The organism is Lolliginicoccus suaedae (assembly GCF_008312885.1).
GTDB lineage: Bacteria > Actinomycetota > Actinomycetes > Mycobacteriales > Mycobacteriaceae > Lolliginicoccus > Lolliginicoccus suaedae.
Genome location: NZ_VSSO01000004.1, coordinates 171,414 through 227,638 on the forward strand (window position 1 = coordinate 171,414; position 56,225 = coordinate 227,638).

The 56,225-nt window shown below is 68.1% G+C and carries 50 protein-coding genes, 3 tRNA genes and 1 pseudogene (1 of these 54 only partly in view); 31 read left to right on the forward strand and 23 right to left on the reverse strand.

Annotated elements, in window-relative coordinates:
• Positions 1 to 70 precede the first annotated feature (70 nt).
• The 3 genes from FXO18_RS12575 to FXO18_RS12585 all read left to right on the forward strand — a co-directional run bounded on the left by FXO18_RS12575 (position 71) and on the right by FXO18_RS12585 (position 3,100).
• On the forward strand, positions 71 to 958 hold the full coding sequence (locus FXO18_RS12575) for a mechanosensitive ion channel family protein (RefSeq protein WP_149361474.1): 888 nt from the start codon (positions 71 to 73) through the stop codon (positions 956 to 958).
• 38 nt (positions 959 to 996) lie between these two features.
• On the forward strand, positions 997 to 1,401 hold the full coding sequence (locus FXO18_RS12580; RefSeq protein ID WP_149361475.1) for a globin: 405 nt from the start codon (positions 997 to 999) through the stop codon (positions 1,399 to 1,401).
• Between the two features lie 121 nt (positions 1,402 to 1,522).
• A complete protein-coding gene (locus FXO18_RS12585; RefSeq protein ID WP_149361476.1) occupies positions 1,523 to 3,100 on the forward strand; it encodes a glycoside hydrolase family 13 protein in 1,578 nt (525 codons plus the stop codon).
• 165 nt (positions 3,101 to 3,265) lie between these two features.
• Here the strand turns inward: FXO18_RS12585 and FXO18_RS12590 are convergent, their stop codons facing one another.
• The 7 genes from FXO18_RS12590 to FXO18_RS12620 form a co-directional block, all read right to left on the reverse strand.
• The gene (locus tag FXO18_RS12590) at positions 3,266 to 3,913 is read right to left on the reverse strand and encodes a hypothetical protein (RefSeq protein WP_149361477.1); all 648 of its coding nucleotides are present in this window, start codon (positions 3,911 to 3,913) and stop codon (positions 3,266 to 3,268) included.
• Between the two features lie 8 nt (positions 3,914 to 3,921).
• Positions 3,922 to 4,317, reverse strand: coding sequence for an acyl-CoA thioesterase (locus FXO18_RS12595; RefSeq protein ID WP_268884982.1), 396 nt, complete (start codon positions 4,315 to 4,317; stop codon positions 3,922 to 3,924).
• Positions 4,318 to 4,397: 80 nt separating this feature from the next.
• The gene (locus FXO18_RS12600; protein ID WP_149361478.1) at positions 4,398 to 9,419 is read right to left on the reverse strand and encodes an NAD-glutamate dehydrogenase; all 5,022 of its coding nucleotides are present in this window, start codon (positions 9,417 to 9,419) and stop codon (positions 4,398 to 4,400) included.
• A 104-nt stretch (positions 9,420 to 9,523) separates the two neighbouring features.
• On the reverse strand, positions 9,524 to 9,940 hold the full coding sequence (locus FXO18_RS12605) for an acyl-CoA thioesterase (protein WP_149361479.1): 417 nt from the start codon (positions 9,938 to 9,940) through the stop codon (positions 9,524 to 9,526).
• A 4-nt stretch (positions 9,941 to 9,944) separates the two neighbouring features.
• Positions 9,945 to 11,621, reverse strand: a complete 1,677-nt coding sequence (gene ettA / locus FXO18_RS12610; protein ID WP_149361480.1) for an energy-dependent translational throttle protein EttA — start codon at positions 11,619 to 11,621, stop codon at positions 9,945 to 9,947.
• A 194-nt stretch (positions 11,622 to 11,815) separates the two neighbouring features.
• On the reverse strand, positions 11,816 to 12,325 hold the full coding sequence (locus tag FXO18_RS12615; RefSeq protein WP_149361481.1) for a single-stranded DNA-binding protein: 510 nt from the start codon (positions 12,323 to 12,325) through the stop codon (positions 11,816 to 11,818).
• Positions 12,326 to 12,467: 142 nt separating this feature from the next.
• A complete protein-coding gene (locus FXO18_RS12620) occupies positions 12,468 to 14,510 on the reverse strand; it encodes a cytochrome c oxidase assembly protein (protein WP_149361482.1) in 2,043 nt (680 codons plus the stop codon).
• A 183-nt stretch (positions 14,511 to 14,693) separates the two neighbouring features.
• Between FXO18_RS12620 and FXO18_RS12625 the strand changes: the two genes are divergently transcribed.
• The 5 genes from FXO18_RS12625 (at position 14,694) to FXO18_RS12645 (ending at position 18,037) form a co-directional block, all read left to right on the forward strand.
• Positions 14,694 to 15,353 carry a SipW-dependent-type signal peptide-containing protein gene (locus FXO18_RS12625; RefSeq protein WP_149361483.1) on the forward strand — a complete coding sequence of 220 codons (660 nt, stop codon included), beginning with the start codon at positions 14,694 to 14,696 and terminating at the stop codon, positions 15,351 to 15,353.
• Positions 15,354 to 15,356: 3 nt separating this feature from the next.
• Positions 15,357 to 15,977 carry a hypothetical protein gene (locus tag FXO18_RS12630; protein WP_149361484.1) on the forward strand — a complete coding sequence of 207 codons (621 nt, stop codon included), beginning with the start codon at positions 15,357 to 15,359 and terminating at the stop codon, positions 15,975 to 15,977.
• A gap of 29 nt (positions 15,978 to 16,006) precedes the next feature.
• Positions 16,007 to 16,600 carry a signal peptidase I gene (locus FXO18_RS12635; protein WP_149361485.1) on the forward strand — a complete coding sequence of 198 codons (594 nt, stop codon included), beginning with the start codon at positions 16,007 to 16,009 and terminating at the stop codon, positions 16,598 to 16,600.
• Complete coding sequence (locus FXO18_RS12640) at positions 16,597 to 17,874, forward strand: hypothetical protein (RefSeq protein ID WP_149361486.1); 1,278 nt, start codon at positions 16,597 to 16,599, stop codon at positions 17,872 to 17,874. The genes FXO18_RS12635 and FXO18_RS12640 overlap by 4 nt, the downstream gene beginning before the upstream one ends.
• A gap of 89 nt (positions 17,875 to 17,963) precedes the next feature.
• A tRNA-Arg gene (locus FXO18_RS12645) sits at positions 17,964 to 18,037 on the forward strand.
• Between the two features lie 143 nt (positions 18,038 to 18,180).
• Here the strand turns inward: FXO18_RS12645 and FXO18_RS12650 are convergent.
• From FXO18_RS12650 to FXO18_RS12675, 6 genes are all read right to left on the reverse strand, one after another.
• Complete coding sequence (locus tag FXO18_RS12650) at positions 18,181 to 19,224, reverse strand: ArsO family NAD(P)H-dependent flavin-containing monooxygenase (RefSeq protein WP_149361487.1); 1,044 nt, start codon at positions 19,222 to 19,224, stop codon at positions 18,181 to 18,183.
• 48 nt (positions 19,225 to 19,272) lie between these two features.
• Positions 19,273 to 20,433 carry an MFS transporter gene (locus tag FXO18_RS12655; protein ID WP_223114743.1) on the reverse strand — a complete coding sequence of 387 codons (1,161 nt, stop codon included), beginning with the start codon at positions 20,431 to 20,433 and terminating at the stop codon, positions 19,273 to 19,275.
• 9 nt (positions 20,434 to 20,442) lie between these two features.
• On the reverse strand, positions 20,443 to 20,886 hold the full coding sequence (locus tag FXO18_RS12660) for a TM2 domain-containing protein (protein WP_149361488.1): 444 nt from the start codon (positions 20,884 to 20,886) through the stop codon (positions 20,443 to 20,445).
• A 161-nt stretch (positions 20,887 to 21,047) separates the two neighbouring features.
• Positions 21,048 to 22,046 carry an Rv1681 family radical SAM protein gene (locus tag FXO18_RS12665; RefSeq protein WP_235900649.1) on the reverse strand — a complete coding sequence of 333 codons (999 nt, stop codon included), beginning with the start codon at positions 22,044 to 22,046 and terminating at the stop codon, positions 21,048 to 21,050.
• A complete protein-coding gene (locus FXO18_RS12670) occupies positions 22,040 to 22,861 on the reverse strand; it encodes an Rv1680 family SBP-like protein (protein ID WP_149361489.1) in 822 nt (273 codons plus the stop codon). The genes FXO18_RS12665 and FXO18_RS12670 overlap by 7 nt, the downstream gene beginning before the upstream one ends.
• Positions 22,858 to 23,802, reverse strand: a complete 945-nt coding sequence (locus FXO18_RS12675) for an Rv1678 family membrane protein (protein WP_187774350.1) — start codon at positions 23,800 to 23,802, stop codon at positions 22,858 to 22,860. Before FXO18_RS12675 ends, FXO18_RS12670 begins: the two co-directional genes overlap by 4 nt.
• A gap of 145 nt (positions 23,803 to 23,947) precedes the next feature.
• Here FXO18_RS12675 and FXO18_RS12680 point away from each other — a divergent pair, with 145 nt between their 5' ends.
• Positions 23,948 to 25,321 carry an MFS transporter gene (locus FXO18_RS12680; protein WP_149361490.1) on the forward strand — a complete coding sequence of 458 codons (1,374 nt, stop codon included), beginning with the start codon at positions 23,948 to 23,950 and terminating at the stop codon, positions 25,319 to 25,321.
• Positions 25,322 to 25,392: 71 nt separating this feature from the next.
• Positions 25,393 to 26,772 (forward strand): APC family permease, encoded by a 1,380-nt coding sequence (locus FXO18_RS12685; protein WP_149361491.1) that lies wholly within the window; start codon positions 25,393 to 25,395, stop codon positions 26,770 to 26,772.
• A 4-nt stretch (positions 26,773 to 26,776) separates the two neighbouring features.
• Here the strand turns inward: FXO18_RS12685 and FXO18_RS12690 are convergent, their stop codons facing one another.
• Positions 26,777 to 27,319 carry a carboxymuconolactone decarboxylase family protein gene (locus FXO18_RS12690; protein WP_149361492.1) on the reverse strand — a complete coding sequence of 181 codons (543 nt, stop codon included), beginning with the start codon at positions 27,317 to 27,319 and terminating at the stop codon, positions 26,777 to 26,779.
• Between the two features lie 118 nt (positions 27,320 to 27,437).
• Positions 27,438 to 28,568, reverse strand: a complete 1,131-nt coding sequence (locus FXO18_RS12695; RefSeq protein ID WP_407936473.1) for a class I SAM-dependent methyltransferase — start codon at positions 28,566 to 28,568, stop codon at positions 27,438 to 27,440.
• Positions 28,569 to 28,770: 202 nt separating this feature from the next.
• Between FXO18_RS12695 and FXO18_RS12700 the strand changes: the two genes are divergently transcribed.
• The 7 genes and pseudogenes from FXO18_RS12700 to FXO18_RS16230 form a co-directional block, all read left to right on the forward strand.
• Positions 28,771 to 29,214, forward strand: coding sequence for a DUF4383 domain-containing protein (locus FXO18_RS12700; protein ID WP_149361494.1), 444 nt, complete (start codon positions 28,771 to 28,773; stop codon positions 29,212 to 29,214).
• Between the two features lie 72 nt (positions 29,215 to 29,286).
• Complete coding sequence (sigK, locus tag FXO18_RS12705; RefSeq protein WP_149361495.1) at positions 29,287 to 29,883, forward strand: ECF RNA polymerase sigma factor SigK; 597 nt, start codon at positions 29,287 to 29,289, stop codon at positions 29,881 to 29,883.
• Entirely contained in the window at positions 29,880 to 30,620 is a 741-nt protein-coding gene (locus tag FXO18_RS12710) for an anti-sigma factor (protein ID WP_149361496.1), read from the forward strand. The genes sigK and FXO18_RS12710 overlap by 4 nt, the downstream gene beginning before the upstream one ends.
• Positions 30,621 to 30,643: 23 nt before the next feature.
• Positions 30,644 to 32,278, forward strand: a complete 1,635-nt coding sequence (locus tag FXO18_RS12715) for a molybdopterin-dependent oxidoreductase (RefSeq protein ID WP_149361497.1) — start codon at positions 30,644 to 30,646, stop codon at positions 32,276 to 32,278.
• 114 nt (positions 32,279 to 32,392) lie between these two features.
• Complete coding sequence (locus FXO18_RS12720; RefSeq protein WP_149361498.1) at positions 32,393 to 33,061, forward strand: fasciclin domain-containing protein; 669 nt, start codon at positions 32,393 to 32,395, stop codon at positions 33,059 to 33,061.
• A 168-nt stretch (positions 33,062 to 33,229) separates the two neighbouring features.
• Positions 33,230 to 33,748: an O-acetyl-ADP-ribose deacetylase gene (locus FXO18_RS12725; protein WP_149361499.1), complete on the forward strand. Its 519-nt coding sequence runs from the start codon at positions 33,230 to 33,232 to the stop codon at positions 33,746 to 33,748.
• Positions 33,749 to 34,175: 427 nt separating this feature from the next.
• A pseudogene (locus FXO18_RS16230) lies at positions 34,176 to 36,332 on the forward strand (AMP-binding protein); the annotation flags it as partial.
• A gap of 33 nt (positions 36,333 to 36,365) precedes the next feature.
• On the opposite strand, the gene FXO18_RS12735 reads toward FXO18_RS16230, so the two are convergent.
• Positions 36,366 to 37,718, reverse strand: coding sequence for an MFS transporter (locus FXO18_RS12735; protein WP_149361500.1), 1,353 nt, complete (start codon positions 37,716 to 37,718; stop codon positions 36,366 to 36,368).
• Between the two features lie 109 nt (positions 37,719 to 37,827).
• On the opposite strand from FXO18_RS12735, the gene FXO18_RS12740 reads away from it, so the two are divergent.
• The 3 genes from FXO18_RS12740 (at position 37,828) to FXO18_RS12750 (ending at position 41,425) form a co-directional block, all read left to right on the forward strand.
• Positions 37,828 to 38,412 carry a PadR family transcriptional regulator gene (locus FXO18_RS12740; RefSeq protein ID WP_149361501.1) on the forward strand — a complete coding sequence of 195 codons (585 nt, stop codon included), beginning with the start codon at positions 37,828 to 37,830 and terminating at the stop codon, positions 38,410 to 38,412.
• Positions 38,413 to 38,480: 68 nt separating this feature from the next.
• Positions 38,481 to 40,538, forward strand: coding sequence for an NADPH-dependent 2,4-dienoyl-CoA reductase (locus FXO18_RS12745; protein ID WP_149361502.1), 2,058 nt, complete (start codon positions 38,481 to 38,483; stop codon positions 40,536 to 40,538).
• 287 nt (positions 40,539 to 40,825) lie between these two features.
• Positions 40,826 to 41,425, forward strand: a complete 600-nt coding sequence (locus FXO18_RS12750) for a hypothetical protein (protein ID WP_149361503.1) — start codon at positions 40,826 to 40,828, stop codon at positions 41,423 to 41,425.
• A 237-nt stretch (positions 41,426 to 41,662) separates the two neighbouring features.
• Here FXO18_RS12750 and FXO18_RS12755 read toward each other — a convergent pair whose 3' ends face one another.
• A complete protein-coding gene (locus FXO18_RS12755; protein WP_187774352.1) occupies positions 41,663 to 42,070 on the reverse strand; it encodes a rhodanese-like domain-containing protein in 408 nt (135 codons plus the stop codon).
• 119 nt (positions 42,071 to 42,189) lie between these two features.
• On the opposite strand from FXO18_RS12755, the gene FXO18_RS12760 reads away from it, so the two are divergent.
• A complete protein-coding gene (locus FXO18_RS12760) occupies positions 42,190 to 42,639 on the forward strand; it encodes an Lrp/AsnC family transcriptional regulator (protein WP_149361505.1) in 450 nt (149 codons plus the stop codon).
• A gap of 132 nt (positions 42,640 to 42,771) precedes the next feature.
• On the opposite strand, the gene FXO18_RS12765 is transcribed toward FXO18_RS12760, so the two are convergent.
• The gene (locus FXO18_RS12765) at positions 42,772 to 43,395 is read right to left on the reverse strand and encodes an MSMEG_1061 family FMN-dependent PPOX-type flavoprotein (RefSeq protein WP_149361506.1); all 624 of its coding nucleotides are present in this window, start codon (positions 43,393 to 43,395) and stop codon (positions 42,772 to 42,774) included.
• 101 nt (positions 43,396 to 43,496) lie between these two features.
• Here FXO18_RS12765 and FXO18_RS12770 point away from each other — a divergent pair, with 101 nt between their 5' ends.
• The 7 genes from FXO18_RS12770 (at position 43,497) to FXO18_RS12800 (ending at position 50,211) form a co-directional block, all read left to right on the forward strand.
• Positions 43,497 to 44,543 carry a zinc-dependent alcohol dehydrogenase family protein gene (locus FXO18_RS12770; RefSeq protein WP_149361507.1) on the forward strand — a complete coding sequence of 349 codons (1,047 nt, stop codon included), beginning with the start codon at positions 43,497 to 43,499 and terminating at the stop codon, positions 44,541 to 44,543.
• Entirely contained in the window at positions 44,543 to 45,718 is a 1,176-nt protein-coding gene (locus tag FXO18_RS12775; RefSeq protein ID WP_149361740.1) for a PQQ-dependent sugar dehydrogenase, read from the forward strand. The genes FXO18_RS12770 and FXO18_RS12775 overlap by 1 nt, the downstream gene beginning before the upstream one ends.
• Before the next feature lie 65 nt (positions 45,719 to 45,783).
• A complete protein-coding gene (cmrA, locus tag FXO18_RS12780; protein ID WP_149361508.1) occupies positions 45,784 to 46,590 on the forward strand; it encodes a mycolate reductase in 807 nt (268 codons plus the stop codon).
• An 11-nt stretch (positions 46,591 to 46,601) separates the two neighbouring features.
• Entirely contained in the window at positions 46,602 to 48,266 is a 1,665-nt protein-coding gene (locus tag FXO18_RS12785) for an AMP-binding protein (protein WP_149361509.1), read from the forward strand.
• A 149-nt stretch (positions 48,267 to 48,415) separates the two neighbouring features.
• Positions 48,416 to 49,063, forward strand: coding sequence for an oligoribonuclease (gene orn / locus FXO18_RS12790; RefSeq protein ID WP_149361741.1), 648 nt, complete (start codon positions 48,416 to 48,418; stop codon positions 49,061 to 49,063).
• Between the two features lie 46 nt (positions 49,064 to 49,109).
• Positions 49,110 to 49,184 (forward strand) — tRNA-His (locus FXO18_RS12795).
• 127 nt (positions 49,185 to 49,311) lie between these two features.
• Positions 49,312 to 50,211 (forward strand): hypothetical protein, encoded by a 900-nt coding sequence (locus FXO18_RS12800; RefSeq protein ID WP_149361510.1) that lies wholly within the window; start codon positions 49,312 to 49,314, stop codon positions 50,209 to 50,211.
• Positions 50,212 to 50,226: 15 nt separating this feature from the next.
• On the opposite strand, the gene FXO18_RS12805 is transcribed toward FXO18_RS12800, so the two are convergent.
• The gene (locus tag FXO18_RS12805; RefSeq protein WP_149361511.1) at positions 50,227 to 51,411 is read right to left on the reverse strand and encodes a L,D-transpeptidase; all 1,185 of its coding nucleotides are present in this window, start codon (positions 51,409 to 51,411) and stop codon (positions 50,227 to 50,229) included.
• A gap of 291 nt (positions 51,412 to 51,702) precedes the next feature.
• Between FXO18_RS12805 and FXO18_RS12810 the strand changes: the two genes are divergently transcribed.
• The 3 genes from FXO18_RS12810 to FXO18_RS12820 all read left to right on the forward strand — a co-directional run bounded on the left by FXO18_RS12810 (position 51,703) and on the right by FXO18_RS12820 (position 52,890).
• Positions 51,703 to 51,775, forward strand: a tRNA-Lys gene (locus FXO18_RS12810).
• A gap of 305 nt (positions 51,776 to 52,080) precedes the next feature.
• On the forward strand, positions 52,081 to 52,326 hold the full coding sequence (locus FXO18_RS12815; RefSeq protein WP_149361512.1) for a hypothetical protein: 246 nt from the start codon (positions 52,081 to 52,083) through the stop codon (positions 52,324 to 52,326).
• A 141-nt stretch (positions 52,327 to 52,467) separates the two neighbouring features.
• Positions 52,468 to 52,890, forward strand: coding sequence for a YciI family protein (locus FXO18_RS12820; protein WP_149361513.1), 423 nt, complete (start codon positions 52,468 to 52,470; stop codon positions 52,888 to 52,890).
• Between the two features lie 12 nt (positions 52,891 to 52,902).
• Here FXO18_RS12820 and FXO18_RS12825 read toward each other — a convergent pair whose 3' ends face one another.
• The 4 genes from FXO18_RS12825 to FXO18_RS12840 form a co-directional block, all read right to left on the reverse strand.
• Entirely contained in the window at positions 52,903 to 53,343 is a 441-nt protein-coding gene (locus FXO18_RS12825) for a CoA-binding protein (protein WP_149361514.1), read from the reverse strand.
• A gap of 51 nt (positions 53,344 to 53,394) precedes the next feature.
• Complete coding sequence (locus tag FXO18_RS12830; protein ID WP_149361515.1) at positions 53,395 to 54,492, reverse strand: ABC transporter ATP-binding protein; 1,098 nt, start codon at positions 54,490 to 54,492, stop codon at positions 53,395 to 53,397.
• A 74-nt stretch (positions 54,493 to 54,566) separates the two neighbouring features.
• On the reverse strand, positions 54,567 to 55,880 hold the full coding sequence (locus FXO18_RS12835) for an ABC transporter substrate-binding protein (RefSeq protein WP_149361516.1): 1,314 nt from the start codon (positions 55,878 to 55,880) through the stop codon (positions 54,567 to 54,569).
• Positions 55,881 to 55,905: 25 nt separating this feature from the next.
• A protein-coding gene (locus tag FXO18_RS12840) for a carbohydrate ABC transporter permease (protein WP_149361517.1) crosses the window boundary here: on the reverse strand, positions 55,906 to 56,225 show its 3' end. The gene runs 550 nt beyond the window's last position; 320 of the gene's 870 nt are visible here — the last part of the coding sequence; the start codon falls outside the window, past its right edge; its stop codon occupies positions 55,906 to 55,908.

Sequence of the window (56,225 nt, forward strand, 5' to 3'; positions counted from 1 at the left end):
CCCGGTGAACTTCGCCCCGCGCGCTCCCCCGCGGCATCGCAGGTGGGATGCGGGCCGCCTGATCCGTACGATGGGCGCCGTGCTCGCGAACGTCACGGAAGCTTTCGAATGGACCGATACGAACCGCGAATGGCTGATCCACAAGCCACTCGAGGTCCTCGTCTACATCGTGGTGGCCCTGCTGCTGCGGTGGGCGGCGCACCGCTTCATCGACCGCGCCGCGAACCGCAAGCGGAAGGCCCCTCCTGGCAATGGTCGGCGCAATACCGACGCCTCGCGGCGCGAGGAGCGGCGCGACCAGCGACGCAAGACCCTGGCCTCGGTTTTCAAGTCGACGGTGTCGCTGATCCTGCTCACCTGGGTCGTGCTGACGGTGCTCAGCATCATCGGTCTCAACGTCGCCCCGTTCATCGCCTCCGCCGGCATCGTCGGCATCGCCATCGGCTGGGGCGCCCAGAGCCTCGTCCGCGATTTCCTGTCCGGCATCTTCATGCTGCTCGAGGACCAGTACGGGGTAGGTGATGTCGTGGATCTCGGCGATGCCATCGGCACCGTCGAGACCGTCGGGCTGCGCGTGACCACCGTCCGCGGCATCGACGGCACCCTGTGGTACGTGCGCAACGGCGAGGTGCTGCGAGTCGGCAACTTCAGCCAGGGCTACGCCGTGGCAGTCATCGACATCGCGCTCGCCCGACCGGTCAACGTCACCGAAGCAGCCCGCATCATCGAGGAGACCGCGGCCGCCGCGGTCCTCGACGACGCCATCCGCGAACACCTGCTCGAGGCGCCCACCATGCTGGGCGTGGACCAGACCACCGCCTACACCGTGACGCTGCGCCTGACCGCGCGCGTGCGGGCCGGCAGCCAATGGGCGGTGCAGCGCTACATCAACAGCAAGGTACTGACCGCGCTCGAGGCAGCCGACATCACCATCCATGCGGAGAACGCGCGGCAGTGATCGCGCGAGCACGCCCCGGCAAGGCATGATGGAGGGCAATGGCCACGAACGAGACCCCTTTCCGGACCTTCTACGACGAAGTCGGCGGCGCGGAGACATTCCGCAAGCTCGTCGGGCGCTTCTACGAGGAGGTCGCCCGCGACGAGATCCTGCGCCCCATGTACCCCGAGGAGGATCTCGGCCCCGCCGAGCGCAGGTTCCGGATGTTCCTGGAGCAATACTGGGGCGGGCCGCGCGACTACTCCGATGAGCGCGGGCATCCCCGGCTGCGCATGCGGCACATGCCCTTCGTGATCGGCCCCGTGCAGCGCGACGCCTGGCTGCGCTGCATGCACATCGCGATCGCCTCCATCGACTCCGGCACCCTCGATGAGGAGCACAGGCGCGAGCTCACCCAGTACATGGAGATGGCCGCCCACTCGATGGTCAACAGCGCCTTCTAGCAGCCACCCGCGCTGATCCGGGCTGCCTCCCTGTCGCGGGAGGGCTCGGCGCTGGTGCCCGGCATCCGGCGGCCTCGGCCGAATCACTACCCCCGCGCGGCAGGGCTGGCACCATGGAATCATGACGGCCAACGCGCGCTCGTGGTGGCAGGACGCGGTGATCTACCAGATCTATCCGCGATCATTCGCCGACAGCGATGACGACGGCATCGGCGACCTCGGCGGCGTGCGATCCAGGCTCGGCTACCTCAAGGCCCTGGGAATCGACGCGGTGTGGCTATGCCCCGTCATGCGCTCCCCCATGATCGACCACGGCTACGACGTCTCCGACCCCCGCGACATCGACCCGCTTTTCGGCGACCTCGCGGGCATGGACGCCGTGCTCGAGGAAGCCCACGACCACGGCCTGCGAGTATTGATGGATCTCGTGCCGAACCACACGAGCAACCAGCATCCCTGGTTCGAGGAAGCACTGCGATCAGGCCCGGGCAGCCCGGCACGCGCGCGCTACCTCTTCCGGCCCGGCAAGGGCGAGGGCGGCGCCGAACCACCGAACAACTGGGCCAGCATCTTCGGCGGACCAGCATGGACACGGATCACCGAGCCCGACGGCAGCCTCGGCGAGTGGTACCTGCACCTGTTCGCGCCGGAGCAGCCCGACCTCGACTGGACCAACCCCGAAGTCTTCACCGACCTCGCCGAGACCATGCGGTTCTGGCTCGATCGTGGTGTCGACGGCTTCCGCATCGATGTGGCCCACGGCATGGCCAAGCCCGAGGGGCTGCCCGACGGCGATCCGACGACCATGACACCGCTCTACAACGGCGATGGTGATGCGCGCTTCGACCACGACGACGTGCACGACCTCCACCGCCGGCTGCGCGACGTGATCGACGAGTACGAGGACCGGGTACTGATCGGCGAGATCTGGGTACGCGATCCACGCCGGTTCGCGCGCTACGTTTCCGAAGGGGAACTGCACCTCGGGTTCAACTTCTTGCTGCTCGAGACCAACTACCGGCCCACCGAGTTCCGCACAGCGATCGACAAGTCCCTCACCGCCGTGCAGGGAACCCCGGCCCCGCCGACCTGGACGCTCTCCAACCACGATGTGGCGCGCGAGGTCACCCGCTACAGCCCCGGCGACCCCGAGCGCGGCACCCTGCGCGCGGCCGCCGCCCTGCTGCTGGAGCTTGCCCTGCCTGGCGTGGTGTTCCTGTACAACGGCGCCGAGCTCGGTCTGCCCAACGTCGACGACCTCCCCGACGACGTCCTGCAGGATCCCGTGTGGGAACGATCCGGCCACACCGACCGGGGACGCGACGGCGCCCGCATACCCCTGCCCTGGTGGGGCACCGAGCCACCCTACGGATTCAGCGGCTCCCCCGACACTTGGTTGCCGATGCCCGCGGACTGGACCGGGCTATCGGTCCAGGCGCAGAGCGCGGACCCCGGCTCGTTCCTCACCCGATGCCGGCACGCGATCCGGATGCGCCACGAACTGCTGCGCGATGCGGGCACCGACGTCGAATGGCTGGATGGCTCTGGACCTGTGCTGCGATTCCAGCGCGGCAAAGTGCAGTGCGTGATGAACATGGGCACGGAGCCGGTCGCTGTGCCGGAAGGCCGGATCATGGCAGCGAGCGGCCCTCTCGAGGACGGATCCCTGCCACCGGACACGACGGTGTGGGTGGTCTAGCGGGCGGGGTCCTTCCGCCGCGAGTGTGCTGACTCCGCCGCGAGTGTGCGGGCTCCGCCGCGCCGCGAGTGTGCGAAAAACGACAGCATTCTTCACCGGAGCTGTCGTTTTTCGCACAGTCTCGGGGGTGGGCCGTCCAGCCGCCCGCTCTCTAGCGGCCCCGCCCTACCGCGTGAAGAGCGGCATCGTGGCGCGGCGGGCGTAGATGCTGCCGTACCGGGCGTCGATGCGGGTCCAGGCAGGATGATGGCGCACCCGGACGCGCTCGTCCTCGCCTGGCTCGCGGGGCATGAAGCCCATTCCAGCGAGCGCGAAGACGCTGCGCATGGTGATTGCCGCGGAGTTGTCGGCGCCGTCGGTGACGGTGATGACTTCCTGGTCGAGCAGGGACACGGGCGGGCCTTGGTTGCTGCCCTGCTCGCGAGCCACTGCTTGGCCTTGCTCGGCGAGGGCGATGATGCGGCTGGCGGGGATGTCGTCGATGTGCGCGAATCCCTGGTGGGGCGGGACGGCTCCCTGCCATGCGGAGTCGAGGCTGTAGCCGGGGTCGACGGTGAGGCCGTGCGCGCCGCGGAGGTTGTGCAGCAGGTGCTCGGCGGCGGCCACGAGGTCCGCGGGGGTGGCGCGGCCGGGAATAGTGCGGGCGGCTAGCACATCGAACCCGGTGCGGGACCAGATGGTGAAGTACTTGGCCCCCCGATTGGTGATGCGCACCACGGCCGCGTCATCGAGGCGCAGGGCGCGGGTGAGGAAGGTGCCGAGGTCCGCGGTCGCGGCGGGGCTGCCGATAAGGATCTGTCGCTCGTTGGTCATGGTGTGTCTCAGCTCCGCACGTAGCGCTGCAGGTAGTCGCGCTCGCTCGCGGTGAGGCGCCGCAGCCGCTGGGTGTCGATGTCGAAGGCGGCGAGCTGGATCTCAGCGGTGACGGCCGGTGGTGCGTCCGTGCTGGCGTCGCGGGCGCGCACGGCGTAGCCGATGGTCCAGTCAGCGCTGCGCAGCCTCTCGACCCACATGTCGACGGCGAGGGGGCCGTCGCTGTGCCGGAGCTGCCCGCGATAGCGGACGTGCATGTCGACGACGACAGCTCCTGCCCCGAGCGCGGCGGTGGGCCGGTCCGGGGTGAGCAGCCACGGTATGCGGGCTTCCTCGAGGAGGGTGACCATGCGGGCATGGTTGATGTGCTGGAAGACGTCCATGTCGGACCAGCGGACCGGCACGGTTGCCCGGAAAGTGCTGCCCGTCGCGGGGGTGCCTGCTTCACGTGTTGCTGGTGTGGCGTGGGGCTCCCCCGCGGATGTCACCTTCCGGCCTCCGATCTCAAGCTGCGTGAATAGACCATGCTGCGAATCTGCCGCGCCGCGACGGAGAGGGTAGCGAGGTCGAGTGCGCCGGAGTTCGCGATCTGGGTGAGCGCTGACCGTGCCCGCTCGAGCCGCGACGCGTTGGACAGCTCCCATTCGTCGATCTTTTCCTCGGCACTCTCGTCCGGCTCCCCGTAGTCGAGGACGTCGAGGCAGAGCGCTCGGGTAGAACCATACAGGTCGTCGCGGAGGGCGAGGCGGGCGAGCGCGTGCCAGCGGTCGCCGCGAGCAAGCCGCGAGACGGCCCCGTGGAGGGTGTCGATGCCCAGGTGCGCGGTGAGGGTGAAGTACAGCTCGGCGACCTCGCCGAGCTCGCGCTCCGCGACGTCGGCGACCTCCACGATGTCGAGCAGGCAGAACTCGTGGAGCAGGGCATAGACGCGGGTGGCAAGGTCGCGCGGGGCACCGATGCCAACGGCCTCGTCGACGCGGACCTTGAGGAACTTGGCGTCGTTGCCGTGCAGCCATTCGGGCACCTTGGGCCCGAGCTCACGGACGCTGATGGCGAACCGATTGATCTCGGCTCCCACGGCGATGGGCTGGGGACGGTTGGCGAGCAGCCAGCGCGAAGCACGGTCGAGCAGCCGCCGGGTACCGAGCATGAGCTGATCGGACGCCTGGGTGGGCATGTCCGACTGGCGGATATCCTCCCAGAGCTCGCGGAGGCCGAAGATCTCGGTGACCGCGGCGAAGGCGCGGATCGAGTCGGTGGTGGTGGCTCCGGCGTCCTCCGCGAGGCGGAAGGTGAAGGTGATGCCTCCATTGTCGATCGCCTGGTTGGAGAGCATGGTGGTGACGATCTGCCGGCTCAGCGGATGCTTGCGGATGGCCTGGTAGTAGTTGTCGCTCAGCGGTGTCGGGAAGTACTCGGGCAGCCGTGTGGCGAACACTTCGTTGTCGGGGAGGTCGCTCTCCATCAGGTCGTCCTTGATGGCTAGCTTGACGTGGGCGAGGAGCGTGGAGAGCTCGGGCGAGGTGAGGCCCTCGTTGTTCTTCATCCGCTCGCTGATGGCTTCGTCGCTGGGCAGCGCCTCGATCTCGCGGTCGAGCCCTCGGTTGGCGGCGAGGTCGGCGATCTGCCGGGAATGCACGCTGAGCAACTGCGGAGCGTTGGCGCGGCTGGTGCCCATGAGCTCGTTCTGCATGCGGTTGTCGTGCAGCACGAGCTCGGCGACCTCCTCGGTCATCGAGGCGAGCAGCTCGTTGCGGTCCTCGGGCCTGAGCGCCCCCGTGCTGATGAGCGATTCGAGGAGGATCTTGATGTTGACCTCGTGGTCGGAGCAATCGACTCCGGCGGAGTTGTCGAGGGCATCGGAGTTGACCATGCCGCCGTGGCGGGCGAACTCGATGCGCCCCTTCTGGGTGAGGCCCAGGTTGCCGCCCTCGCCGACAGCCTTGACGCGCAGGTCGGCACCGTTGACGCGGATGTTGTCATTGGCCTTGTCGCCGACGTCGCCATGTGTCTCGGCGGAGGACTTGATGTAGGTGCCGATGCCGCCGTTCCAGAGCAGGTCGGCGGGCGCGAGGAGGATCGCCTTCATCAGTTCGGGAGGCGACATGGTCGCTTGGTGCGCGGGAAGGCCGAGGGCGGCACGCATCTGCTCGCTGATGGGGATGGACTTGACGCTGCGTGGCCAGACCCCGCCGCCTTCGCTGATGAGGTCCTTGTCATAGTCCTCCCAGGATGAGCGCGGGAGGTCGAACATGCGGCGCCGCTCCAGGTAGGAGGCGGCGGCGTCAGGGGTGGGGTCGATGAAGATGTGCCGGTGGTCGAACGCGGCGATGAGGCGGATGTGCTCGCTCAGCAGCATGCCGTTGCCGAACACGTCGCCGCTCATGTCGCCGATGCCGACGACGGTGAAGTCCTGCGCCTGCGTGTCGACGCCGATCTCACGGAAATGCCGCTTGACGGATTCCCACGCGCCGCGGGCAGTAATGCCCATGACCTTGTGGTCATAGCCCGCGGAGCCACCGGAGGCGAAGGCATCGCCGAGCCAGAAGTTGTAGAGGCCGGCGACCTCGTTGGCGATGTCGGAGAACGTGGCGGTGCCCTTGTCCGCCGCGACCACGAGGTAGGTGTCGTCCTTGTCGCGGCGCACCACGTCGCTGGGCGAGAGGGTGGCCTCGGTGACCTGGTCGAGATTGTCGGTGATGTCGAGGAGCCCGGAGATGAACAGGCGGTAGCAGCGGATGCCCTCGGCGCGGAACGCTTCCCGGTCGGCCACGGGGTCACCGGTGGGCACGGGTGGCTTCTTCACCACGAACCCGCCCTTCGCGCCGACGGGCACGATGACGGCGTTCTTCACTGCTTGCGCCTTGGCGAGGCCAAGCACCTCGGTGCGGAAGTCCTCGCGGCGATCGGACCAGCGCAGGCCACCACGGGCGACCTCGCCGAAGCGCAGGTGCACGCCCTCGATGTGCGGGGCGTAGACGAAGATCTCGAAGCGCGGGCGCGGCTTGGGGATCTCCGGGACGTTGCGCGGGTCGAACTTGAACGACAGCACCTCGCGGTAGCGGTGCTTGGGCACCATCGTGTCGATGCCGGGACGTGCTCCCACGAAGTAGTTGGTGCGCAGGGTTGCCTGCATGAGGCGCAGGTAGGCGCGCAGGATCCGATCGGCGTCGAGGCTGACGACCTTGTCGAGCCGGGCGTTGACGTCCTTGCTGAGTTCCTCTGCCCGCGACTTGGAATGGTTGACCGGGTCGAAGGTGGCCTCGAACAGATCGACGAGCACGGCAGCGGTGGCGGCGTTCTCGAGCAGGACCTCTTCGATGTGCGCCTGGCTGTACGGGAAGGTGATCTGTCGCAGGTAGCGGGCATAGGCGCGCAGCATCGCGGCTTGCCGCCAGTCGAGCCCGGCGCGCAGGATCAGCTCGTTGAACCGGTCGGCCTCGGCCAGGCCGTTCCAGATGGCGATGAACGCGTCGGTGAAGCGCTTCTCGAGGTCGCCCCCGACGTGGGGCTCGTTGATGGTCCCTACCGGCATCGTGGGCAGGGTCTGGGCGAGCTCCATGACGGATTCGCTCTGCCGCGTCTCGGGATTGACGAGGAGGCTGAAGTCGTAGATCCAGCTGGGCTCGGCGTCGATGCGATCAAGGTGATAGGGGCGCTCGTCGAGGACCTCCACGCCCATGGATTGCAGCACGGGCAGGATGCGGCTGAGCGAGACCCCGTCCCCGGTGAGGTAGAGGGAGAGCTGCCAGCGCCCCGGCTCGGCATCAGTTTTGCGGTAGAGGGCGAGGTCGATGTCGCCATCGCCGAGCACATCGATCCGTCGGAGATCCGCGAGCGCCCTCGCCGGGGCGAAGTCCTCCTTGTATGCCTGCGGGAATGCTCCCGCGAACCGGTTCGCCTTGGCGGTGGGAGCGGTGGGCTCGCGCTGGGCGACCTCGTCGGCGAGATGGTCCTCCCAGCTACGGGTGGCCTCGCTGAGCGTTTGCTGGAGGCGCTCGCGGGCTTCCTCGGACACATCCGGCGCGGTGCTGGCGCTCCAGCCGTCGGGAATGCGAATGGTGAAATGCACCTGGGCGACCACGGACTCGGTGACGCGCGCGGTGTAGTCGACGCTGGAGCCTGCGAATTCAGCGCGCAGGATGTCCTGCATGGCGTGGCGCACACCGGTGCGGTAGCGGTCCCGCGGCATGTAGACGAGCGCGGAGACGAACCGGCCGTTGGGGTCGGCACGCAGGAACAGGCGCAGTTCCCGGCTCAGTCCGATCGCCACGACCTCGGTGACCGTGCGATGCAGGGTCTCGACGTCGACGGTGAAGAGCTCGGTGCGGGGGTACGACTGGATGATCTCGAGCATCGACTGGCCAGTGAAGGAGTCGAGGGAATGCCCCGCCTTGCGCAGTACCTCGTGCACTCGCGAAGCGAGGACGGGCACGTCGAGGACGTTCTCGTGGAGCCCGGTGACGGTGAAGATGCCGAGGAAGCGGTGCTCTCCGGTGATGGAGCCGTCCTCGCCAAAGATGCGCACGCACACGAAGAAGGGGTACACCACGCGCAGGGACATCGCGGGGGCCTGGCCCTGGGCGAACACGAGGATGCGCTGGGCCTCGGACTCATCGGAGTAGAGGCGGAAGCGCAGATCCGTCATCTCCGGGGAGCGCAGCACGCCGAGCCCGCTGCCGGGGACCATGGTGAGCTGCTGGCCATCCGCGGTATCAGTCTCGTAGCGGCGGTAGCCGAGGACGCGGAAGTTGCCCGCGGCGAGCCACCTGAGCAAACCGGCGGATTCATTGGCCTCGGTGCTGGGCGCGGAACCGATGCCGCGGCCTGATTCGAGCTCGGTCGCGATGTCGGAGAGGGTGCTTCGCATCGTGGCGGTATCGGAGACGACCTGGCGGACGTCGCTGAGCAGCTCGCGGATGCGCTGGGCGATCTGATCGAGGACCGAGCGCTGCGTCCCGGAGAGCTGCAGGTGCATCCAGGACTCGGCGATGGCGTCGTCCGGCTTGGTGAAGGTGGTGCGGTCGGTGAGCACCTCGAGAAGGTTGCCGCTGGAGTCGCGCCGCACGATCAGCACGGGATGGACGATCTGCTCGACGCTGATGCCCACGCCGCCGAGCAGCGCGGTGACTGATTCGACGAGGTAGGGGACGTCGTCGGTGACGATCTGCAGCACGGACCGGGTTGATGCGCTCCCGTTGGGCTGACCGTTGCTCTCGGCCCAGATGGCTACTGCTGGGGAGCCAGGAGCTCGGTGCGCGGCGAGGTCACGATGCTTGGCGAGCAGGTCGTACGCGCGCTGCTGGTGCGCGCCGCTGGTGTCGCTGGGCTTGCGCCGGGCAGTCTCCACCGCGGTGGCGGGGATCGCGTCCTGCCGGTAGTAGGTGCGGTAGAGCCTGGTGAGGTCGCCGTCCGCGCTGGTATCCGGTTCCACTGGCTGTGTACCTCTCTCCGGATCGGTATCGAGGGCCGTGTTCGCCGTGGCGTGTACGCGGGAATCACTCATAGCTATTGCCTCCTGACGCAGCACCATCTGCCACGAGGCTATTAGGCATCACCGAGTTATGGGCACACTTGAGCAAAGTTCACCGGGGGGTGAACATTTCGCGGCTACGTCGCGTGGTACTTGGTGAGCGCTGCTCGTTCCGAGTCGGCGAGAGGGCGTGACGAGTTCGTCGTGCCGTCGAACGCGACGAGGACCGCGTCGACCGATCCGGCGCGATTTCCCTGGTTGTCGAACATGGTGTGGCGGATGGTAAACGAGCTGCGTCCGATCGCAAGGACAGCGAGCTCGACCGCGAGCGGCCCCGATTCGGTGAACAGGGGCCGCTCGAAGTCTGCTTCGAGGCGCCGGATGACGACAGCCCGGTCGGGACCAAAGCCCTCCGAGAACTCCTCGCTGATGAAGCGAACGCGCGCTTCCTGTGCGTACTCGATGAACTTGGTGTTGTTGACGTGACCAAGCATGTCGGAATCGCCCCACCGGATCTCGACGGTGGTGGCGTAGGGCGCGCTCGCTTCAGCCATTTATCTAGTCCCTCGTGAGCTTGCGGTGGGTGACGCGGTGGGGGCGGGCCGCCTCGGGCCCCATGCGCTCGATCTTGTTCGCCTCGTAGGCCTCGAAGTTGCCCTCGAACCAGAACCACTTGGCGTCGTTGGTGTCGTCGCCTTCCCACGCCAGGATGTGGGTGCAGGTGCGATCGAGGAACCAGCGATCGTGGGAGATGACGACGGCGCAGCCGGGGAACTGCTCGAGCGCGTTCTCCAGCGAGCCAAGCGTCTCGACATCGAGGTCGTTGGTGGGCTCATCGAGCAGGATCAGGTTGCCGCCCTGCTTGAGGGTGAGCGCGAGGTTGAGGCGGTTGCGCTCGCCGCCGGACAGCACGCCCGCCGGCTTCTGCTGGTCGGGGCCCTTGAACCCGAACGCACTGACGTAGGCACGCGACGGCATCTCGGTGTTGCCGACGTGGATGAAGTCGAGCCCCTCGGAGACGAGCTGCCACACGGTCTTCTTGGGGTCGATGCCGCCACGATGCTGATCGACGTAGCTCAGCTTGACCGTGTCACCGATCTTGACGATGCCAGAGTCCGCTTCCTCGAGGCCGACGATGGTCTTGAACAGCGTGGTCTTGCCGACGCCGTTGGGGCCGATGACACCGACGATGCCGTTGCGCGGCAGGGTGAAGGAGAGGTCCTTGATGAGCATGCGGTCGCCGTAGCCCTTGTCGAGGTTCTTGACCTCCACGACCACGCTGCCGAGCCGCGGCCCGGCGGGGATCTGGATCTCCTCCATGTCGAGCTTGCGCGACTTCTCGGCCTCGGCGGCCATCTCCTCGTAGCGCGCGAGGCGGGACTTGCTCTTGGCCTGGCGGGCCTTCGCGCCGGAGCGCACCCATGCGAGCTCGTCCTTGAGCCGCTTCTGCAGCTTCTGGTCCTTCTTGCCCTGGACCTCGAGCCGCTCGGCCTTCTTCTCGAGGTAGGTGGAGTAGTTGCCCTCGTAGCCGTGCGCCTTGCCACGCTCGAGCTCGAGGATCCACTCGGCGACGTGGTCGAGGAAGTACCGGTCGTGTGTCACGGCGAGGACGGCGCCGGCGTAGCTCGCGAGGTGCTGCTCGAGCCACAGCACGCTCTCGGCGTCAAGGTGGTTGGTGGGCTCATCGAGGAGCAGCAGGTCGGGCTTGCTCAGCAGCAGCTTGCACAGGGCGACGCGGCGGCGCTCGCCACCGGAGAGCTGGGTGACGGGCTCTTCCGGCGGCGGGCAGCGCAGCGCGTCCATGGCCTGCTCGAGCTGCGACTCCATGTCCCAGGCGTCGGCATGGTCGAGCTCCTCCTGGAGCTTGCCCATTTCCTCCATCAGTTCATCGGAGTAGTCGGTGGCCATGAGCTCGGCGATCTCATTGAACCGGTCGAGCTTGACCTTCAGCTCACCGAGGCCCTCCTCGACGTTCTGCCGGACGGTCTTCTCCTCGTTGAGGTGGGGCTCCTGCTGGAGGATCCCCACGGTCTTGCCCGGCGCGATGAACGCGTCGCCATTGCTGGGCTGGTCGAGTCCCGCCATGATCTTGAGCACGCTGGACTTGCCGGCGCCGTTGGGGCCGACGACACCAATCTTCGCTCCGGGCAGGAACGCGAGGGTGACGTCATCCAGGATGACCTTGTCACCGTGCGCCTTCCGCACGCGCTTCATGGTGTAGATGAACTCAGCCACAGTTACCTCTCGACTTCGACATTTGCGTGTTCTTGATGATGCGGCCGCCATCACCGGCATGCGGCAGGGGTGAAGCTGCCGGGGTCCGGCGGGCGAGCCGCGTCGCGCGGTGGCCACCAGGGGTGGAAACCCTCGCGTTGAAGGTTAGCGCAGATGGCCTCCAGGCTCACACCGCGCGACTCTGCTGCTCGACCCTACGCGGCAGCGGGCTCGCTGGCACTGTCCAGATCCGGAGAATCGCCCCCGGTGGAGCCCACCTGCTCCAGCTCGGGCGACGCGTCCGGAGCTGGGAAGCTGGCATCCTCGCCCTCCTCCAGCGCAGAGCCCGCGTCCGGCACGTCGGCGTCAGGAGTGGCAGCAGGAGCATGTCGGGCGAGATCAACGCCGATGGCGCGGGCCCGCATCTCGAGGGCGGACCGCTCGACCCCTTCCTTGTCGGTGTAGGTACTGGTGTAGAGGTCTCCGTGCACGATGACCGGGTCTCCCTTCTCGACGGCCGCAGCGACATTGGTGGCGGAGCGGTTCCAGCAATTGACACGCACGAACAGCTTGGTGCCGTCGCGCCATTCGCCGCTGGCCCGGTCGTAGACGCGCGAGGTGGAGACGACGGTGAATCCGGCTACCCGGTCGCCGCGCGAGTTGACGGTGCGTGGCGCTACCGAGGTGATGACGGTTCCGATGACTGTGGTGCTGCATTCGTACATGGATGCTCCCGTGGGTCGCTGCCCGCTGGCGGTCAGCAGGCAGCACTAGCGTCGCGGGATCCACTTCGCCGAGCCAGTGCCCCCGAGCGATCTGTGGATAAGCAGGGAGCTGTGGATAACGGGCCGGGGCGACCCACTGCTCCTAGCGCTCCCGCCTGGCGAGCTCGGCGAGCATGGCGTTGTAGGCAGCGAGATCGGCGCCGTCATCCTTGTCCGCCGCGCGATCGATGCGACGCGCTGCCCGGCGATCGCTGGACGACCACTGCACGAGGAGCGCGAGCATGACGATCACGATGGGGATCTCCCCGGTCCCCCAGGCGATGCTCCCGCCGATCGCTTGATCGTCGAGCAGGTCGGAAACCCACGGCAGGGCGAGCTGCTGGTAGAACTCCTGGCCCATCACGGTGTCCATGTTCATCAGCGCGATGCCGAAGAAGGCATGGAAGGGCAGGGTCGCCCACAGCAGGGCGAGCTTGCTGAAGGGCTGCATGGGATGCGGGGATGGGTCGACGCCGATGATGACCCAGTAGAAGAGGTAGCCACTGAGGAGGAAGTGCACGTTCATCAGCACGTGCGCGGTGTGGCTGTCCACGGCCGCGCCGAAGATGCCACCGAAATAGAGGATGTAGAAGCTGGAGACGAACAGTGCCGCCGCGACGATCGGCTGGGTGAGCGCTCGCGATACGGGACTATGCACGCCAGCGACGATCCATTCACGTGGCCCGGGCACTCCCCCGCGCCCGGCTGGCGGGAGCGCGCGCAGCGCGAGAGTCACCGGGCCACCCAGCGCGAGGAGGATGGGCACCAGCATGGACAGGATCATGTGGGAGCTCATGTGCACGCTGAACATGGCGTGGGTGTACTTGCCCATGCCGGAGGAGGTGGCGAGCAGGAGTGCCGCGCAGCCGGAGAGCCAGGCGATGGTGCGGCTGATCGGCCAGGCGTCTCCGCGCGCGGAGAGCCGCCGCACGCCCAGGACGTAGAGGGTGGCGAGCACGATGGCAGCGGTTCCGAAGATCAGGTCGAAGCGCCACTGCGTGAGGAACACCCACAGCGATGGCCCCTGCTCGAGCTGGTAGCCGAGGGCGACCTCCTGGAAAGAGGGGATGCTGCTCGGTGCGGGCGGCGGCGTGCGACTGAGCCCGACTCCAAGCCCGAAGGTGGCGGCGAGAAGCAGCACCTCGATCGAGGCGAGGCCGACGAACGGACCGCGCGCCCCCGGGTCGGCCGCGATGCGCTCGACGACGCGGCGGCGATGCAGGTACCCGAAGGCCCCAAGGATTGCCAGCATGCTTGCCTTGGCCACGACGAGCCATCCATAGGTGGTGGTGAGCAGATCTTCCGGCGCTACGCGGACGAGCGCGTTGATGACCCCGGAGACCCCGACAGCCACGAACGCGATGCCCGCAATCCAGGAGTAGCGGCGCACCGCCACGTCGAGGCGTGCTCCCCTGAACCAGGCATGGACGAGCAGCGCGAACAAGCCACCGAGCCAGACGGCGGACCCGACGACGTGCCAGAAGAAGCTGTTGGTAGCGATGTCATGGGCGCCTCCCGAGGAGGAGTGCCCCGTGACTACGAGCGGCATGAGTGCTAGCAGCGCGCCCGCGAGGACCAGTGGGGTCCAGCCCCAGCGCAGCACGACCCGGGCACCGAGCGCGACCCCTGCGGCGATGACACCAGTCCAGGACCACGCGAGCGCTGCTTCCACCAGGGGGATGCTTGGCCACAGGTTTCCTGGTTGCAGCGCGACCCGCAGCGGTTGGCCCGTCGTATCAGAGAGGACGAGCGGTACCAGGACGAATGCACTGACGGATTGCAGGGTCGCGGCGGCGGAAGCGATCCGCAGGGAGCGGTATCCGTCCACGTCGACAAGCCCGTTGGATTGCGGCGCGGCGAGGAATGCGGCGTGCAGCGCGGCCCCGACCGCGGCCACCCCGGACACGATCGCGATCGCCTGCATCGCGGGCAGACCGAAGCGGGTGACGACACCGGGATCGGGCAGCCCGAGCTGGGCGAGCGCTTCGGTCGCGGAGAGCCCCGCGAGCGCCATCGCCACAAGTGCCGCGAGCCCGAGGGCACCGAGCGCCACTGTGGCGAGCCCAGCGCGAGGGCCAGCCATTGCGGGGGAGTTCTGATCGTCTTCGGTGCCGATCGGCGACGCGGCGGACGGTGCGGAGGCCATGCCTCATAGGGTACGGGCGAGCGGCCACGCGGCTGAAACGCGCGGCGCGAGAGATTCGCGACAGTGAATCACAAATATTTTCCGACATTGTGTAACGAATCCGGCGAATCGTGTGATAGTTCACAGTAGGCGCTCAAGCCAACTCACATCACACCTGTGCGTCCCGAACCAGAAGGTAGCACCATGGCAACCACACCTCCATCCCCCTCGCGCGTGGCGGACCGCAAGCGCAAGATCCGCGCGATCCTCGCTGGCGGCGTCGTCCTCGGCGTCGGCGCCACCGTCACCCTCGCCGCCTGGAACGACTCCGTCTTCGTCCAGGGCGACTTCGCCGTCGGCGATTTCAACATCCAGGGCGACGTGCACGACGGAGGAGGCTTCCTCGAGTACGACGACGAGCTGGCACCGGGCATTCTGCAGCTGCCCCTGATCGCCGAGAACCTCGCGCCTGGCGATATCGTCCACGCACCCGTCTCGCTGCGCGTCGACCCCACCCGCAACAGCTACGACGCCGACGTCGAGCTGCGTGGAGGCACCTGGGCCGCGAGCGTGCTCGCCGATGAGCTCCGCTATACCGTCTACACCGATGTACCCGTAGCGAGCTGCCAGAGCGGCGACCTCTCCGCCGGGGCCCCGCTCGTCGGATCCGAGGCAACCCCCGTCACTCTCGACACCGGCGCGGGCACCGTCCCCGGGAGCCCCGCGTTCACGCTCCTGCGCGACTCCACCGTGCTCGACCTCTGCTTCGCGGTCACCCTGCCAGAGACCGTCGACATGACGAGCGTGCCGCCCAACTCGACTGCCACCGTGCTGTGGGAGTTCTACTCCGAGCCCGTCAGCTGACCGATGGCATCACGCGATACCCTGCTGCGGCGCGGCCGCGTCCTCGCCGCAGCAGGCATCGTCCTCGGCACCGGGGCCACCCTCACCCTGGCGTCGTGGAGCGATGCCACCTTCACTACGGGAACATTCGGTGTCGGCTCGTTCGGCATCGAGGCCAGCATCGATAGTGGCGCCAGCTGGTACCAGGACGAGGACGATCTGGCATTCACCGTCGCAGCCACAGCGATCCAACCGGGCGACACCCGCTACGCGCCGCTGAGCGTGCGCACCGAGTCCGGTTCGCTCGGCGCGCTCGCAACCCTGGCCGGCGCCACCAGCGAGGGCGCCACCGCATTGTTCGACGCCCTGCGCTACCGCGTCGTCGAGACCACCACGTGCGACGCGAGCGCTTTCACCCCCGCCGCCAGCTACGTGGTCGGTGATAGCAGCACCCGCGAGGCCCTCGGCACGGGATCCGCCCCCGATGCCATCACCCTCGCCGCAGCGACGCCAGCACCCGGACCGGCACGGCACTACTGCTTCGAGGTGCACCTGCCCGGCACGAGGCCCAACTGGACCAACTCCGCTCTCCCTGGCACCACCGCGCTCGCTCGGTGGCAGATCGCCGCCAGTTCCACCAGCTAGCCCTCATCAACCACCACGGGAACCACATCATGTCCTCACGCAGCGCCACCCGGCGCAGCATCCCCGCGCGCATCGGCCACCTCGTGCGCGAGTCACTGCTCAACCTGCTCGCCGTCGCAGGACTGATCTGCATCGTCCTCGTCATCCTCGCCGTCGTCTTCAACATCTCGCTGATCATGTTCAAGACCGGCTCGATGAACCCCACGATTCCCCAGGGCTCCCTCGCCGTGGTCCGCGAGGTGCCCGCCGATACCGTCGAGGTCGGCGACATCGTCACCGTCGATCGCGGGCGTGGCCGGCTCCCCGTCACCCACCGCATCATCGGCATGGAGCCCGGACCGGACGGCACCACCCACCTGACCATGCAGGGCGACGCCAACCCCCAGCCCGACCCCGCGATCTACCGCGTCAGCACCGTCCGCGAGATGGTCACCAGCTTCCCCGGCCTCGCCCACGCCGTGGTGCGACTCTCCGATCCACGAGTGATGGGCCTCATCACCATCCTCGCCGCACTGCTCGTCGGCTGGGCGTTCTGGCCCCGCCGCGAACCCAGCGACGAGGACGACGCCCCAGTGCAAGACACCACCCCCGCAGCATCGACCACCACCGGGACCTCGGCATGATGCCTCGCGCTCGCCTCGCCCTCGCCACCATCGCCGTGCTCGCCCTTGCCTTCCCCGCCACGGCACGGATCATCACCCCGACCGATGCCGCGTTCACCGACCAGGTCGATGCGATCGGCGAGGTCACCACCGACATCTGGCCCACATCCGGATACGCCCGCGGCACCGCCGGAAACACTGTGGTCAGCGGCACCAGCGTCACCGGCTCCACCTCGTTCCGCGACGAGGATCCTCCAGGGCAGAGCGCGGCGAGCGGCGGCTTCAGCAACACCGGGCTGCTGTTCTCCCTCAACGGCAACGCCAGCACGTGTGCCGCCTACACCGTCGGCACCGGCGGGCCGCACAGCAACTGCGCGACGCCCCCGCCCTCGGACACGGACTCGACGAGCACCCTCAACAGCTACAACTTCAACCTCGCCGTCGCCGGGCTCCTGACCATCGACACCCTCATCCGTCTTGCCAGCCCCATCTCCACCCGGACCAGCTGCGCTCTCGCCGCCTCCGGGACGACGACGAGCGCACCGACTGGGACTGTCCAGGTTCGCCGCACCCTCGCCGGGGCCTACAACTCCTACCCCATGCCCAGTCCCGGCGCGCCCACGACCTTCAGCTTCAACTACCTCGGAGCGCTCGGGCTGCCCGTCGCCAGGATCAGCGGCGAGGTAGAGACCACCACCCACCTCGATACGACCAATGGCGTCGCAGTCTCCGAGGCACGGATCTATGTCGAGGTCCGATCCTTGGCACTCGTCACCCTCGCCACCGTCGACACCGTCCTCGGCCGCTCCGAGTGCTCCCTCTCCGGACCCGCGCCCGCCGCGATCGCCATGCGCAGCCAGCCCGCCGACATCGACGCCGCGCGCGCCGAGGCCGAGGCCCTGGAGGAGGAGACGCTGGAAGCAGAGACGCTGGAGTCCGAGGTGCTGGAGTCCGAGACCGAAGCCCCTGCCAGCACTGAAGACGAGAAGGGGGCATCCCCGGAAACCACCACCGAGGACGCGACCACGATCACCGAGACACAGATCCCCACCACGACAGCCGAACCGGCGCCGTCGAGCACTCCCCCGACCACCACTACAGCCGAACCGACCACCACGGTGGCACCAGTTCCGGTCGAACCAGCTCCTGCCACGAGCACCTCCGCAGAGGCCCCGGCTACGACTGCCGAGGCGACGCCCGAACCGACAAATGCGGTGACGACAATCACCACGCCAGTGGCACCGTCGGCCACAACCACCAGCGAGTCCGAAGAGACCAACTCGTCAAGCGGATGACCCCCCCGCCCGCCCTAAGCGCTAGGCGCACCGACGCCCAGGGCCCCGAATCGCGATCCGCTACACTGCCAACGCGCCTAACAACGCACGCCTCCGTAGCTCAGGTGGATAGAGCAAGGGCCTTCTAATCCCTAGGTCGCAGGTTCGAGTCCTGCCGGGGGCGCTCATCGTGCCCGGTTCCGCGGCGGTTGATGCCCTCAAACCACCACGCCGTGCCGATCCCTCCGGAAGTGTGAGGTTTTGCCCCCTCCCAAGCCCCCTCCGAGGGTGCATTCGGTAACACTTCCGGCCCGGGCCAGCTAGGGACTAGCCCACGATGCTGGCGACGCTGGCGCGGGCGGTCCTGCCGACACCGAGGATCGTGGCGGAGCCCGGACCGGTCCAGTCCCCGTATCCGAGCAGGTGAAGCCGGGGCTCGCGGGCGGCGCGCGTGCCCCGCATGGTGATGGTGCCATCATGCTCGCGGAGCCGGAGGGGCCGGAGGTGGTCGAGCGCGGGGCGGAACCCCGTGCACCAGATGATGGCGTCGAAGGGCGTCTCTAGGGTTCCCCAGCGCGCTCCGTCGCGTGTGAGGGCGTCGAACAGGGGCCGGGGGCTGAGGTCTCCGCGGTCGCGGGCGGCGCGGACCTCGGGGACCATCACGATGTCGCCGAGGCCTGGTATTCCACCGGGGTCTGGTTGCCCGGATTCGAGGGCGATGGCCCGGCGGGTGGCGATCTGGAAAAGCACTCGCCCATCGACGTCGTCGGGCAGGAACCTGGGTGGCCGGTGGGTGGCCCAGGTGGTCCTGGTCGTGGCGGATAGCTCGGCGACGATCTGTGCGCCGGAGTTGCCTCCACCCACGACGAGGACGTGCTGGCCGGCGAACTCGTCAGGCGTTCGGTAGTGCACGGTGTGCAGTTGCCGGCCCTGGTAGGCCCGTGCGCCGGGGTATGCGGGCCAGAAGGGGCGGGTCCACGTGCCGGTGGCGCTGATGACGTGCCGGGCGTGCCACTCCCCGCTCGTGGTGTCGACGCTCAGGCGGTGTGTTCCAGCGGTGACGGAACGGACGTGGACGGGGCGCTCGATGGGAAGCTCGTAGCGCTTCTCGTAGTCGGCGAGGTAGTCGACGACGTGGCTGGCCGGGGGAAATCCGTCGCGCCATGGTGGCATGGGCCACCCGGGCAGCCGCGCGTAGTCCGCTGGGGAGAACAGGCGCAGCGTCGGCCACATGCGTGGCCAGGCGCCGCCCGGGCCTCGGCTGGCGTCGAGAATGACGAAGGGAACCTGTGCCCGGCGCAGGTAGTAGCCCGCCGCGAGCCCGGCCTGTCCCCCGCCGATGACTATGACGCCGGTGGTGCTGGGTTCCATCCAGGGGCCTCCTGCCGGGGTGACGCGCTTCTCCAGGGTATTCCGGCCTCAGCGCCGCAGCGCGAGCGGCATGGTGGCGAGCGCGATGGCGGCGAGGGCGAGCAGCGCGACAGGGAAGCCCTGCTGCGCGGCGAGGTAGCCGGTGGTAATGGCACCCAGCCCGGTACCGGCATCGAAGCCGATGTTCCAGGTGGTGCTCGCGGTGCTGTACTGGCGGGGGCCGACGTAGGCGAAGGAGTCGATGAGGGTGAGGTTCTGCAGCCCCCCGTAAGCGATGCCGATGAGCGCGAGCCCGGCGATGAGCGCAAGGCCGTTCGTGTCCGTTGGGGTGGTGACGGCCCACGCAGCGAGCAGCAGCCCAGCAAGGGTGAGACCGATCAGCGGCGCGCGGTAGGGCCGGGTGCCGTGGCGGTCGGCGAGGATGCCGAACCACCACCGGCTGATGGCGGCGATGCCGGTGAGCGCGAGCAGGCCGAGCAGCGCGGCGGTGGCGGACGTCGTCATTTGCGGGGTGAAGGTGAGCAGCGCTCCGCCGGCGGCGGTCACGCCGAGAAGTATGAGCATGGGCGCGATAAGAGCGCGGAGAGTGTCGCGCAGCACTGGGCGCGGCGGGCTGGGGGCAGCGCTGGTCGCCCGGGCGTCGATAGCAGCGTGGACGGCCCGCCCGAGGCGGAGCGCGGGGAGGACCGCGAGGATGGGGCAGGCGCCCGCGAGGAACACGATCCCGTAGCCGAGGTTCTGCGCGGCCCACGGCGCGGCAGGGGTGAGCACGAACTGGGGCGCGGCGATCGCGAATCCGTAGGCGCCGATAGCGGCTCCGCGGCGGGCCGGGTCGGCGAGCTCGGCCACGGCGGTGGCGCCGCAGACGGTGATGATGCCGAACCCGATTCCGCGGAGGGCCGCGAGCGCGAGGACCGGGCCGAGATCCTGGGCGAGGAGTTGCAGCAGCGAGGGCAGGCCGAGGAGCAGGACGCCGAGCACGAGGGTGGGTGGCCATCCGAGCCGCCGGAGCGTGGCGGGCATGGCGAGCTGGGTGAGCACCGTGAACAGCATGAGCACGGCGTTGACAGCACCGGCTCCGGTGGTGCCCGCGCCGTGCTCGACGACCCACAGGGGCACGGTGGGGAACAGGATCGCGTGCCCGCCGAAGGCGAGCGCGGTCATCAGCAGCAGCGCGCCGAGCCCCGTGCCGTGCTTCCGTGTCTCCACGGGGCCACGCTAGCGCAGGAGGTAGCCGTTTCCGTCGCGGGAGCGGCTGACCATGAGGAAGATGCCGTCGATGAACGCCCAGATGCCGAGGAAGAACCAGATGACGAGGCCGAGGCCAAAAACGGGAACGCTGATCAGCCCGATGAACCAGGTGACGAGCTGCACGATGCCGAGGGCGTTGGAGCCGATGTAGAAGCGCCCGATGCCGAAGACGCCGAGGAAGATCTGGAGGATCCCGGCCACGATCTTGGACTTGCTCGACAGCGGCTCGCCCGTCATGGGGTCGCGCCCGAACGGGGCATAGGGATCGCCCATCATCGGGCTATAGTGCGCGCCGTACTGGCCCTGGTGCGGGTACTGGCCAGGCTGGTGCGGGCCAGCGGTATAAGGACCAGCGTAGGACGACTGCCCGGGATGCGGCTGCTGCGAGGGATGCGGCGGTGGCGTGGTCATGGGCGCGGGGGCCTTTCGTCGGTCGCAAGGCGCTGCGGAGCGGGTGCCGGCCTCGGGGGATCGAGCGTGGGCACGACGTTGCACTGTATATCGGCCGGAGCGCGGCTTGCTGTTACTCGACGCACCGCGTCAATGGCCCGCCTCGCTCACGCGGAGGTTCCTCACGCACAGGGAAACAGTGCCGCCGCGGTGGCGGCGATGGCCCACTGCTCGGCGAAGCGCTGCCGGACGGTGTCGAGAGCTGGGGCGAGCGGCTCGAGCTGCCGGGTGACGAGGGCCTGCTCGTCGGTCGCGGCCACTGGGTGCCAGTACACGCCGTCGGCGGTGACGGTGATCTCGGGGACGAGGGATTCCTGGGTGAGGACGAGGCCCTTGACGGCGGCGCCCTGCTTGGCGATGGGCCTGATCACTTGGTGCTCGCGGGGAATGTCGAGGCTGTCGCAGAACTCGTGCAGGGCGGTGATCTCGCCGGGCCCGGGCGAGGCGATGGTGGCGGCGATGCGCACGGTGAAGCCGAGCTTGCGGGCCAGGGTGATGCCTTCGACCGCTCGTGCCCAGCTTCCGGCGCCACGGTGGGAGTCGTGCAGGCCGGGGGTGGCGGAGTCGAGGCTGATCTGCAGGGCGAGGCCGTCGCGGGGCAGGGATTCGAGGGCGGCGAGGCGGCGTCCGCGGAACACCATGCCGTTGGTGAGGACGGTGGTGGGCAGCACGTCGACGCAGGAGGTGATGATCTCGGCGATGTCGGGCAGGAGGAACGGTTCGCCGCCGGTGAGGTAGATCTCGTGGACTCCCCAGTCGGCGGCCTCGTGGACGAGCCGCTTGATGCGGTCGGCGCCGAGCTCGCGGCGGGGTGCCTGCGGGGAGGATGAGACGCAGCAGTAGTCGCAGTGCAGGTTGCAGTGGAAGTTGGTGTACATCCACAGCCTGGCGCCGGGCATCCGGTCTGGTCCGAGCTCGTCGCGCGGATCGGGCAGGTGACCGCGCCGCACGACGAGGATGCCGCTGCCCGTCTCGTCAACGTCGGTGCGCACGATGGTGTTGCCGCTGCGGGCGCACCACCGCTGCGCGAGCAGCAGGTCCTCCTCGGTGCGGAGCGCGACCTCCCCCACGCCGCCCTGGGCGAGGCCGCTGATGGTCCGCATGAGGTCGAGGATCACCACCGTGGATCGACTCCCTGCTCCTCGATGGCGGTGAAAAGGCTCTGGTACCCGTCGAGGTGCGGACGCACCCATTTCCGCAGTCCCTCGAGCTCGAGGATCTTCCGGTGCTCGGGGTTCTCCCAGTCCATGGCGAGCAGCTGCTCGACCCACGGCCCGTAGCGCTCCTCGGGCAGCGTGTCCATGGCGGTGAACATGCAATGGCAGTACTCCGGGGTCTGCCAGGCGACCTCGAGGGATCCGGGCATGAGATCGTCGGTGCCCATGGCGTCCCAGGTGACGTTGCCGATCGCGGCGACGTCGGCCTCGCCAGCGAGCACCGCGGCGATGGCGTCGAGCTCGCTGCGGCCCGTGTCGCCGTGCTTGCCGATGTCGGAGTTGAAGCGTGTGATCGACATCGCGTCGACCGTGACGCCTTCCTTGGCCAAGTAGTGCAGCGGAAGGATCGCGGCGTGCGCGGAATCCGCGGAGCCGAGCGCGAGGCGGGAGCCCGCGATGCCGTCCGGGCCCTCGATCTGGCTTCCCGCGCGGGCGACGAACACGGTGCTGAACGTGGTGTCGGTGTCGCGCTGCGCGAGCGCCACGGCCTTGCCGTCGGTCTGCATCATCGCGCGGGCGTAGGCGAGGTTGGTGTTCCAGGCGATGTCGACGTGCCCGGCGATGAGGCTATCGACCAGCCTCGCGTAGTTGGAGTACAGCACGAAGTCCATGCTGGGATCGCCCGTCTCGGGGTCGCGGAAGTAGTCGCGGATCCCTTCCCAGATGGGCACCATGTTCGGGCTGTAGGCGACGGCTCCAACGATGATCTGGTCGGTCATGGTTCTCCTTGTCCCGAGCCGCTGCCCGGTCGCGTGGGTGCTGGTTTCTGGCGCAGGTAGTGCATGGATGCTGCCGCGATGACGGCGGCGCAGAGGTACAGCGCGGCCGAGGTGTTGGTGCCGCCTAGCCACACGTCCGACCATCCGTTCTGGATGTAGATGGAGGCGGCGGCAAGGACCGCGAGGGCAGCGGCCGCCGCGGCGATCATCGCGTTGCGGGTGATCGCGCCGCCGAGCAGGAGCAGCCCGATCACGAGGAGCACGAGGGCCCCGAGGATGTTGTAGTTGCCGAGGGTCACTTCCAGAGGCTGGTATCCGACCAGCCCGCCGCGCGAGGCGAGCAGGTCCTCGGTGAACGAGAGTGCCACGGCGAGGACACCGACGATGGCCAGCACGATGCCCCAGGTACGCATGAGCGAGGCGGCGCGCGGTGCAGCGTCTCCCGTTGCCGCGGCGTCGCGGACGGCATCGACCGCGAGGTACCGGGTGCTCCAGGCCAGGAGCAGTGCCAGGTGGATCGCGATCATCATGAAGTACGCCCACGGCCACTCGTGGGGGGCGACGGCGACGGATAGCCCGATGGCCACTGATTGCCCGATGCCGAGCAGGGCCGCGAGCTTGACGAACGTGCCGGTGAGCAGGAGCACCGCGAGGGTCGTCTCGCTGATCAGGGTGACCCAGCCAAAGATGCCGAAGTTCGGCAGCACCATGTTCTCCACGATCCAGCTGAACGGCGGGAAGACGGGATGCTCGACGCCAAGGCTGGTGAAGAAGTAGAGGCCACCGTTGTTGTTCTCGCCGAAGCTCGGCGGCTGCTTCCACACCACGTTGTACAGCCAGAGCAGTCCGGCGACGATGCGCAGCATGGTCAGCGCTCCGTCACCCACCCTCTGGTCCGGCCGGACTGGCGAGAGCAGCCACCGAATCACGTTGTTGGCCATGGCTCCAGTGTGGCGCTGGCGGGGCTCCCAGGAAGCGAGATTGTCTCTTTTGTCACTGTTTGGTCATCCCTTTTCCGCCCCCGGGGGCAGGGTTTCCAGGTGATAGTGAGGTTGCCCCCTCCTCGACGCACCCCTGGGAGATCGCATGGCACGAAGACTTGACGAATCACGGTGGCGACCGATGCATACCCGGATCGCCACTGCCCTGGGCATCGGCTGGATGCTCGATGCCTTCGAGGTCCAGATCATCGGCTCGGTCATCCCTGGCATCCAGTCTGAGTTCGGCCTCGACGGCTTCCAGGCGGTGTTCATCAACATCGTGTGGTTCGTCGGCCTCGCGCTCGGCGCGGTGGGCTTCGGCTATCTCGCCGACCGCATGGGCCGCCGCAAGCTGTTCGTCGCCACGCTCATCATGTATTCGCTCGCTGCGGTCGCGACGGCCGCCGCACCGAACTACTGGGTGTTCATCTTCTTCCGCTTCATCACCGCGCTCGGCGTGGGCGGCGAGTACGCGGCCGTGACATCGGCGATCGCCGAGTTCACCCCGGCCCGCAGCAGGGGCCGCAGCAATGGCCTGGTGATGAGCTTCTGGGCCATCGGTGGCATCCTCGCGAGCCTGGTCTCCATCGTGGTGATCTCCACCTTCGGACTGAGCTGGCGCTACGCGATGCTGTTCGGCGTCATCAGCGCCGCCTATGGGCTCATCGCGCGCAGGCTGATCCCGGAGTCGCCGCGCTGGCTGGCTTCGCAGGGCAAGCTCGAGGAGGCGGACCGCGTCGTCACCTCGATCACCGGGGTCTCGAGCCCGGACGGGTACCAGATGGACGGCCCGCCCCGGAGCACGCGTTCCGCCCTCGGCGAGCTGTGGGCCAACCACCGCCCGAAGCTGTACTTCGGCATGGCGCTCGATTTCTCCGAGGCGGCGGGCTACTACGGCTTGTTCACGGCGATGGCGATCTTCGTGTTCTCCTCGAAAACCGGTGCGGTGCCCATTGGCGATGACGTCCTGCCGTACTACTTCCTGATCGCCAATATCGGGGCATTATTCGGTGGGCTGCTCGTCTCGTGGTCGCTCGATGCTGTCGGACGGCGCCCCACCGTCACGTTTTCCTATGCCGCTGCGGCGGCAAGCATGCTGCTGTGCGCCGCGGCCGCCTCGACCGGGTCGCCGATGCTCGTGCTCATCGCGTTCACCGTCGCGGCGTTCTTCGCTACCTGCGCCTGGGTGTCGGCGTACCCGACGTTCTCGGAGATCTTTCCCACGTCGCTGCGCGCCACCGGCATCGGGGCGTCGGTCGCGGTCGGCAGGATGGGCGCGGTCATCGGGCAGATCGTGCTCGCGGAGATCGCGATCCTGTTCAACGTCACCACAGTCTTCGTGGTGCTCGGCCTGTTCTGGCTCATCGGCTCGGTCGCCGGGATCGTGTGGTGGGTGCGCGGCGTGGAGGCACGCGGAGTCTCGGTGGAGGTCCTCGGCAGGGTCGCCGAGCCCATCGCGACCCGGACGGAGCGGAGATAGCCCGCCTTGTTGTTACTGTTCCGTGCTCCCGCGGCATGGACAAGCAGGTCCGCGCGGATCACTGTTAGGGAATGAGCGGATCGGTGGACCGCGGCAAGGACCCGGCGCCGGCCTTGCGGCGAGTGCTCGGCACGAAGCTGCTGCTGCTGTTCATCGTCGGCGACATCCTGGGCACCGGGGTGTACGCGCTCACCGGCGAGGTCGCCGCCGAGGTGGGCGGGGCGGCATGGCTGCCGTTCCTCGTCGCGTTCGGGGTAGCCACTATCACGGCATTCTCCTACCTCGAACTGGTGACGAAGTACCCGCATGCCGGTGGGGCGGGCGTCTATGTGCACAAGGCGTTCGGGGTGCACTTCGTGACATTCGTGGTCGTGTTCGCGGTGATGGCCTCGGGGGTGACCTCCGCGGCGACAGCGGCTACCGCGTTCGCGGCGAACTTCTCGATCGCGCTGGGGCTCGAGGCAGACCGCTCGGGCGTGATGCTGGTGGCCCTGCTGTTCCTGTGCCTGCTCGCCGCGATCAACCTGTGGGGCGTCGCGGAGTCGGTTCGCGCGAACGTCGTGCTGACGATGGTGGAGCTCTCGGGCTTGCTGCTGGTGATCCTGGTGGGCATCTGGGCGATCGGCGCGGGCAACGCGGACTTCTCGCGGGTGGTGGTGTTCGAGTCGCCATCGGGCAAGAATGTGTTCCTCGCGGTGACGGCGGCGACATCGCTGGCGTTCTTCGCGATGGTGGGCTTCGAGGACTCGGTGAACATGGCCGAGGAGACCCGGGACCCCGTGCGGATCTTCCCGCGCGTGATGTTCACCGGGCTGGCCCTGACGGGAACGATCTACGTCCTGGTGTCGCTCTGCGTGGTGGCGCTGGTACCGGTCGGGGAACTCGCGAGCAATCCTGCGCCGCTGGTCACTGTGGTGGAGCGCGGCGCGCCTGGCGTTCCGATCGGTGAGCTGATGCCCATCATCTCGATGTTCGCGGTGGCGAACTCTGCCCTGATCAACATGATGATGGCGAGCCGCCTGCTGTACGGGATGGCGCGGCAGCAGGTGCTGCCGCGCCAGCTTGGTCTCGTGTGGGATTCGCGCCGCACCCCATGGTTGTCGATCCTGGTGACGACGGGAATCGCGATGGTCCTGCTCGTGCTGGTCACCTATGGGCCGGGCGAGGTGACGAAGAACCTGGGCGGCACGACGTCCCTGCTCCTGCTCGGGGTCTTCACCGTGGTGAACCTCGCGGTGATCGTGCTGCGTCGCGAGGATTCCACGGCGGCACATTTTCGCAGCCCCCGCTGGCTGCCGCATCTCGGCATGGCCACCTGCTTCTTCCTGGTGACCCCGCTCTCCGGGAGGCCCTCATCGCACTACGAGATAGCGGGATGGCTGCTGCTGCTCGGTGTGCTCGCGTGGGCCGGGGCGCGCGCGACCACGCCCCGGCAGCAGATTCGCGAGTGAGCTCCTACAGCCCGGAAGCCTTGGGGATGTCGAGCTCGGTGCCAACGTAGTGGTTGAAGTAGTTCGTGTAGAGGTTGAGGATGACGTGGACGAATAGCTCGCCGAGCTCCTGATCGCTCCAGCCTGCTTCGCGGGCCGCCTCCCAGGTGGTCTCCTCGACGACGCCGATGTTCCCGGCGATCTCCCGCGCCACGGCGAGCAAGGCGTCGATCTTAGTGCTGCCGGTGGTTTCGCCGGCACGGATCGCGATGGTCTGGTCGGTGCTCCAGCCGGCCTGCGTGGCGCCTCCGGTGTGCGCGGACTGGCAGTAGGCGCAGTCATCGACGGCCCCGACCGCGAGGGCGATCGCTTCCTTCACGTCGGCGTCGAAGGTGCCGCTGCGGGTGATGTTCTGCTGGATCGAGTGGTAGACGTCGAGCACGATCGGCACGTGGGCCATCTCGCCATAGATGTTGAGTACCTTGCCGAACATCTCCGCGTAGTGCTGCAGCGTCTCCGTGGTCGCTGCGGGAGCAGTCTCGGTGGTGTGCACGGGCAGTCGGGGCATGGTGTGCCTCCTTCGTCTCGCGGGCAGTTCACCTAGCACAACGCGGGCGGGCGCCACGTCGTGCCTCGACTGTCACCGTGGTGACAGACTCATGCCGGGCCCCTGCCTTCTCCGGGTCTCAGCGCTCCGGAAGGATGAGGCGGTAGAAGCGGAAGAAGTCATTGTCGATGGGCAGGATCTCGAGCCCGTCGAACCCGGCGGACCGCGCGTATGCCTCGAGCGTCGAGGGGCGCATGACGGTTCCGGTGCCGACGGAGGGCTGGTGGGACATGCCGTCGGGCAGGCAGCACAGGATGCTGAAGCCGTACATGAGCCGCTCGGTGTCGTCGCCGGGCGCGGTGAATGCCTCGGCGACCTTCTCGTCCATGATCATGACGGTGCCGTCGGGGCGGGCCATGCGTCGCATGGTGGCGAGCACGGAGACCGGATCGGGCATGTCGTGGATGCATTCGAAGGCGCAGACGAGGTCGTATCGGCCCTCTTGCCCGGCGCCCGCGGCATCACCGGGATGGAATGCGAGGTTCGGTGGGCTCCCGTGCGCCTGTGCGTTGCGACGGGCCTGCTCGATGGATGCGTCGTCGATGTCGTAGCCGTCGATGTGGCTCGCGGGGTAGCGGGTGGCCATGGCGATGCTCGACCATCCGATGCCGCAGCCCACGTCTGCCACGGTGCCGCCCGCGGTGAGCTTCTCGTGGATCTCGCCGAGCGAGGGCAGGTACTCATCGATGAGCGGCCCGAGGTAGAGCGGCTTGTTCGCGGCGCCCTGGCCTTCCCGGGCGTCGCCGCCTAGTTGCTTCCAGCTCACTCCCCCGCCGGTCCGGTAGGCGTGGACGAGGGCATCGAGATGGCTTGCGGTGGCCGCTGCGAGGGAGGCGAAGGGCGCCATGTAGGTGAGCTCGGTGTCGCGGGCGAGCACCGCTGCGGCACCATCGGGCAGCGTGTACTGGCGCTCGTCCGGTTCGGCGCGCGGGTCGTCGACGATGAGGTAGCCATTGACGGCTTGGTGCTCGAGCCATTCGCGCGCGTAGCGCGGGTGCGTTCCGGTGATGCGCGCGAGGCCGGGCGCGGCTAGCGGGCCCTCTTTGTCGAGGGCGCGGTAGTAGCCGAGCTTGTCGCCGAGGTAGATGGCCTGGGTCTCCAGGGACCCGAGCAGAGCGGCGAATACCTTCTCCGCGACAGCGTCCGCTGCGGTGCCCGGGGGCGCGGAGTCGCTCCTGGCACCGAGTGCGTCATCGGTTGGTGCGGCCACGTCTTGATCGTACTCCCGGCCACGGCCCTCGGGAATGGCCCCAAAGGAATGGCCCCAGGGGAATGGTCCGGGGGGAATAGCCCGGGGAATGTCCTGGTAGTGGCCCGCTGACCAATCTGTCGCCCGCTGCGCTGCGAATACCAGCCAGATCAGGTTCGAGCGTGTAGTCAGTGCGTCGTCACTGGGAGCGGGGAGGGAGTTGATGATGCGAAGCGTGAACCAGCCCGTGGGCATGGCCCTGGGCATTGTGCTCGTCGCTGTCGGCATCGTGGGCTTCACGGTGTCGGGGGGCCATGCTGTCGCCGGGCCGGATGGCGGTGAGCTGTTCGGCTGGCTGGGCGTGAATGTCCTGCACAACGTGGTTCATCTGCTGGTTGGCGCGGTGCTCATCGTGGGCGCGGCGGCGGGCGTGCAAGTGGCCCGGCGCACCAACACGATCATCGGTGTGGGGTTCGCCATCCTGGGGCTGGTCGGTCCGATCGTATCGGCGACGTCGTGGAACGTGCTGGCACTGAATGGTGCCGCGCATGTGGCCAACGTGCTGGTCGCGATGGTCCTGATCGGGGTGGGACTGCTGGCGGATAGCCCAGTCATCCGCACCCGGTCACCGGGGCGCCCGCTGGCGCGGAAGCATGGGATGGCATGAGTTTGACGGTGCTCGGTACGGAACCCGTGGTGGATGGCGCATGCTGGTGCCACCATAGGAAGGATGGCATCCATGCCAGAACATGACAGGATCCGATCCATCTCGCCGCAGCCGGATTCGCAGGTGGATACGCCCGAGGTGCTGCTCACGCGCTCGGCGCTCGGCGATGAGGACGCTTTCGCACAGTTCTACGACGTCATCTCGCCGTCGGTGTTCGGCATGGTGTGCCGCGTGGTGCGGGATCGCGCGCAGTCCGAGGAAGTGACGCAGGACGTCATGGTCGAGCTGTGGCGCACGGCGTCCCGGTTCGATGCGGCCAAGGGCTCGGCGACTGGCTGGGCCTTGACGCTGGCGCATCGCCGGGCGATCGATCGGGTGCGGTCGGCGCAGGCCTCGACGGATCGGGATCATCGCTCGGCGATGTTGTCGGAGCGGCGCGAGTACGACGAGGTGAGCGAGGCGGTCGAAGCGAGCCTGGAGCGCCACCAGGTGCAACGTTGCCTGGGCTCGTTGACCGAGTTGCAGCGCGAGTCCGTGATGCTGGCCTTCTACCAGGGGTACTCCTACCCCGAGGTCGCGTCGTTGCTAAAGGTGCCACTGGGCACCGTGAAGACCCGGATGCGGGATGGTCTCATCCGGCTACGGGATTGTTTGGGGGTTTCGAGATGAGGATCGATTTTCATTCTTTGACGGGGGCTTACGTTCTTGATGCCTTGCCCGCCTTCGAGCGGGAGCGTTTCGAGGTCCACCTGAAGAGGTGCCCGATGTGCGCCCATGAGGTCGCTGAGCTGCGCGAGGCCACGGCCCGCATCGCGGCTGCCTCGGCGATGGCTCCGCCACCGGAGCTCAAGGATCGCGTGATGGCGGAGGTCGCGCAGACGCGGCAGCGGCCGCCTGAGGTCAAGCCGGATCGCTCGCACCGGTCGTGGATCCCTGCGGCATCGGCTGTCCTTGCCGCTGCCAGCATGGTCGTGGCGATCGGCCTGGGCATCCAGCTCGGCCAGGTCAACCAGCAGTTGTCGGAGGAGACCCAGGCCCGGGAGTTCCTCGCGCAGCAGTACGAGCAGTTCGCTGGCCTGGTGACCGCTGATGATGCGCGTATTGCCGTCACCGAGATCGAGGGCGGGGGCACGGCCTCGGCAGTGTTCGCCAAGAGCCACGACTCGGCACTGTTCGTCACGCATGATCTTGCTCCGCTGCCGCCGGACCTTGCCTACCAGTTGTGGGTGATCCAGCCCGATGGCACGCATTCGCCGGGCGTGATGAACCCGGAGCCGGGCAGCGAGTCGGCGTCGATGCTCGCGCAGGGCATCGGTGACGAGGCGCAACTAGCGCTGACAGTCGAGCCCGCGGGCGGGTCTCCCCAGGGGACCACGCCTCCGATCATGGTTCTTCCCCTTGAATGACCGAGCGAAAGTAGGTATCTCCCATGGCACGAACTGGTGAGGCCACCTGGTGGAGGGGGGCCGTGGCGGGCGTGCTCGCCGTCGCGGCCGCCCTCGCGGTGGGGCATCTGGTAGCGGGGCTCGTCCGTATCGAGTCCTCGCCGATCTTCGCGGTCGGTGATGCGGTCATCGATGTGACCCCGGCTCCGATGAAGGAGTTCGCGATCCAGCAGTTCGGGGAGGACAACAAGAAGGTCCTGCTCGCATCCATGGCGCTGATGCTGGTGGCGCTCGCCGCCCTAGCGGGCGCATTGTCCCGCCGGACCACGACGATCGGCCTGGTGCTGCTCGGTGGGCTTGGCGTGGTGGCGGTGCTCGCGACGAGCACCCGGCCCACGTTCGAGGTCACTGATCTGCTCGCGCCGGTGCTTGGCACGGCGGCGGGGATAGCGGGGTTCCTGCTCCTGCACCGGGCTGCCCAACAGAGTGCTGGCCAACAGAGTGCTGCCCAGCAAAGTGTTGGCCAGCAGGGAGAATCCGCGCCGGGCGCGGGACCGGCTCCCGATGCGGAGGGCGAGCCTCGCACGAAGGAGCTCACCTGGGAGATCCCGGGCCTGGGGCGCCGCACGTTCCTGGTCACCTCCACCGCCGTGGCAGTCGGCGCGGGAGCCGCAGCGCTGGGCGGCCGCTTCGCTGGCCAGAGCATCGACGTGGAGGCCTCCCGCCGAGCGCTCGACCTGGTGCCGGACGAGCCTGCCCCGCCGATCCCCGAGGGCGCGGACTTCGCTTCCGTGGGCACTCCGACATTCCTGACCGACAATGCCGACTTCTACCGCGTGGACACGGCACTGACCGTGCCGCGGCTGCGCGCCGAGAACTGGGAGATGCGCATCCACGGCATGGTCGATGAGGAGATCACGCTGACCTACCAGGACCTCCTGGACATGCCGCTGGTGGAGCGCACCATCACCCTGGTGTGCGTGTCCAACGAGGTTGGCGGGCCGTACATCTCCACGTCCAACTTCATCGGTGTGGATCTCGCCGAGGTATTGCGGCGGGCGGGGGTCGATCCCCGTGCGGACCAGATCGCCACGCGCAGCGATGACGGCTGGACGTGCGGCACCCCCACCGAGGTCGTCATGGCGGAGGGCAGCAACGCGATGCTCGCGATCGGCATGAACGGCGAGCCCCTGCCGTCCGAGCATGGCTTCCCGGTGCGCATGGTCGTTCCTGGCCTCTATGGCTACGTGTCGGCCACCAAGTGGCTGGTGGACATGGAGCTGACGACCTTCGCCGACTTCGATGCGTACTGGGTGCGCCGCAATTGGGCGGAGCGCGGGCCAGTGAAGACGATGTCGCGCATCGACCGTCCACGGTCGTTCGCCCGGGTACCGAGCGGCGGCTTCATCGCGGCGGGCATCGCCTGGGCGCAGCACATCGGGATCGACAAGGTCGAGGTGCAGGTCGACGACGGGCCGTGGCAGGAGGCCGAGCTGTCCACCGAGGTGAACGTCGATAGCTGGCGCATGTGGCGGATCGAGCTCGCGCTCGACCCTGGCACGCATCGCATCAGCTGCCGCGCCACCGACCGCAACGGCAACACCCAGACCAGCGAGCGCGTGCCCCCGATTCCGGATGGCGCGTCGGGCTGGCACTCGATCGCCTTCACGGCCGAGTAGGAAAAAATAAAAACTTTCTCGGCGAACCAATCCAACCCGGCAGCAGCCACGAATTACGCTAGAAGGCACCGGATAGAGTCCCCGGGCCCCCGTCCGAACAAGGAGAATGACTCAATGCGTGCAACCACCAGGATTGCTGCCCTTTCCGCAGCATCTGCCCTCGCCCTCACCCTCTCGGCCTGCGGCAGCGACGAGGTCGAATCGACCATCGATGACGCGCAGAGCGGTGCGAGCGACGCCATGTCCGATGCCACCGACACCATGGGCGACATGATGGGCGGCGACGGAGTCACCACTGTTGACGACGTCTTCGGCTCGGCATGCGACGCCATCCCGCAGGATGCCGCCGACGAGGGCTCCCTCGACGGCATGGTCGACGACCCGGTAGGCACCGCAGCGAGCAACAACCCGCTGCTCAGCACCCTCGTGACGGCTGTCGTCGAGGCTGACCTCGTCGACACCCTCAACGACACGAACGCCGAGTACACGGTGTTCGCGCCGTACAACCCGGCCTTCGAGGCACTCGGCCAGGAGACCCTTGACGCCGTGCTCGCCGACAAGGAGCAGCTCACCGACATCCTCACCTACCACGTGGTGGGCGAGCGCCTCGATCGTGACGGCATCCTCGACGCCGGCACCCTCGACACCGTCCAGGGCGGCACCCTCGAGGTCACCGGCTCCGGCGATGACGTGCAGGTCAACGGCGCGACCGTGCTGTGCGGCAACATCCCCACCGCCAACGCGACCGTGTTCGTCATCGACACCGTCATGATGCCGCAGTGATCTGCTAGGCACTAGCAAGAACCGCGAATGCCCCGGGAATCACCCCGGGGCATTGGCGTATTCTTTGACGGAGTAATCTTCCGAAAAAGCAGCGGTGATGACTTGCTACCGATATACTTCGCCAGCTGATTCCTGGACCGCGCGAGGGGTCCGCGCGATAATGCAATCATGAGTTCTGCACCGCGAATCCAGATCGTTCATGGCGATATCACCACGATCCCCGCCGATGCGATCGTCAATGCCGCGAACTCCACCCTCCTTGGTGGCGGCGGGGTCGATGGCGCCATCCACCGCGCCGGCGGCCCCCGCATCCTCGAGGAGTGCCGCCGCCTCCGCGCCACCACGCTGCCCGACGGGCTGCCCGCGGGCCAGGCCATCGCGACCACCGCCGGCGAGCTCCCCGCCACCTGGGTCATCCACACGGTCGGCCCCGTGCATTCCCGCACCGAGGACCGCTCCCCCGTCCTGCGCGCCGCCTACACCGCCAGCCTCGGCATCGCCGATGAGCTTGGCGCAGCGACGATCTCGTTCCCGCTCATCTCGAGCGGCGCCTATGGCTGGCCCCGCGACGATGCCGCCCACCAGGCCGTGAGCGCGATCCGATCCGCCCGCACGTCTGTCGCCACCGTGCAGCTCGTGGCCTACGGCGAGGAGATGGTGGCGCTGCTCCGTCGCGCCGTGGGCTAGGGCCAGCCCGTCGCGCGGGTTTTGGCAGACTCCTCCACTCTCGTTAGAATAGCCAAACCTTATGTCCGTTTCGCGGTGAAGATCATTTTCATGCCATCCGCTTGGCGGGCGATACCCGGAGCCACGCGGAGGACCGTCCATGCCCTCGACGACCATCGGCGCGATCCACGCCACCGAGCAGCGCGGAGTCGCCTTCGTCCACGATCTCCGCTCCTTCGGCGACGCCCCCGCGATCCTCGGCCCTGGGGGACCAGTCCTGTCCTATCGCGAGCTCGCCGATCGCGTCGATGCTGCCGCAGCCCAGCTCGGCACCGCGCCACGCCTCGTGCTCATCGCCATGAGTCCCACCGTCGACGCGCTCGCTACCTATCTCGCGGCGCTCGGCAATGGACATCCCGCGATCCTTGCTCCCGCGGATGATCCCGCGATGCTCGATCGGCTGCGCTCCGCGTACTCCCCCGATGTCCTCTGCTCGCCGCGCCACGAGCGCTGGTCGATCACCCATCTCACGCGCTCGCCCAGCCACGCGCTGCACCCTGATCTCGCGCTGATGCTCTCCACCTCCGGCTCCACGGGCTCGCCCAAGCTGGTGCGGCTCTCGGCGGCAAGCGTCACCGCCAACGCCGAGGCCATCGCCGACTACCTCGGCATCCGGGCCACCGACCGTGCCGTCGCCTCGCTGCCCCTGCACTATTGCTACGGCCTCTCCATAGTCAATTCCAATCTCGCGCGCGGCGCGGCCCTGGTGCTCACCGACCAATCCGTCGCCGATCCGGGATTCTGGCACATGGTCCGGGCCGTCCGCGCCACGAGCCTGCACGGCGTTCCCCACACCTTCGATCTGCTAGAGCGTGCCGGCTTCGACAGCACCGATGCCCCCGATCTGCGCTACATCACCCAGGCCGGTGGACGGCTCGCCCCCGAGCGAGTACGCCACTACGCCCGCATGGGAACCGCGAACGGCTGGCGCTTCTACGTCATGTACGGCCAGACCGAGGCGACGGCACGCATGGCGTACCTTCCGCCCGAGCTCGCCGAGGACCACCCCGAGTGCGTCGGCGTTGCCGTTCCCGGGGGCAGCTTCCGCATCGATGCCAATCCTGGGGAGGAATCCGGGGAGCTCGTGTATTCCGGACCCAACGTGATGATGGGGTACGCGGAATCGCCCGCTGATCTCGCCCGCGGGCACGATCTCCACGAGCTGCGCACCGGCGACCTCGCCACCCGCACCGAGGCAGGGCTGATCCGCATCACGGGCCGCGCCAGCCGGTTCCTCAAGCTGTATGGCCTGCGCGTGGACCTCGACCGCATCGAGCAGCAGCTCGCCACGCCAGGGGCGGAGATCGCCTGCACCGGGGACGACACCACCCTCGTGGTGGCGTGCAGCGGCAGGGCCCGCGCTCGGGATGTGCGCGAGCAGCTGGACTCGATCGTCACGCTCCCCGGCTCCGCGGTCGAGGTCCAGGAGTGGGAGCAACTGCCGAGGCTCGCGAGCGGCAAGGTCGATTACCCCGCCATCCGGGCAGCCCGCGCCAGCACGCCGGACGCACTGCCCCCGGCATCATCGGTCGCTGATCTCTATCGACGCGTCCTGCGCGTGGAGAGCGTGCGCGAGGACCAGTCCTTCGTCGATCTCGGGGGCGATTCGCTCAGCTACGTCACCACATCGCTGGGCCTCGAGCGCATCATCGGCACCCCGCCGCGCGGCTGGCCCACGATGAGCATCGCCGAGCTCGAGGAGCAAGCCAGCCCGCCCGGACGCTTCCTCCAGCGGGTAGAGACCAACGTGGTGCTGCGCGCGCTGGCCATCATCGCCATCGTGGGATCCCACATCGGGGCGTTCAAGCTCGTCGGGGGCGCGCACATCCTGCTGTTCATCGCCGGGTGGAGCTTCGCGCGGTTCGTGCTCGCTGATGCCACCGAGTCACCAGCCGGGCGGATCCTGCGCAGCGCCAGCCGCATCGCTCTCCCCACCATGCTGTGGCTGCTGCTCGCCCGAGTGCCGTTCGCCGGGGATGTCGGCTGGTCGAACGTGCTCCTGATCAACAACATCACGCTGGTCTCGGAATCGTGGGGCTACTGGTTCGTCGAGGCACTGGTGCAGCTGCTGCTCGTCGTCGCCATCCTTCTCGCGCTGCCACCCGTGCGAGCGCTCGAGCGGCGCTTCCCGCTCGGCCTGCCCACCGTCCTGCTCGCCCTCGCTCTCGCCGCCCAGTTCCTGGTGCGCGACCCGGCCTCGAAGTTCCCCGAGCATGAGATGCACACCCTCGGCGTTGCCTGGTTCTTCCTGCTCGGATGGGTGGCGTTCCGGGCCTCGCGCTGGTGGCACACCGCGCTGGTGCTCGCCGTCGCGGCGGCCATGCTGCCCGGCTACTTCGACTATCCGGGCCGCGAGCTCGTCGTGGCGCTGGGCATCCTCGCGGTGGTGCTGGTGCCCCGGCTGCCGGTGCCGCGGCTGATGGTGCCTGCTATCGGGCTGCTGGCGAGCGCGTCGCTCTACATCTACGTCACGCACTACGCGTTCTACCCGGAGCTGCTGCGCCAGGATGTTCCCGCCCTGGTCGTGGTCCTGATCTGCCTGGCGATCGGTGCGACGCTGTGGGTGCTGTCGGAGTGGCTACACCGCCGCGTCGGTCGCGCGATCGCCCTGCGGCGCCGGGATCGCGAGCAGCGCGAGCAGGCCCACGCCGAGCACCAGCATGAGGCCAACGATTCCGCCGCGGGGCCCGTCGAGCAGCCACGCGAAGAGGCCGAACAGCGCCGGTGACAGGAACGAGGCGGCCCGGCCGGTAGTGGCGTAGAGCCCATACATCTCGCCCTCCTTGCCCGGCGGCGTCAAGCGCCCGAGGAAGGTGCGCGAGGCTGACTGGGCGGGTCCCACGAAGATCGTCAGGATCAACCCGAGGAACCAGAACGCCGCGGGGCCGTCGGTGAGGAAGAGCCCGATGCCGGCGGCGATCATCGCGGCCAGCGAGAACACGATCACGATCTTCGGGCCGATGGTGTCATCGAGCCGTCCGCCGATCAGCGCGCCGATCCCGGCGAGGACGTTGGCGGCCACGCCGAACAGGATCACGTCAGCCTCGTTGATGCCGTAGACGAGCACCGCGAGGACCGCGCCGAACGCGAACACCCCAGCGAGGCCGTCGCGGAAGATGGCGCTGACGATGAGGAACTTGACGGTGCGCGGGTCCTCCCGCCACAGCACCCGCACATCGTGGAAGAGCTTGGCATACGCGGCCTTGACGCCCTTCCCCCGCCCGGCGCGCTCCGGCTCCGGGGGCAGCTCGGGTATGGAGAGGAACAGCGGCAGCGCGAACACCGCGAACCAGATCGCTGAGACGAGCACCGCCATGCGCACGTTGAAGCCACCGTCGGTGGTGAGCCCCAGCAGGCCGCGGGTGTCTCCTTCGCCGGCGATGAAGCCGAAGTAGCAGATGAGCAGCAGGATGATGCCGCCGAAGTACCCCATCGCCCAGCCGAATCCGGAGACCCGGCCAATGGTGCGGGGGGTGGATACCTGCCGGAGCATCGCGAAGTACGGCACGTTGGACAGCTCGAACGCGATGGATCCGAGCGCGAGCAGGACGAGTCCGAGCCACAGGTAGTGGTAGTCGGCCTGGACGAAGGTCATCCCGAGCATCGTCACGATGACGAACGCGGTGAGCAGCGCCAGCGAGCGCTTGCGGCGCCCGGCGGCATCGGAGCGCTGCCCCATCACGGGGGCGAGCAGCGCCACGAACAGGCCGGAGGCGGCCAGCGTCCACGCCAGCCAGGTCTCCGCGCCGATCGTGCCCGGAAGGTCGCGCCCCACTGCGTCGGTGAGGTAGACGGTGAAGACGAAGGTGACGATCACGGCGTTGAAGGCCGCTGATCCCCAGTCCCAGAACGACCAGGCCGTGATCTGGCGCCGGCTCGTTGCTGTCGCGATGCGGCCCTCGGCCGGTGCGCCGAAGCTGTCAGGGTGCATGGTCGAAGCCTAGGGCAATCCGGGCGCGGCGGCGGGCCGAGCGGTGCATGGCGCACCATCATTCCGCCAACCCTTGCTATGAAACGAGTTGCATAGCTATTATTGGCCCATGTCGCTCGAGCACGCCATCCTCATCTCGCTCCAGGAACGCACCGGTTCCGGGTACGAGCTCGCGCGCCGCTTCGACCGCTCCATCGGCTACTTCTGGTCCGCCAGCCACCAGCAGATCTACCGCACCCTCAAGCGCATGGCCGAGACCGAATGGGTCATCGGCGAGCAGGTCCCCCAGACGGGACGCCCCGACAAGACCATCTACCGGCCCAGCCAGGCCGGCCTCGACGCGCTGCGCGACTGGATCGCCGAGCCCGTCGACACCAGCAATTTCCGCAGCATCCTCGCCGTCAAGCTGCGCGGCGCCGCCTACGGCGACATATCCGCCCTCGCGCTCGAGTTCAAGCGCCACCGTGCCCTCGCCGAGCAGCGCCTCGCCACCTACCGCGATATCGAGGCGCGCGACCTGGCCCGGACCGGCCGCACCAGCCCCGACGAGCTGGCCGGCACCCCGCTGCACCAATACCTCGTGCTCCGCGCCGGCATCATCGAGGCCGAGTCCTTCCTCGCCTGGTGCGATGAGGTGCTCGCCGCCCTCGATGCCACTCCGCCCGCGGCGCCCCAGAGCCAGCCGCACGCCTGACCACCTGCCCCGCAAGCCCCGCCAGGCACAGCCCGCCCGGCGGACACCACACAGAAAGTGATCCACAGATGGCACAGCCCGCCACCGAGCATCCCGCGAGCCCGCACCCCACGTACCCGCACCTGATGCAGCCCCTCGACCTCGGCTTCACCACGCTGAAGAACCGCGTCATCATGGGCTCGATGCACACCGGCCTCGAGGACCGCGCCAAGCACATCCCCCGGCTCGCCGAGTACTTCGCCGAGCGTGCCCGCGGCGGCGTCGCCCTGATCGTCACCGGCGGCTACTCCCCCAACCTGCAAGGCAGCCTCTACCCGCTCGCTGGCAAGCTCACCACCAAGAAGGAAGCCAAGCAGCACCGCCAGATCACCGAGGCCGTCCACGAGGCCGGCGGCAAGATCGCCCTGCAGATCCTCCACGGCGGCCGCTACAGCTACCACCCGCTCAGCGGCTCCGCCTCCCGCATCAAGGCGCCGATCAACCCGTTCACGCCGATCGCGCTGCCGTCCATCGCGATCAAGAAGACCATCCGCGACTACGCCCGCTGCGCCAAGCTCGCCAAGCAGGCCGGCTACGACGGCGTGGAGATCATGGGTGGCGAGGGCTACTTCATCAACCAGTTCCTCGCCAAGCGCACCAACAAGCGCACCGACCAGTGGGGCGGCTCGCCCGAGAACCGTCGGCGCATCGCCGTGGAGATCTCCCAGGCCATCCGAGAGGCCGTCGGCACCGACTTCATCGTCATCTTCCGGCTCTCCATGGCTGACCTCGTCGAGGACGGCCAGACGTTCGACGAGATCATCGCGCTCGCCAAGGACCTCGAGAGCTCCGGCATCAACATCATCAACACCGACATCGGCTGGCACGAGGCCCGCGTCCCCACCATCGTCACCTCCGTGCCGCGCGGCGCGTTCGTCGAGGTCACCGCCAAGATCGAGAAGTACGTCGGCATCCCCGTGTGCGCGTCGAACCGCATCAACATGCCCGAGATGGCCGAGGAGATCCTTGCCAACGGCGACGCCCAGCTCATCTCCATGGCCCGCCCCATGCTCGCCGATCCCGACTGGGTCAACAAGGCCGCCGAGCAGCGCGAGGACGAGATCAACACCTGCATCGCCTGCAACCAGGCCTGCCTCGACCACGCCTTCGTCAACAAGAAGGTCTCCTGCCTGCTCAACCCCCGCGCCGGGCGCGAGACCGAGCTCGTGCTGCTGCCCACCAAGCGGGCCAAGAAGATCGCCGTCGTCGGAGCAGGCCCCGCCGGGCTCTCCGCGGCCGTCAACCTCGCCGACCGCGGCCATGACGTCGAGCTGTTCGAGGCCGACGCCGAGATCGGTGGCCAGTTCGCCATCGCCAAGGAGATCCCCGGCAAGGAGGAGTTCTCCGAGACCATCCGCTACTACAAGCGCCAGCTCGAGATCAAGAAGGTCCAGGTCCACCTGAACCACCGCGCCACCGCGGCCGAACTGAGCGGCTTCGACGAGGTCATCCTCGCCACCGGCGTCACCCCCCGCGTGCCCGGCATCCCCGGCGTCGACCACCCCAAGGTCATCACCTACGCCGAGGCCGTCAAGGCCCAGAAGCCCGTCGGCAAGAAGGTCGCCGTCATCGGTGCCGGCGGCATCGGCGTCGACGTCTCCGAGTTCCTCACCCACGACACCCGCCCGGCCCTCGACCTCGCGGAGTGGAAGGAGGAATGGGGCGTCGACTACACCGAGGACAACCCCGGCTACGTCACCAAGCGCAAGCCCTCCCCCTCCCCGCGCGACGTCTTCCTCCTCCAGCGCAAGGACACCCGCATCGGCAAGGGACTCGGCAAGACCACTGGCTGGGTGCACCTCGCCGCCATCAAGGGCAAGAAGGTCAACCAGCTCACCGGCGTGAACTACGAGCGTATCGACGACGAGGGGCTGCACATCTCCTTCGGCGAGGAGCGCAAGGACAAGAAGGTCCTCGACGTCGACACGATCGTGCTGTGCGCCGGGCAGGAATCCGTCCGCGAGCTCGAGGCCGAGCTGAAGGCCGCCGGAACGAGTTTGCACATCATCGGCGGAGCAGACGTCGCTGCCGAGATCGACGCCAAGCGCGCCATCCGGCAGGGCACCGAGCTCGCCGCGCAGCTCTGACAGGTCGTCGCTGAGGCCTAGCAGCTAGCGGGCCCTGGCACCCGGCCCTGGCAGTGGAAACTTTTTCGTCCCCAGCGAGGAAAAGGTTCCACTCGCCAGGGCCTTTCGCTGCCGCTTCATCTACGCGAGGTTTAGGCGCGCGAGGTCTTGCGCTCCCGCCGATACCGGCGAAACATGGGACATGCAGTGGTCGCCACGGCAAGGCCGACACCCACGGTCGCTACCGCGCGACGACCACCACAAACGACTCAACGCGGAACACACGCCCGCACGAGGAGTTCAGCACCATGTACATGCAAGTATTCCAAGGCCACGTCGCCGACGAGCAACGCCTCCGCGACTGCCTCGACCAATGGACGCGCGACATCCGCCCCGGCGCCACCGGCTACCTCGGCGCCACCTGCGGGACCAGCGATGACGGCACCTTCGTAGCAATGGTCAGGTTCGACTCCGAGGAATCGGCCCGCCGCAACAGCGAGCGCCCCGAGCAAGGCCGATGGTGGGCCGAGGCCGAGAAATGCTTCGACGGCGAGGTCACCTTCATGGACTGCCCCGACGTCAGCGAATGGCTCGGCGGCCCCTCCGGCAAGGCCGGGTACGTCCAGGTCATGGAAGGCCACTCCCCCGACTTCGACCGCATGCGCGCCATCATGAACGAGGAAGGCCAGCGCATCCACGAGCTGCGCCCCGAGATCATCGGCGGAACGCTAGCTCGCTACGGCGAGGACGGCTACATCGAGGCCGTCTACTTCACCAGCGAGGCCGAGGCGCGCGAGCATGAGCGCCTCCAGATGCCCGCCTCCTGGCAGCCCGCCATGGACGAGGAACGGCGCCTCATGGGGGACGTGCGCTATCTCGACCTGCACCGGCCGCTCGCTATGAGCTAGGGGTTCGCGGCTCGGGCGGCATCAGCTGTGCCTGGCCCCGCCGCACTGCGGCGTCGCCCGCTCGTTCGTTGCCGCACCCCTGGCCCCGGCTGCCCCACTGGCCCCGGCCGCCCCACGAGTGTGCGAAAAAAGACTGGTTTTGGGCCTTGAGCTGTCGTTTTGTGCACACTCGCGGCCCTGGAACAGGGGCGCCCGGCAGACTTCGCGACGCCCCCCCCCGGCGTGCTCGACGCTCCTCTAGCAACCACACTCGACCGAGCGAGTGACCGCCGTGAGTGGGTCGGAATGTGCCTGTGCACGCGCGCCCGCAGCGACATGGGGCAGTCCCTCACGGACCCAGTACTCGAACCCGCCGATCATCTCGCGCGCGGCGATCCCAGCCTGGCTCAGGCGCAGAGCAGCCTTGGTGGCCCCGTTGCAGCCTGGCCCCCAGCAATGCACCACCACGGGAACACGAGTGTCGTGCGTTGTGATCCAGTCATCGAGCTGGGCACGTGGCACGTGCTGGGCATGCGGGATGTGCCCCTGCTTCCAAGCGTCATCATCGCGGACATCAAGGAGCACGAACGGGGGTTCCAGGGCGACGAGATCAGCAGGGTCGATCTCGTGGCGGAGCTTGGCGGCGAAGTAGTCGATGGCTTCCATGGCTTCCAGCATTCCGCGGGATGGCCGCTCGCAACAGGCTTGATCCGCGTCAGATGACGCATTGGACCGACGATTCCCTGGCATCATCGTGGTACTGCCATGGAATCGATGGAGGCCTGATGGAGCTGGACCGGACCGATGCCGGGATCATCGCTGCCGTGCAGGAGAACGGTCGGCTCACGCTCGCCGAGCTGGGCAGGACGGTGAACCTGTCCGCGAGCGCCGTGACGGACCGCTTGCGCAAGCTCGAGGAAGCGGGCGTCATCACTGGGTACGCGGCCACTGTCGATCCCCAGAGGATCGGCTATCCCATCATGGCTTTCCTGCGGCTGCGCTACCCGTCGAGCAACTATCGCCCTCTGCATGAGGTGCTTGCCGCGACTCCGGAGATCATCGAGGCGCACCACGTCACAGGTGACGATTGCTTCATCATGAAGGCTGTCGCGAGCTCGATGGCTCACCTCGAGCAGGTTTCCGGGCGCATCGGTGCGCTCGGCAGCGTCACCACCAGCGTCGTGTACTCCAGCCCGCTGCCGCCGCGAGCGCTGCGCCCGCTCGACCGGTCTTGAGGGCTTTCTTGTCGCCACCTTGTCCCCGCGAGTGTGCGAAAAACGACTGGTTTCCCGCCTTGAGCTGTCGTTTTGTGCACACTCGCGGCGGCACCGGACCACTCGCGGCACCGGACCACTCGCGGACGCCCCCTAGTAGAGGGTGCTGCGCATCGTCTCGGCGCTGTAGACCCGCTCGATCTCTGCGGGCTGCCCCGCGCTGGGGTTGACCTCGCTGACGAGCCGCGCGGTCGATGGCAGTGATTCGGGTTCCCAGGCATCGTGCTGCCACAGCCGCGAGCGGAGGAATGCACGGGCGCAATGAAGGAAGATCGTGTCGATATCGATGATGATCGCGAGGATGGGGCGATTGCCCTGCACGATCAAGTCATCGAAGAAGGGAGCGTCGCGCACGAGGCGGGCGCGCCCGTTGATGCGGAGCGTCTCGGTCCGCCCGGGGATGATCGACAGTATCCCGATGCGCGGGTTCTCCAGGATGTTGAAGTAGCCGTCGCCGCGCCTGTTGCCGGGCCGCTCGGGGATGGCGATCGTGCGGTCGTCGAGGACATGCACGAACCCAGGCGGGTCGCCCTTGGGGGAGGCATCGCAATTGCCGTGCGCGTCGCTGGTGGCGATGACGCAGAATGGCGACCTCGCGAGCCATTCCCTGTCGCGCTCGTGCAGGCGTGCGCGCTCCTTGGTGGCCGCGCGCGGGTGCACGTCCCCTAGGATTCCGCGCAGCGCATCAGGATCGGTGATGGGCTTCTCGTCGGTCATGGTGGCCTCCTCGGCAGTCCCCGGGCCCAGGCAACGACGCCAGCGGGGGCCGCGCCCAATCTACCCTGGCACGCCGCCGGGAGGAGGGCTAGCGTGTGGTCATGCGCTCCACGATGATTCATGCCCCTGGTGACGTGCGGATCGAGAACGTGCCGGATCCCGCGATCTCCGCGCCGACGGACGCGATCGTGCGGATCGTGCGCACCTGCGTGTGCGGCTCGGACCTATGGGCCTACCGCGGCACCGAACCCGTTGACCAGCCGCACCCGATCGGGCATGAGTTCATCGGTGTCGTCGAGGAGTCCGGGCCGGAGTCGTCGATCAAGCCGGGCACATTCGTGATCTCGCCGTTCACCGATAGCGACGGTACGTGCCAGCATTGCACCAACGGCATCTTCACGTCCTGCGTGCAGGGCGGCTTCTGGGGCGGCCTGAACCGGGCCGGGGAGCAGCTCGGCGGGGCGCAGTCGGAGTACATCCGGGTGCCGTTCGCCGATGGCACGCTCGTGGCGCTCGACGATCATCCGGATGATGCGATGCTGCCGTCGCTGCTGACATTGTCGGATGTGATGGGCACGGGTCATCACGCGGCACTGATGGCGAACGTACGGCCGGGAGCATCGGTGGTGGTCGTGGGCGATGGCGCGGTGGGCCTGTGCGGGGTGCTCGCGGCGAAGCGGCTGGGCGCGGAACGGATCATCGCGATGTCGCGGCACGAGTCCCGCCAGCAGCTCGCCCGGGAATTCGGCGCGACCGATGTGGTGGCGGAGCGCGGCAAGGAGGGCGTCGCGCGGGTGAAGGAGCTGCTGGGCGGCTCGGGCGCGGATTGTGCTCTCGAGTGCGTTGGCACGAAGGCCTCGATGGCGCAGGCATTGTCGTCGTTGCGCCCCGGCGGCAGCCTGGGCTTCGTGGGCGTGCCCGCGGGCGGCCCGGAGCTGCCGGTGGGCGCGATCTTCTCGAAGAACCTGCGCGTGGCCGGCGGGGTGGCACCGGTGCGGGACTACATCCGCGACCTGCTGCCCGATGTGATGGACCGCAGCATCGATCCGGGGCGGGTGTTCGACGCTGTGCGGCCGCTCGACGAGGTCGCTGGCGCGTACACGGACATGGATGGGCGGTCAGCGATCAAGGTGATGCTCACGCCGTGATGCGGTGGGCGACTGTCGTCGGTTCAACGGTCATCGCCACCTCATTGGCAACGGTCGGGGTGGCCTGCTCGTCCCCGTTCGATGCGCTCGGCTCGGGCAGCATGTCGCCGTCGATGGGCGACGAGGATCTCGCAGGGACCCCACCGTTGACCGTCTCGACGGAGATCGATGGCTTGTCGGTGCCCTGGGACGTCGTGACGGCGCCGGACGGGACGTTGCTGACGGGCGAGCGCTCGGGCCGGTTCGTCGCCAAGCTCCCCGGCGGGACGGTGCGCGAGGTCGCGGCGGACCTGTCGGACTTGTGGGCGCAGGGCGAGACCGGACTGATGGGCCTGGCCCTCGACGACGACTTCGCGTCCAATCGCATCCTGTACGCCTGCCACGGTTTCGATGACGGCAATACCCGCGACATCCGGGTCACGTCCTGGACGGTCGAGGAGGACTGGTCGGCGCTCGTGCCCGCGGGAACGGTCATCGACGGGTTCCCCACCGTGACGGGCCAGCATGGCGGCTGCCGGATCCTCGTTGACGACGAGGGCAGCCTGTACATCGCCACGGGCGACGCGGCAGTGGGCACGAACCCCCAGGATCCCGATGTCCTTGGCGGCAAGGTGCTGCACGTGACGACGAGCGGGCACCCCGCGGCGGGCAACCCAGACCCCGCGAGCCCGGTGTTCACCCTGGGCCACCGCAACCCGCAGGGCCTCGCGAAGGATCCCGCGTCCGGCGACATCTACAGCGTGGAGCATGGCCCGGACCGGGATGATGAGGTCAATCAGCTGGTCGCGGGCGGCAACTACGGCTGGCGACCGGACCGGGCCGGGTTCTACGACGAGTCGGTGCCGATGACCGATCCCGTGCGGGTTCCCGGCGCTATCGAGGCGGTGTGGAGCTCGGGGACTCCCCCGATCGCTCCAGGCGGAATGGCATTCCTGCAGGGCGCCAAGTGGGGCGAGTGGGAGGGTGCCATCGTGATCAGCGCGCTCCGGGGGCAGCAGCTGCGCTTCCTCAAGCTGTCCGCTCACGGCTCGACGGTCGTATCGGAGGGCAAGCCGCCGGAGCTCGACGGCACGGTAGGACGGATCCGCAGCGTGCATTCCCAGCCGGATGGCTCGCTGCTGCTCACCACCTCCAACCGGACCGGCGACCGCGTCCTGCGGGTACGCCCGGACTGAGGCGCCCTAGCGGGTTCCGGGCATCGGCGGGCCACTGCGCCCCCACGCACAGTACGATCACCGGTATGGCTGTTCCACATCCCACTGCGGAGAACTGTGCTGTCGTGACGGGGGCGTCGTCCGGAATCGGGATGGCCCTCGCGGAGGACCTGGCGTCGCGCGGCTACAACCTCGTGACCGTGGCTCGCCGCGTCGATGTGCTCGAGGAGCTCGCGGCGGGCATGCGCGACAAGTACGGCGTCGATGTCGATGTGCGCGGCGTTGATCTCGCCGACCGGGCACAGCGGGGCAAGCTGGCGGAGGAGATCGCGGCGCGCGATGTGGCGGTGCTGTGCCTCAACGCGGGCATCGCGACCTTCGGCCCGCTCGAGCGCCTGGACCCGGACTATGAGCGGTTCATCGTGGATCTCAACGCGGTGTCGGTGCATGACCTCGCACTGGCCGCGCTGCCCGGGATGCTCGAGCGCGGCGGTGGCGGGATCCTGATGACCGGCTCCGCTGCGGGCAACATGCCCATCCCCAACAATGCGACGTACGCGGCGTCGAAGGCGTTCGTGAACTCGTTCTCGGAGTCGCTGCGCGGCGAGCTGAAGCCGCGTGGCATCCATGTGACGCTGCTCGCGCCCGGCCCGGTGCGGCTCGATGCCCCGGAGCCCGACGATGCCTCGCTGGTTGATCGGCTGGTACCGGACTTCCTGTGGATCGATGCGCGCTACACCGCGCGGCTGTCGATCGATGGCTTGTTCCGCAACAAGATGCGCGTCGTTCCTGGCGTGCTGAGCAAGGCAATGTCCGCGGCGGGCAACTACGCGCCGCGTGGCGTGATGGCCCCGATCGTGGGCGGTATCTACAAGAAGCTCGGCGGAGAGTGAGAGGTTCATCCATGGTTTCGATGTCCGAGGCGTTCGATCTGGTGAAGGGCCTGGTGCCGATCACCAAGGCCGGGATCGTCGCACCGATGCGGCCCGACAGGCTCGGCAAGGTCGCGGCGGCGTGGTTCCGGTTCGACTTCACCCCTGGTGGCTTGATCGCGTTCGCGGCGCACCGGGGCCCCGAGCAGCCGGCCGTGATCGACGACGGCGGCACCGTCACCTACAAGCAGCTCAATGATGCCGCGGACGCGCTGGCGCGCAGTCTTCGCGCGGCGGGGGTCAAGGAGCGCGATCGGATCGGCATCCTGGCGCGCAACCATCGTGGCTTCCTGCAGGCCATCGGCGCATCGGCACGCCTCGGAACGGACCTGGTGATGCTGAACACGGGTGCCTCCGCGGGGCAGCTCGAGGCCGTCATCACCGAGCAGAAGCTCGCCTGGTTGTTCCTCGACGAGGAGTTCGTCGAGATGATCGCCGAGGACTTCGACGACTCCCGGGTCGCGCTGTCCTGGGTCGACACGGACGAGTCCGTGCTGCGCGAGGGCTGGACCACGCTGGACCGCCTCATCAATGAGGCCCCCGCCTCCGGCAGCGCCGAGGGCAAGCTGCCGTCGCGTCCCCGCCGCGGCAAGACGATCGTGCTGACCTCCGGCACCACCGGCACTCCGAAGGGCGCGCGACGGCCCGAGCCGCGCAGCTGGATGCCCGCCTCCGCGCTGCTGTCGAAGTTCCCGCTGGCGAGCTGCGAGAAGTCGTTCATCGCCGCGCCGATCTTCCACACCTGGGGCTTCGCCACGGTGCAGATCAACCTGGCGCTGCGCTCCACCCTCATCATGCAGCGCAAGTTCGACCCGGCCGACACCCTTCGCCTCGTTGCCGAGCACGGGGCAGCATCGCTGTTCCTGGTGCCGACGATGCTGCAGCGCATCATCGACCTGCCCGCCGAGCAGCGCGACGTGGACCTCTCCGCGCTGCGCGTGGTCGCCGCCAGCGGTTCCGCTATCCCTACCGCGCTGGTCAAGCGCACCCTCGACGAGCTCGGCCCGGTGCTATACAACCTGTATGGCTCCACCGAGGTCAGCTGGGCGGCCATCGCCACGCCCGAGGAGATGATGAAGCACCCCACCACCGCCGGGCGGGCACCGCTGGGCACCGTGGTGAAGATCATCGACGACGACGGCAATGAGATCCCCGCCGACACCGTCGGCAACGTGTTCGTCGGCAACGGCATGATCTTCGAGGGCTACACCCGCGACGGGGCCGAGCGCAACGTCCACGAGAAGCTCATGTCCACCGGCGATCTCGGCCACTTCAACGCCGAGGGCCTGCTCTTCATCGACGGCCGCTCCGATGACATGATCGTCTCCGGCGGCGAGAACGTGTACCCGCGCGAGGTGGAGAACGTGCTCAGCGAGATGGATGGCGTGCTCGAGTGCGCGGTGGTCGGCGTGGACGACGAGAAGTTCGGCAAGCGGCTCGCCGCCTATGTCGTGCGCAAGGACACCGAGGCAGGCAAGGCGCTCAACGTGGACAGCGTCAAGGCCGAGGTCAAGGACAAGCTCGCGCGGTTCAGCGTGCCCCGCGATGTGGTGTTCCTCGACGAGCTCCCCCGCAACGCCACCGGCAAGGTCGTTCCCCGCGAGCTGCCGGATTCCACCGAGGCCGCTTCCGAATAGCAGCCTCCGAGTAATGATCGCGAGCAACAGGCAGGGCCGGGCTTCCCACCATCGGGAGCCCGGCCCTGCCCATTGCCGCCGAACCGCCACCACGGGGCAGGTCACCCACCGTCCCCCCGCGACCTGGCATGCTGAGAGGCGTGAATGACGTGCAGGAACGACTCGTGTGGATCGATTGCGAGATGACCGGGCTCGACATCGGCGGCGACAAGCTGATCGAGATCGCGGCGCTGGTCACCGACAAGGACCTCAACGTCCTCGGAGAGGGGGTGGACATAGTCATCCATGCCGACGACGAGGCCCTCGACAACATGGTTCCCGTCGTGACCGAGATGCATCGCAACTCCGGCCTCACTGACGAGGTGCGTGCCTCCACCGTCACCGTCGCCGAGGCCGAGAAGATGGTCCTCGACTACATCCGCGAGCACGTGCCTGCCCCGCGCACCGCGCCGCTCGCCGGGAACACCATCGCCACCGATCGTGGATTCATCGCCCGCGACATGCCCGAGCTCGACGCGCACCTGCACTACCGGATGATCGACGTCAGCTCCATCAAGGAACTGTGCCGCCGCTGGTACCCGCGCATCTATCGGGGACAGCCCCAGAAGGGCCTCGCGCACCGCGCGCTCGCCGATATCAAGGAATCGATCCTCGAGCTCGACTACTACCGGCACACCGCGTTCGTCCCCCAGCCCGGACCCACCTCCAACGAGGTTAACCGCATCGCCAAGGATCTCGCCGCGGGCAAAAAGGCCGATCGAGCAGCCGATTCGGCAAACGAGCCCCCCACGCGCTAGTATCGGGGGGCCGACAGCGCGGTGAAAGCCGTGCACGTTTGGTAATGGTGGGCGTAGCTCAGCTGGTAGAGCACTGGGTTGTGATCCCAGATGTCGCGGGTTCGAGCCCCGTCGCTCACCCTCCACGAAGGCCCGGTACCCCTAGGTGCCGGGCCTTCGTCGTACCTGATGCTGTCCCAGGTATTGTCTTGTCTTGTGGCCCGCGCCGCTCCCGTGTGCCACCTCGAGACGACCCGGAAGGCCACACCATGCCACGCATCGCCTCCTCCGCTCGGGGCCTCGCCCTGATCGCAGCCTCGACCGTGCTCCTCGTCCCGGCATGCACCGACGACGCCACCCCGGGCATGCTCCCCGCTGACCGGACCGCCACCACGTCAGCGCCTGCCAACAGCGCGGAGGAAGCGACCACGGCACCGGAGACCACCAGCGCCGCCACGAGCGAACCGGCCACCAACGAGCCCGCTACCTCCGGCGGAACGAACGTCTCGGCGGGGCAGAACGGCGAGGGAAGCATCGTCATCGTGTCCGAGACGCTCGCCGGCACCAAGATCCCCGACGTCTCCTACGCGGTGGACCGGGTCGAGCCCTGCCCAGAGCAGGACGGGCCAGAGGGGGACGAGCAGCCACAAGGGCAGCGCCTGCTCGACGTTCGCAGCAACAACGCCGGCACCGCGACCGTCACCGACCTCGACCCGGGCTGCTTCTCCATCCGCTTCACCTCCGTGCCCGCGAGCTACTACCCGCTCGAGGAGGGCCCCTTCCCCGGCTCCATCGAGAATGATGGCGAGACGGGCCTGCTGCGCCTCGACTTCGCGCAGGGCCCCGCCCGCTCCGGCGAGGCCGCCGTCAACGGCACGCTGCGGCTCACGGACTCCGAGAGCGGCGACCCCATCGGTGGGCTCGGGCTGGTCCTCTCGCGGTGCGGCTCACAGATCCCGCTCGCCACTGATACCGCGGGCGAGGACGGTGCCATCCAGCTCACCCTCGCCACCACCTGCTACCAGGTCATCGGCCTGCCCGGCGGCACGGCCCCCTGCTCGGTGGACGGACCGATCGAGTTCACGCCGGACGTGGGCCGCCCGTTCTCCGTGGATGTACCGATCACGCGCTCGGCCGACCGGCCAGGAACCTGCGGGACGGAGAGCTAGCACGCCAAGCCACGGTCACGCCTCGGCGTTGCCGGCCTTCCACTGCGACCACGGGATGTTCCAGTCGCCGAGCCCGTCGAGGCCATTGAGCGTTCCGCCGACAGTGTTGCGGACCACGGCGATATCGCCGGGCTTGGTGTTGTAGTAGAACCATTGCGCGTTGGCCGGGCTCACATTCAGGCAGCCGTGGCTGACGTTGCGGCGGCCCTGGTCGGCGATCGACCACGGTGCCGAATGCACGAAGATGCCGCTGTAGGACATGCGGGTGGCCCATTCGACATCGGTGCGGTATCCGTCCGCGGAACTGACGGGCACGCCGTAGGTGGAGGAATCCATGACGATCTCGCGATGGCGCTCCGCGATGATGTAGGTGCCGTTGGGGGTCGGCGCGGAGGCCTTGCCGAACGAAGTAGGCATCGTCTTGACCACCGTGCCATTCACTGAGATGGAGATGGTCTTGGTGTAGTCGTCGGCGACGGCGATGACGGCGTCGCCGATGGTGAACTCGGCATGCTTGTCCGACTCGCCGTACAGGCCGTTGCCGAGGTCGTGGCCGTAGACATTGGCATCGACGGTGATGCGCGTGCCGGGCTCCCAGTAGTTCTCCGGGCGCCACCGCACCTCGCGATTGTTCACCCAGTAGAAAGCGCCCTCCACGGGTGGGTCCGTGGTCACAGTGATCAGGTCCTGCGCGCGCTGGCGATCCGGGATCGGCTCGTCGAACTGCACCGCGACGGGCTGGCCGATGCCTACTACCGCGCCGTCCCACGGCATCAGGTACGGCATCGTCAAGTTGCTGGGGGTGACAGTGGTGAAGGTGCTGCTCAGCTCGGAAGTACCGCCCGGGCCCATCGCGGTCGCCGCGAGCGTGTAGGTGCGCCCGTATCCGAGGACTTCCGTGGTGGTCCACGACGTGCCATCGGGCGCGATCTCGGCCTCCACGGGCTCGCCCTCGGGATTGAGCAGCTCCACGGAGTCCAGCGTTCCCTCGGTCACGGCGAGAGTGACCGGGTCGAGCGGGGCCACGCCGCTAGCGCCATCGGGCTCGGACACGCTGATGGCGGGGAGAGGCGGAGGCTCGGGCGCGCTGCTCTCGCTGGTCGGGATCGTGCAGGCGGACACCAGCGCCAGCGTTGCCGCCAGCGCGATCGCTGCGGCGCTCGACCGCCATGCTCGTCGCGAACCAAGTACTAGGGTCATGCGGTCCTCACCTCCTGATGCTCCGGGCCCACGCCGCTAAGCACGCGTACATAGGCCCTTCATGTGGCAAGTATGCGGGACTGCTCATCTGTTTTCACCCCGGGGTGGCATACGCAACAACACGTCACCAAACCCTCGGGACGCTCCCCTGCAGAGCAGCCCGGACAACGCTGGCCCCCGAGCGCGCGCCGATCGCCACCGCTCCAGCCCACCCCCGATCACACCCCCTCCCACCAGCAGATTTCCGATCGGGCGACAAACCTGTTAATGTCTTTCCCGCACCAAGAGCACGCGCCATTAGCTCAATTGGCAGAGCAGCTGACTCTTAATCAGCGGGTTCGGGGTTCGAGTCCCTGATGGCGCACTTCACGATCCCCTTCCAGGCCATGCCTGGGAGGGGATCTTCTGCTTTCCGGCCCCAGACTGGCCGCCGCACGGTCGGGAGCGCCCCCTGGTCGCGTCCACCGGCCCTCGCGCCAGGCCGCGCGACATCCCTCGCCGCAGCAACGCTGCGGGGCATCGAGCCGACCATCCTGGCGGATCCGCGAAAAGTGTCGGCGCGGACTGGTAGGCATAAAGCTGACTGTACGCGAACGTCACAAGCTGTCATCCCAGATGCCTCCACGGCGACCGCGTCCGTCCCCAGCCCGCACCAGCCCAGGAGAACCCATGGACACCCTCATCGCGCTCGTGATCGCGCTCATAGTCGGAGGCGGCGCGCCACCGGCCCCCAGCAGCCCTGCTGCCCCACCGGCCGCTCCCGAGGCGTCCGAGCCTGCGGAGGCCGAACCACGTGGCCCCGTCGTCGTGCGCCCGCCCAGCGACGTCGATGTGCCCGAATCATTCCCGAACATGCTGTGCGAGCACCTGTTCAACTGGAACTACGACCAATACCTCGAGAAGAACACCTGCTAGCCGACCTGTCGGAATGCCCGGTTCGCGCAGCTCCAAGGCACTTTCGAGAATTTTTCTGCCCCATGTCGATCCGCTCGGTCCTCGTTCGACGTCATAGTAGGAGGCACCACAGGGGTGCTTCTGGGACGGAAGGAAAGACCGATGAAGTACATGCTGATCATGCGCGTGACCGATGCCGCGATCGAGGCCTCGAAGGACGTGCCGTTCGAGGAGATCATCAACGCGATGGGCGCCTACAACGAGTCGATGATGAAGGCGGGCGTGCTGCTCGCTGGCGAAGGCCTCGCCGGGCCAGAGGAAGGGTTCGTCGTTGACTTCTCCGCGGAGGAGCCAGTCATCACCGATGGGCCATACGGGGAGACGCACGAGTTGTTCAACGGCTTCTGGATCATCCAGGTCGCGTCGAAGGAGGAGGCCGCGGAGTGGGCACGCCGCTGCCCCCTCGGTCCCGGGACGAAGCTCGAGGTACGGCGGGTCAGCGATGAGAGCGACTTCGAGGATTTCTCGGACAACGAGTACATCCAGAAGGAGGCCGGCTGGCGCGAGGAGCTCGGCACCAACTGACCGTCAGCCCCCTTACAGCCGCGGGTACTCGATCTTCGGGCAGGTGTCCATGACGACGCCGAGCCCGGCGTCCGTGGCGCGCTGGGCGGCGTCCTCGTCGATCACGCCGAGTTGCAGCCACAGCGCGGTGATGCCGAGCCGCTCCGCATTGGCGATAGCCTCGTCGACGATGCCGCCGACGCGGCGGGAGTTGACGAAGCAATCCACGACGTCGATGTGCTCCCCGTCGGGGATGTCCGAGAGGCTGGCATGCCCGTCCTCGCCGAACACGTTCTCGGCGAGCGGGTGCACGGGCACGATGCGATGCCCGAGCCGCTCCTTCATCCAGCGGGACACCCCGTGGGCGGTGCGCCCGGTGTGGGTGGACAGCCCCACCACCGCCCAGGTGGCGGGCGTCGCCAGGAGCTGGCGGATGAGAGCGGGATCATTGGTGTGGGTCGTGGTGCCGGTCATGCTTCCATTGTGGCGCAGCGAGGCGGCCAACGGTTCGAGGAACCGGCGATCCTATCCGCGCAGCCGCTGCCCGGTGGCGGTGTCGAAGAACAGCACGCTGCCGGGGCGGGGGCGGACGCGCAGGGCCTCGCCGACGGTGACGGCGGTGCGGGCCTCGACGCGTACCACGATCTCGCCGGACACTGATTCCCACTCCCCCGGCTCGTCGGGGCGGCCATGGACGAATCCCTCGGAGCCGAGTTCCTCGTGGAGGGTGACGCGCAGCGCGAGGGATTGCTCCTCGGGCACGAGGGCTAGGTCCTCGGGACGCACCCCGAGCGTGATGGAGCCAGGCGCCGATGCCGCCTCGAGCACGGCGCGCGGAACGGGCACCCGGATGCCACCGGCAACGGCCCACCCTGCCTCCACGCGGGCGTGGATGAGGTTCATGGCCGGGGAGCCGATGAAGGACGCGACGAAGGTGTTGGCGGGATCGTCATAGAGCGCGCGGGGCGAGTCGACCTGCTGCAGGATGCCGTGGTCGAGGACGGCCACGCGATCTCCCATGGTCATGGCCTCCACCTGGTCGTGGGTCACGTAGACCGTGGTGACGCCGAGCCGACGCTGCAATGCCGCGATCTGGGAGCGGGTGCTCACGCGCAGCTTGGCGTCGAGGTTGGACAGCGGCTCGTCCATGCAGAACACCTTGGGGTGGCGAACGATGGCGCGGCCCATGGCGACGCGCTGGCGCTGGCCGCCGGAGAGCTTGCCGGGCTTGCGGTCGAGCAGGTTCTCAAGGTCGAGCATGGCGGCTGCCTCGCGGACCTTGGTATCACGCTCGGCGCGCGGCACTCCGGCGTTGCGGAGCGCGAATCCCATGTTCTCCGCGACCGTCATGTTCGGGTAGAGCGCGTAGTTCTGGAACACCATGGCGACGTCGCGCTGGCGCGGCGGCAGGTGGGTGACGTCGCGGTCGCCGATGCGGACGCGGCCCGCCTCGATGGGCTCAAGCCCGGCGAGCATGCGCAGGGTGGTGGATTTCCCGCAGCCGGAGGGCCCCACGAGGACCAGGAACTCGCCGTCGTCGATGGTGAGGTCGAGCGCGTCCACCGCGGCGGTGGTGCTGCCGGGGTAGCGGTGGGTGACGCTGTCGAAGCGGATTCCGGCCATGGGCCTGGACCTCCATGCATGGGTTGCCCGGGGCGCGGCGAGGGGTGTGCCGCGCCCCGGGTCGAGGGAGATGGTCAGTTGGGCAGCTTCGGCGTGATCTGTCGGTCGATGATGCCCTGGAGCTGGTCGCGCACCCCGGGAAGCACGTCGGCAGGGTTCTCGTTGCGCAGGCCGATGCGCTCGAGACCGCCGTTGATGAACTGGTCGGAGCCGGGGACGAAGACGCGGGCGTTGTCCTGCGGGGAGGTCAGCGGCAGTTGCTCGACGGCGGTGCGGGCGTTGGGGTTGGCGTCGAGGTACTGGCGGAACTCGCCGATCTCGGAAGCGCTGGTGCGCACGGGCATGTAGCCGACGTTCTGGGAGAAGTATCCGGTGTTCTCCGGGTTGGTGATGAACTCGATGAATCGCATGGCGTTGCGCTTGCGCTCGTCCGGGATCCCGGAGGGGATGGCAAGACCGGCGCCGCCCGTGGGGCAGGAATCGCGGCCCTCGGTGCGGGGCAGGAAGGCAGTGCCGACCTCGAAGCTCGCGGCGGCCTCGATCTGGGCGAGGCTGCCGGTGGAAGCGAGGGTGGAGGCGCACAGCCCGGCACCGAAGTCGTTGGCGTTGTCGGGGCTGATGTTCGCCCAGCGTCCATCGTGGATCGTGCCACGGAACCACTCGGCGGCCTCGATGGCCTGCTCCTCGGCGATGGTGACGGTCCAGTCCCTGGAGTAGCGGCCGTCGAACGTCCAGTTGACGCCCTGGTAGTACCAGGCGAGGTACTGGGCCCCGTTGGCCCAGGAGTGGGCGGGCCGGTCGCCGTTGGCACCCACTAGATCGGGTGCCCATTCGGCCATCTCGTCCCAGGTGCGGGGGCCTCGGTCGGGCAGTCCGGCCTGCTGCCACGCGTCCCGGTTGTAGTAGAACAGCGGGGTGGAGCGGGCGTAGGGCACGGCCCACCGGTTGCCGTTGAAGGCGTAGTCGGCGAGCAGTGCCTCGACGTAGCTGCCGGTATCGACGCCGAGGTCATCGAACAGCCCGTCGAGCGGCTCGATGGTCTTGTTGATCGCGTAGTTGAACCACCACACATCGGAGAGCACCACTACGTCGGGCAGGTCTCCGCCGGCGAGGGAGGCGTTGAACTTCTGCGCCACTTCCTCGTAGTTGCGGCCCGAGGAGACGAGCTGCACGGTCAGTCCGGGGTTGGCGGCCTCGAAGCGGCGGATCAGCTCGAGCTCGGTGTCGCGCGAGGTGCCGGGATGGTTGGACCAGAACTGGATGGTGCTCGGGTCCGCGCTGCTCGTGCCGCTGCCGCCGCCAGCGCAGGCTGTGAGCGCGAGCCCCGCTGCGGCGATGCCGGTGTAGCCGAGGAATGCCCGCCTGTTGAGGGGATGGAATCCGGTCATGTGGTGTGCTCCTTCGACAGTGGGGTCAGCCCTTGACTGCGCCCGAGGTGAGGCCCTTGATCATCTGCTTCTGCAGGATGATGAAGACAATCAGGATGGGGATGGCCGCGAGGATGGTGCCCGCCATGACGGGCCCCCAGTTGGTCAGCCCTTCGTTGTTCTGCAGGAAGGTCAGGCCGACCGGGATCGGTGCCACACGATAGTCGTCAGCGATGAGGAACGGCCACAAGTACTCGTTCCATTCGTTGACGAGCGTGATGAGCGCGAACGCGACCATCGTGGGCCGGGAGGCGGGCAGGATGACCCGCCACAGCAGCATGGCGTGGCCCGCGCCGTCCATGCGGG

Excerpts from the sequence above, each read along its gene's own strand:
- FXO18_RS12575 (WP_149361474.1), top strand. The coding sequence starts at position 71 with ATGGGCGCCGTGCTCGCGAACGTCACGGAAGCTTTCGAATGGACCGAT.
- FXO18_RS12580 (WP_149361475.1), top strand. The coding sequence starts at position 997 with ATGGCCACGAACGAGACCCCTTTCCGGACCTTCTACGACGAAGTCGGC.
- FXO18_RS12585 (WP_149361476.1), top strand. The coding sequence starts at position 1,523 with ATGACGGCCAACGCGCGCTCGTGGTGGCAGGACGCGGTGATCTACCAG.
- FXO18_RS12590 (WP_149361477.1), bottom strand. The coding sequence starts at position 3,913 with ATGACCAACGAGCGACAGATCCTTATCGGCAGCCCCGCCGCGACCGCG.
- FXO18_RS12600 (WP_149361478.1), bottom strand. The coding sequence starts at position 9,419 with ATGAGTGATTCCCGCGTACACGCCACGGCGAACACGGCCCTCGATACC.
- FXO18_RS12605 (WP_149361479.1), bottom strand. The coding sequence starts at position 9,940 with ATGGCTGAAGCGAGCGCGCCCTACGCCACCACCGTCGAGATCCGGTGG.
- FXO18_RS12615 (WP_149361481.1), bottom strand. The coding sequence starts at position 12,325 with ATGTACGAATGCAGCACCACAGTCATCGGAACCGTCATCACCTCGGTA.
- FXO18_RS12620 (WP_149361482.1), bottom strand. The coding sequence starts at position 14,510 with ATGGCCTCCGCACCGTCCGCCGCGTCGCCGATCGGCACCGAAGACGAT.
- FXO18_RS12625 (WP_149361483.1), top strand. The coding sequence starts at position 14,694 with ATGGCAACCACACCTCCATCCCCCTCGCGCGTGGCGGACCGCAAGCGC.
- FXO18_RS12630 (WP_149361484.1), top strand. The coding sequence starts at position 15,357 with ATGGCATCACGCGATACCCTGCTGCGGCGCGGCCGCGTCCTCGCCGCA.
- FXO18_RS12635 (WP_149361485.1), top strand. The coding sequence starts at position 16,007 with ATGTCCTCACGCAGCGCCACCCGGCGCAGCATCCCCGCGCGCATCGGC.
- FXO18_RS12640 (WP_149361486.1), top strand. The coding sequence starts at position 16,597 with ATGATGCCTCGCGCTCGCCTCGCCCTCGCCACCATCGCCGTGCTCGCC.
- FXO18_RS12650 (WP_149361487.1), bottom strand. The coding sequence starts at position 19,224 with ATGGAACCCAGCACCACCGGCGTCATAGTCATCGGCGGGGGACAGGCC.
- FXO18_RS12660 (WP_149361488.1), bottom strand. The coding sequence starts at position 20,886 with ATGACCACGCCACCGCCGCATCCCTCGCAGCAGCCGCATCCCGGGCAG.
- FXO18_RS12670 (WP_149361489.1), bottom strand. The coding sequence starts at position 22,861 with ATGACCGACCAGATCATCGTTGGAGCCGTCGCCTACAGCCCGAACATG.
- FXO18_RS12675 (WP_187774350.1), bottom strand. The coding sequence starts at position 23,802 with ATGGCCAACAACGTGATTCGGTGGCTGCTCTCGCCAGTCCGGCCGGAC.
- FXO18_RS12680 (WP_149361490.1), top strand. The coding sequence starts at position 23,948 with ATGGCACGAAGACTTGACGAATCACGGTGGCGACCGATGCATACCCGG.
- FXO18_RS12685 (WP_149361491.1), top strand. The coding sequence starts at position 25,393 with ATGAGCGGATCGGTGGACCGCGGCAAGGACCCGGCGCCGGCCTTGCGG.
- FXO18_RS12690 (WP_149361492.1), bottom strand. The coding sequence starts at position 27,319 with ATGCCCCGACTGCCCGTGCACACCACCGAGACTGCTCCCGCAGCGACC.
- FXO18_RS12700 (WP_149361494.1), top strand. The coding sequence starts at position 28,771 with ATGATGCGAAGCGTGAACCAGCCCGTGGGCATGGCCCTGGGCATTGTG.
- sigK (WP_149361495.1), top strand. The coding sequence starts at position 29,287 with ATGCCAGAACATGACAGGATCCGATCCATCTCGCCGCAGCCGGATTCG.
- FXO18_RS12710 (WP_149361496.1), top strand. The coding sequence starts at position 29,880 with ATGAGGATCGATTTTCATTCTTTGACGGGGGCTTACGTTCTTGATGCC.
- FXO18_RS12715 (WP_149361497.1), top strand. The coding sequence starts at position 30,644 with ATGGCACGAACTGGTGAGGCCACCTGGTGGAGGGGGGCCGTGGCGGGC.
- FXO18_RS12720 (WP_149361498.1), top strand. The coding sequence starts at position 32,393 with ATGCGTGCAACCACCAGGATTGCTGCCCTTTCCGCAGCATCTGCCCTC.
- FXO18_RS12725 (WP_149361499.1), top strand. The coding sequence starts at position 33,230 with ATGAGTTCTGCACCGCGAATCCAGATCGTTCATGGCGATATCACCACG.
- FXO18_RS12735 (WP_149361500.1), bottom strand. The coding sequence starts at position 37,718 with ATGCACCCTGACAGCTTCGGCGCACCGGCCGAGGGCCGCATCGCGACA.
- FXO18_RS12740 (WP_149361501.1), top strand. The coding sequence starts at position 37,828 with ATGTCGCTCGAGCACGCCATCCTCATCTCGCTCCAGGAACGCACCGGT.
- FXO18_RS12745 (WP_149361502.1), top strand. The coding sequence starts at position 38,481 with ATGGCACAGCCCGCCACCGAGCATCCCGCGAGCCCGCACCCCACGTAC.
- FXO18_RS12750 (WP_149361503.1), top strand. The coding sequence starts at position 40,826 with ATGTACATGCAAGTATTCCAAGGCCACGTCGCCGACGAGCAACGCCTC.
- FXO18_RS12755 (WP_187774352.1), bottom strand. The coding sequence starts at position 42,070 with ATGGAAGCCATCGACTACTTCGCCGCCAAGCTCCGCCACGAGATCGAC.
- FXO18_RS12760 (WP_149361505.1), top strand. The coding sequence starts at position 42,190 with ATGGAGCTGGACCGGACCGATGCCGGGATCATCGCTGCCGTGCAGGAG.
- FXO18_RS12765 (WP_149361506.1), bottom strand. The coding sequence starts at position 43,395 with ATGACCGACGAGAAGCCCATCACCGATCCTGATGCGCTGCGCGGAATC.
- FXO18_RS12770 (WP_149361507.1), top strand. The coding sequence starts at position 43,497 with ATGCGCTCCACGATGATTCATGCCCCTGGTGACGTGCGGATCGAGAAC.
- FXO18_RS12775 (WP_149361740.1), top strand. The coding sequence starts at position 44,543 with ATGCGGTGGGCGACTGTCGTCGGTTCAACGGTCATCGCCACCTCATTG.
- cmrA (WP_149361508.1), top strand. The coding sequence starts at position 45,784 with ATGGCTGTTCCACATCCCACTGCGGAGAACTGTGCTGTCGTGACGGGG.
- FXO18_RS12785 (WP_149361509.1), top strand. The coding sequence starts at position 46,602 with ATGGTTTCGATGTCCGAGGCGTTCGATCTGGTGAAGGGCCTGGTGCCG.
- FXO18_RS12800 (WP_149361510.1), top strand. The coding sequence starts at position 49,312 with ATGCCACGCATCGCCTCCTCCGCTCGGGGCCTCGCCCTGATCGCAGCC.
- FXO18_RS12805 (WP_149361511.1), bottom strand. The coding sequence starts at position 51,411 with ATGACCCTAGTACTTGGTTCGCGACGAGCATGGCGGTCGAGCGCCGCA.
- FXO18_RS12815 (WP_149361512.1), top strand. The coding sequence starts at position 52,081 with ATGGACACCCTCATCGCGCTCGTGATCGCGCTCATAGTCGGAGGCGGC.
- FXO18_RS12820 (WP_149361513.1), top strand. The coding sequence starts at position 52,468 with ATGAAGTACATGCTGATCATGCGCGTGACCGATGCCGCGATCGAGGCC.
- FXO18_RS12825 (WP_149361514.1), bottom strand. The coding sequence starts at position 53,343 with ATGACCGGCACCACGACCCACACCAATGATCCCGCTCTCATCCGCCAG.
- FXO18_RS12830 (WP_149361515.1), bottom strand. The coding sequence starts at position 54,492 with ATGGCCGGAATCCGCTTCGACAGCGTCACCCACCGCTACCCCGGCAGC.
- FXO18_RS12835 (WP_149361516.1), bottom strand. The coding sequence starts at position 55,880 with ATGACCGGATTCCATCCCCTCAACAGGCGGGCATTCCTCGGCTACACC.